Below are 55,835 nucleotides of genomic sequence, written 5' to 3'. Positions count from 1 at the left end.
GAGCACAGAAAGTATTAGCTTTATCTCAAGAGGAAGCAATTCGCATTGGGCATAATAATATTGGAACAGAACATATTTTACTTGGGCTTGTACGCGAAGGTGAAGGAATTGCAGCAAAGGCGTTAATTGCTCTTGGATTAAGTCCAGAGAAAGTTCAAAAAGAGGTAGAAGCATTAATTGGGCGTGGAACAGAAGCTTCTCAAACAGTACATTACACACCTCGTGCTAAAAAAGTTATTGAGTTGTCTATGGACGAAGCTCGTAAGCTAGGCCATTCCTACGTTGGAACAGAACATATTTTACTTGGTTTAATCCGTGAAGGTGAAGGTGTAGCAGCACGTGTTTTAAATAATTTAGGTGTAAGCCTAAATAAAGCAAGACAACAAGTGTTACAACTTCTTGGAAGTAATGAAGCTAGTTCAGGTCACCAGGGTGGTTCATCAACAAATGCGAATACACCTACACTTGACAGTCTAGCACGTGATTTAACAGTTGTTGCACGTGAAAATCGTTTAGATCCTGTTATTGGACGTAGTAAAGAAATTCAACGTGTAATTGAAGTGTTAAGCCGTAGAACAAAAAACAATCCAGTATTAATTGGAGAACCTGGTGTAGGTAAGACAGCAATTGCGGAAGGATTAGCACAGCAAATTGTAAATAATGAAGTTCCTGAAACTTTAAGAGATAAGCGTGTTATGACATTAGATATGGGTACAGTTGTTGCTGGAACAAAATATCGTGGTGAGTTTGAGGATCGTTTAAAGAAAGTGATGGATGAGATTCGCCAAGCTGGTAACATCATTCTATTTATTGATGAGCTTCATACGTTAATTGGTGCAGGAGGGGCGGAAGGTGCAATTGATGCATCGAATATTTTAAAACCATCTTTAGCACGTGGTGAATTACAATGTATTGGCGCAACAACTTTAGACGAATATCGTAAATATATTGAAAAGGATGCGGCATTAGAAAGACGTTTCCAACCAATTCATGTTGATGAACCAAACTTAGAAGAATCAGTTCAAATTTTAAAAGGTTTACGTGACCGTTATGAGGCGCATCACCGCGTATCTATTACAGATGATGCAATTGATGCGGCTGTAAAACTTTCAGATCGTTACATTACAGACCGTTTTTTACCTGATAAAGCAATCGATTTAATTGATGAGGCTGCATCAAAAGTGCGCTTACGTTCGTATACAACACCGCCAAACTTAAAAGAGCTTGAAGTGAAGCTTGAGGAAATTAGAAAAGAAAAAGATGCAGCTGTACAAAGCCAAGAATTTGAAAAGGCTGCTTCCTTACGTGATATGGAACAACGTTTACGTGAAAAGTTAGAAGATACAAAGCGTCAGTGGAAAGAGAAACAAGGACAAGAAAACTCAGAAGTAACAGTAGAAGATATTGCAAATGTCGTTTCCACATGGACACGTATTCCAGTTTCTAAACTTGCACAAACAGAGACAGATAAATTATTAAACTTGGAATCAATTTTACATGATCGTTTAATTGGGCAGGATGAAGCAGTTGTAGCTGTGGCAAAAGCTGTTCGTCGTGCGAGAGCGGGATTAAAAGATCCGAAACGTCCAATTGGCTCATTTATTTTCCTAGGACCTACTGGTGTAGGTAAAACAGAACTAGCAAGGGCATTAGCGGAATCTATGTTCGGTGATGAGGATGCAATGATCCGCATCGATATGTCTGAGTACATGGAAAAGCATTCTACTTCTCGTTTAGTTGGATCTCCTCCAGGATATGTTGGATATGAAGAAGGTGGACAATTAACAGAGAAAGTTCGTCGTAAGCCATATTCAGTTGTCTTATTAGATGAAGTAGAGAAAGCTCATCCTGATGTGTTTAATATTTTACTACAAGTATTAGAAGATGGCCGTTTAACAGATTCTAAAGGACGTACAGTTGATTTCCGTAATACAATTGTTATTATGACGTCTAATGTTGGTGCAGACGCATTAAAACGTAATAAACATCTTGGATTTAACGTACAAGATGAGAGCCGCGATTATTCAGATATGAAAGGTAAAGTAATGGATGAATTGAAAAAAGCATTTCGTCCAGAATTCTTAAACCGTATTGATGAAATTATCGTGTTCCATATGCTTGAGAAAAAACATATTCAAGAAATTGTAACTCTTATGGTGAATCAGTTAGTGAATCGCTTAAAAGAACAAGAGATTGAATTGCATTTAACAGAAGGAGCAATTTCAGCAATTGCTGATAAAGGATTTGATCGAGAGTACGGTGCTCGTCCGCTTCGTAGAGCAATTCAAAAACATGTAGAAGATAGACTATCAGAAGAACTGTTAAAAGGTGCTATTGAGAAAGGACAAAAAGTTATCTTTGATATAGAAGGAGAATCATTTGTCATTCATAGTGCAGAAAAGGTAAAATAAGTATAGACAAACAAAGAGGGCTACGCGATAGCCCTCTTTCTTGTACGAGAAGGATAAACGTTTGTAGATGAAAGTGAAGTGAACTATAAAAGATATGGCTAAAAAGAAAACAAAATTTACATGTCAAGAATGTGGTTATCAGTCGCCAAAATATATGGGGAAATGTCCTGGATGTGGTCAATGGAATACGCTTGTTGAAGAGATGGAACCAGTTGTATCATCAAGACGCCTTAATTATGCCAATGCAATTCAATCAGAAGTAACAAAACCAAGACGCTTAACAGAGGTAGAAACAAAGTCTGAGGCGCGTATTGAAACGAAATTTCAAGAGTTTAACCGTGTACTTGGTGGCGGGATTGTAGATGGATCTTTAGTACTTATTGGTGGAGACCCTGGGATTGGGAAATCAACATTGTTATTACAAATTTCATCGCAATTAGCAGATTCTTCATATGATGTACTATACATATCAGGTGAGGAGTCAGCAAAGCAGATCAAACTTCGTGCAGATCGTTTGCATGTAAAGGGTAGTAATCTATTTGTTGTAGCAGAGACTGATTTACAGAGAATTGCAGCGCACATTGAAGAGATGAATCCAGCTTTTGTTGTTATTGACTCCATTCAGACGATACATTTACCTGAAGTGACGTCAGCCCCAGGGAGTGTAACGCAAGTACGTGAATGTACAGCGGAATTAATGAAACTTGCAAAGACGAAAGGGATTCCTATTTTTATCGTCGGACATGTGACAAAAGAAGGGGCAATTGCAGGACCACGTATGCTAGAACATATGGTTGATGCAGTTCTTTACTTTGAAGGAGATCGTCACCATACATATCGTATTTTGCGAGCTGTGAAGAACCGTTTTGGTTCCACAAATGAAATGGGTATCTTTGAAATGAAGGAACTAGGTCTTGCAGAAGTACTAAATCCTTCTGAAATTTTCCTTGAGGAACGTCCAGTTGGAGTTGCAGGATCCACAGTGGTTGCTTCAATGGAAGGAACAAGACCGGTTTTAGTAGAAATACAAGCATTAATCTCCCCTACTAGTTTTGGAAATCCTCGAAGAATGGCGACGGGAATTGATCATAACCGCGTTTCACTTATTATGGCAGTGCTAGAAAAAAGAACAGGTTTATTGTTGCAAAATCAAGACGCATATTTAAAAGTTGCGGGTGGCTTGAAATTAGATGAACCAGCAATCGATTTAGCTGTCGCCTTAAGTATTGCTTCAAGTTTCAGAGATAAAGCTACTGCACCAGCCGATGCGGTAATAGGAGAAGTAGGCCTAACTGGAGAAATAAGAAGAGTATCAAGAATTGAACAACGTGTACAAGAAGCAGCGAAATTAGGATTTCAACGTGCTATTATTCCTAGAAAAAATTTGGGAGGATGGACAATTCCAGATGGGATTGAGGTAGTAGGTGTTTCTAATTTAGGAGAAGCGCTTCGTTTGACATTAGGAGGCTAGGCTATGGAGGAAAACAAGCAACGTGTCAAAAGTATGATTAATATTCTACAGCTTGTTGCCCCAGGAACACCACTACGCGAGGGGATAGATAACGTACTTCGTGCGCAAACTGGAGGGCTAATTGTTCTTGGGTATAATGAGCAGATTAAAAGTATTGTTGATGGAGGATTTCACATTAATTGTGCATTCTCACCGGCTAGTTTATATGAATTAGCAAAAATGGATGGGGCACTTATTTTAAATGAAACTGGGAGCAAAATTTTAATTGCAAATGCACAATTAGTTCCAGATCCATCCATTGATTCTATTGAAACAGGTATGCGTCACCGAACGGCAGAGCGTGTAGCAAAGCAGACGGCTAGCCTTGTTGTGGCTATTTCACAAAGACGTAACGTAATTACACTATATCAAGGGAACTTACGTTATACACTAAAGGATATAGGTGTAATTTTAACAAAGGCAAACCAAGCTATTCAAACGTTAGAAAAATATAAAGCTGTATGGAATGATGGGATTACGAATTTGGGCATTCTAGAATTTGAAGAGGTCGTTACAATGTCCGAGGTAGTTCACGTTTTACATAGTGTTGAAATGGTACTGCGTATTAAAAATGAAATAGTGAGCTACATTCATGAGTTAGGAACGGAAGGAAGGTTAATTCGTTTACAACTTACAGAATTACTAGCCGACTTAGAAGCAGAGGCAGCGTTATTAATTAAGGATTATTATCAAGAAAAAACGCAGGATCACCATCAAATTTTGAAAAAGTTACAAGATCTTGCAAATACACAGCTTTTAGAGGATAGCGATTTAGTTAAATTGCTCGGCTATCCAGGGCAAATGAGCTTAGAAGAAAGCGTGACACCGAGGGGATACCGAATCGCAAGCAAAATTTCTCGTGTTCCACCACTTATCATTGAAAATTTAATTAATCGATTTAAAACATTGCAAGGTGTTTGTCGTGCAACTATTAATGAATTGGATGATGTGGAAGGAATTGGGGAAGTTAGGGCGAAGAAAATACGAGAGGGCCTAAAAAGAATTCAAGAGCATCTCTATATGAGTAGACACAATTAAGAATATTACATTGATTCCATAATATAACGACACTAGAACATTTTTGTTATATGATATGGTATATTGGTAAATAAAACTATTTACAAAAAAACACGTCCGCTTTTGCATTCGGCGTTTTGATTAGCAAAACAATGGTTAATAATGAGTAGGAGGTGGTTGGATGTTAAAAAGGATCGTACAGCTCTTCTTTTTAGTAATTGGGGGAGCGTTAGGGATTTTTCTAATCCCAAAAGTTATTAATGTATTGGACGTTGGTGCTGTTCCTTTGCTTGAGGGATCGTACGTTCGTGCAATTATTGGTGCAATTATTTTATTTTTAACAACATTTTGGCTTGTGGATTATATTGTTCAACTTATTAAACATATCGAAGAAGCCCTTGTAAAGGCACCGGTAGCGGATGTTTTATTTGGTACATTAGGGTTGATCTCTGGTCTTATTGTTGCATATTTAATTTTGATACCAATTCGTGAATTCACGATTCCAGTCATTAGTACAGTATTACAAGTGTTCTTTACTCTTTTACTTGGTTATTTAGGATTCCAAGTAGGATTTAAAAAGAGAAATGAATTGCTAGGATTATTTACATTACCCCAGCGTGGAGGTAAGAAGAAAAACAATAGCGAGAACGAAGAGGTAGAGGTAGAAAAATCTACAACTCATTGGAAAATTCTCGATACAAGCGTAATTATTGATGGACGTATTGCGGATATTTGCCAAACGAAGTTTTTAGAAGGAACAATTGTGATTCCACAATTCGTATTAGAAGAGCTTCAGCATATTGCCGATTCTTCTGATGCATTAAAGCGTAATCGTGGTCGCAGAGGATTAGACATTTTAAATCGTATTCAAAAAGAGCTACCAATTCCGGTGGAAATTTATGAAGGCGATTTTGAGGATATCCAAGAGGTGGATAGCAAGCTTGTAAAGTTAGCTAAAATCACTGGTGGAACTGTTGTAACAAATGATTTCAACTTAAACAAAGTTTCTGAATTACAAGGAGTAACAGTATTAAATATTAACGATTTAGCAAATGCAATTAAACCAGTCGTACTCCCTGGCGAAGAATTAAGTGTTTATGTTGTGAAAGATGGTAAAGAACAAAATCAAGGTGTGGCATATTTAGATGATGGCACGATGATTGTAGTAGAAGACGGTAGAGAATATGTCGGTTCGCAACTTAATGTACTAGTTACAAGTGTGTTGCAAACATCGGCTGGTCGTATGATTTTCGCAAAACGTAAATTATTAGAAAAAGCATTATAAGTAGAGGATTATTAATATGTATACATTAATTATTCCGGCAGCGGGTCAAGGGAAACGGATGGGTGCTGGCAAAAATAAGTTGTTCTTACTTATAAATGGAGTACCTATCATTGTGCATACATTACGTGCTTTTGAAAAAGATAAAGCATGTAAACGCATTATCATGGCGATTAACGAAGAGGAACGCCCTTATTTTGAGGAGTTAATGCAGAAGTACCCGGTTGAAAAGCAGGTGCAATTTATTCAAGGCGGGGCCGAAAGACAAGATAGTGTGTATAATGCGCTTCAGTATGTGAGTGGTGTTGAATATGTTCTCGTACACGATGGTGCGCGCCCGTTCGTAACGAATAAGATGATGCAAGATGTATTAACTGCAGCAGAGAAATATGGTGCTTCCATTTGTGCGGTGCCAGTGAAGGATACCATTAAGAAAGTAGAACAGGGTGTTGTTGTTGAAACGGTAGAACGTTCTCAGCTTAAAGCGGTTCAAACACCGCAAGGATTTTCTGTTCCTCTTTTATTAGAAGCTCATAGAAGTGCAAAGCAAAGTTGTTTTCTTGGTACAGATGACGCAAGTCTCGTAGAACGTGTAGGGAAGAAAGTAGGCGTAGTAGAGGGGAGTTACTATAATATTAAAGTGACGACTCCAGAGGATTTACTAATTGCTGAAAGTTTCCTTCATGTTCAGAAGAAATAGAAGTGATGGTATTATAGTAAAGAAAAGCTCGGCAGTTGCCGGGCTTTTCTTTATAGAGATAGCAATATAATATAGAATTCATAAAGTAGTTTAGATTGAGGAGGATGTAAAGAATGTTTCGAATTGGACAAGGTTTTGATGTACATGAATTTGCGGAAGGTAGACCGTTAATTATCGGTGGAATTACAATTCCTCATGAAAAAGGATTAATCGGTCACTCGGATGCAGATGTATTGTTACATACGATTGCTGACGCATGTCTAGGAGCAATTGCAGCAGGAGATATTGGAAAACATTTTCCTGATACAGATCCTGCCTTTAAAGATGCGGATTCAGCTGTATTGTTACAAAAGGTTTGGGAATTTGTGCGTGAACAAGGTTATGAGCTAGGGAACATAGATTGTACAATTATTGCCCAAAAGCCAAAAATGGCACCGCATATTGAAAGCATGCGTAAACGCATTAGTGAACTATTAGAAACGTCTATTGATAATATTAATGTAAAGGCAACAACAACAGAAAAATTAGGATTTACAGGTAGAGAAGAAGGGATTGCTTCTCAAGCGGTTGTTTTATTACAGAAAAAATAGTGGTTTTTAATTCGTAAGATGGATAATCACGTTTTTTTGGTGTACAATTATAGAATGTGTTGACATTAAGATTGGAAGGTGTACCAACTATGGAAAAGCAAGTGAGAGTGCGCTATGCGCCAAGTCCAACAGGACACTTACATATCGGAAATGCGCGTACGGCATTATTTAATTATTTATTTGCTCGTCATCAAGATGGTAAGTTTATTATTCGTATTGAAGATACTGATGTGAAACGTAATGTTGCTGGTGGAGAAGAAAGCCAATTAAAATACTTGAAATGGCTCGGTATGGACTGGGATGAAGGTGTTGATGTTGGTGGTGAATTTGGACCATATCGTCAAACAGAGCGTTTAGATATTTATAAAAAATTATATAAAGATTTATTAGAGCGTGATTTAGCTTACAAATGTTATATGACAGAAGAAGAGCTAGAAGCAGAGCGTGAAGGTCAAATCGCTCGTGGTGAAACACCGCGTTATGCAGGAAACCACCGTGATTTAACTGAGGAGCAAATTAAAGGATTTGAGGCTGAAGGCCGTATTCCAAGTGTTCGCTTCCGTGTGCCGGCTGATAGCGACTACACGTTTAAAGATCTCGTAAAAGATGAAGTTGCATTCCATTCAAATGATTTTGGTGATTTCGTTATCGTGAAAAAAGATGGAATTCCAACTTATAACTTTGCGGTAGCGGTAGATGATCACTTAATGGAGATTACACACGTACTTCGTGGTGATGATCATATTTCAAACACGCCAAAACAAATGATGATTTATGAAGCTTTCGGTTGGGATATCCCGAAGTTCGGTCATATGACTTTAATTGTAAACGAAAGCCGTAAAAAGCTAAGTAAGCGTGACGAATCTATTATTCAATTTATTGAGCAATATAAAGAGCTTGGATATCTTCCAGAAGCAATCTTTAACTTTATTGCATTACTAGGTTGGTCACCAGTAGGTGAAGAAGAAGTCTTCTCTCAAGATGAGTTTATCAAAATGTTTGATGCAGCTCGTTTATCAAAATCACCTGCATTATTTGATTCCCAAAAACTAAAATGGATGAACAACCAATATATGAAAAAACAAGATTTAGATACGGTTGTTGAACTAAGCTTACCGCATTTAGTGAAAGCGGGTCGCGTAGGTGAAAACTTAAGCGAACAAGAACAAGCGTGGGTTCGTGATGTAATTGCTTTATATCATGACCAAATGAGCTTTGGAGCTGAAATTGTAGAGCTTTCTGAAATGTTCTTTAAAGATCATGTTGATCATGAAGAAGAGGGACAAGAAGTATTGAAAGGTGAACAAGTACCTGAAGTACTTCGTGCATTTGCCGATCAATTAGAAGCTTTAGAAGCAATGGAGCCAGCGGCAGTTAAGGCGGCTATTAAAGCAGTTCAAAAAGAAACAGGACATAAAGGTAAAAACCTATTTATGCCAATCCGTGTTGCTACTACTGGACAAACACATGGTCCTGAGCTTCCTAACGCTATTGCTCTTCTTGGAAAAGAAAAAGTTTTAAATCGTATTCAAAAAGTAATTGGTTAACATTTTCTAGGTTTAGCAATATAATAAGTATATCTAAAATCTAATAAGGAAAAGCGACGAGAAGGAGAAGTAGAAAATCAGGCTTTTTACAGAGAGAACCACCCTTAGGCTGGAAGTGGTTTATAAGCGGATTTTTGAAATGCCCCTTCGAGTCTTCTGTTGAACAGCGAAGTATTTCGCGGAACGTCTTAGGGCGCAAAGTAAACAGAAGCGGTGTAAACCGTTATCATGGATGAGTTTGAGGCTTCTTTAGCCTAAACAGAGTGGAACCGCGCTTAAAAGGCGTCTCTGTCTATATGACAGAGGCGTCTTTTTTTTATACCATGTAAATGGTGTGAGTATAAGTTTTATCCCCTCGTATAAAGATTTAGGGGGAAGTGGGGAGTTAGTTCACTCGAAAAAAGCAGCCCATAAAGGGGAGGGAACATCGATGTTTAAGAGGCTTCGGGAAGATATTGAAGTCGTTTTTGAACAGGATCCAGCGGCAAGAAGTTATTTCGAAGTCATTTTAACTTACTCTGGATTACATGCAGTTTGGGCCCATCGAATTGCACATGCTTTTTATAAAAGGGATTTTTTCTTTATGGCACGTTGGATTTCGCAAGTTAGTCGTTTTTTTACTGGCATTGAGATTCATCCAGGAGCAACTATTGGTCGTCGTTTTTTCATTGATCATGGAATGGGGGTTGTAATTGGAGAAACGTGTGAAATTGGCGAAAACGTAACAATTTATCAAGGTGTCACATTAGGTGGTACAGGTAAAGAAAAAGGAAAGAGGCACCCTACAATTCAGGATAATGTATTAATTGCAACAGGTGCTAAAGTACTAGGTTCTATTACTATTGGAGAGAATTCTAAAATTGGAGCAGGATCTGTCGTGTTAAAGGAAGTTCCTGCGCATTCTACAGTTGTAGGTATACCTGGCCGAGTCGTTATTCAAAATGGAGTAAAGATTGGTCAAGAATTAAATCATTCTGATCTTCCGGATCCGATTTTTGATAAATTAAAGGTTATGGAAGTAGAACTTGATAAATTGAGAAAGCAACTCGAAGTAAAGGTAGGAAGGAAGGATAAAAATGACTATTCACATTTATAATACGTTAACGCGTCAAAAAGAAGAGTTTATGCCATTAGAAGAAAATAAGGTAAAGATGTATGTGTGCGGACCTACAGTGTATAACTACATTCACATTGGGAATGCAAGACCACCTATGGTGTTTGATACAGTACGCCGTTACTTAGAATATAAAGGATATGATGTGCAGTATGTATCTAACTTTACTGACGTGGATGATAAATTAATTAAGGCGGCAAATGAATTAGGTGAAGATGTGCCAACAATTGCAGATCGTTTTGTTGAAGCTTACTTTGAAGATGTAACGGCACTAGGTTGCAAACATGCAACGGTTCATCCACGTGTAACGGAAAATATGGATATCATTATTGAATTTATTCAAGAACTTGTGAATAAAGGGTATGCATATGAATCAGAAGGTGATGTGTACTTTAAAACGAAAGAATTCGAAGGTTACGGTAAATTATCACATCAACCGACTGCAGACTTACGTCACGGTGCACGTATTGAAGTAGGAGAAAAGAAACAAGACCCTCTTGATTTTGCTTTATGGAAAGCTGCGAAAGAAGGAGAAATCTTCTGGGAAAGCCCTTGGGGGAAAGGACGCCCAGGGTGGCATATTGAATGCTCAGCAATGGCGCGTAAATATTTAGGGGATACAATTGATATTCATGCTGGTGGTCAAGATTTAGCGTTTCCTCATCATGAAAATGAAATTGCGCAGTCTGAGGCGTTGACAGGAAAAACATTTGCACGTTATTGGATGCATAACGGATATATTAATATTAATAACGAGAAGATGTCTAAGTCGCTTGGAAACTTCATTTTAGTTCACGATATCATTAAACAATATGATCCACAGTTAATCAGGTTCTTTATGCTATCGGTACATTACCGTCACCCAATTAACTTTAGCGAGGATTTATTGCAAAGTACTAATAATGGACTAGAAAGAATTAAAACAGCTTACGGTAACTTAAAGCATCGTATGGAAAGTAGTACGGATTTAACGGACCATAATGAAAAATGGTTAGCTGAAATGGAAAAGTTCCAGGTTGCATTCGAAGAAGCGATGGATGATGATTTCAATACGGCTAATGCGATTACTGAATTATATAACGTAGCAAATCACGCAAATCAATATTTGTTAGAAGAACATACTTCTAAAGTTGTAATTGAAGCGTATGTAAAACAACTTGAAACATTATTTAGTATTTTAGGATTAGAATTAGCGCAAGAAGAGTTGCTTGATGAAGAAATTGAAGCACTAATCCAAAAGCGTATTGAAGCTCGTCAAAATCGTGACTTCGCACTATCTGATCAAATTCGCGATGATTTAAAAGGACGTAATATTATTTTAGAAGATACCGCTCAAGGTACAAGATGGAAAAGAGGATAAGAATGATTGATGCAAAGCAATTAAACAGCTTAGCTTTAGCATATATGGGTGATGCGGTATATGAGCAATATATCCGCTATCACCTCCTTCAAAAGGGGAAAGTTCGCCCTAATCAATTACATCGCTTAGGGACGAGCTTTGTTTCGGCAAAAGCACAGGCGAAAGTTGTTTATCATTTATTAGAAACGGCATTTTTGACAGAAGAGGAAGAGGCGGTATTAAGAAGAGGGCGTAATGCGAATTCGGGTACTGTTCCAAAAAATACAGATGTACAAACATATCGACACAGTACAGCCTTTGAAGCGCTAATCGGTTATCATCACTTGTTGAATAATCGTGAAAGATTGGACGAGATTGTATATAAGGCGATTGACGTTTTGGAAGAAAAGGAAGGGAGCACATCATCATGAGTAGTGAATATATTATCGGACGTAACCCTGTAATTGAAGCTTTAAGAGCGGGGCGAGATATTAATAAAATTTTGGTAGCGGAAGGTGCTGCCAAAGGACAAGTGCAAATTGTACTAGCATTAGCAAAAGAGAATAAGGTTATCTTGCAACACGCACCAAAGAAGAAATTAGATCAATTGGTTGAGGGTAATCATCAAGGTGTAATTGCTCAAGTAGCTGCATATCAATATGCTGAGTTAGAGGATTTGTTTAAATTAGCAGAAAAACGCAATGAAGATCCGTTCTTCTTAATTTTAGATGAAATTGAAGACCCACATAACTTAGGCTCTATTATGCGTACTGCGGATGCAACAGGGGCTCATGGGGTTATTATTCCAAAAAGAAGAGCGGTGGGGCTTACAGCGTCAGTTGCGAAAGCGTCGACTGGGGCAATTGAATATATTCCTGTTGCACGTGTAACAAACTTATCGCGTACAATTGATGAATTAAAAGAACGTGGACTTTGGATTGCTGGTACAGATGCCAAAGGGAAAACAGATTACCGTAATTTAGATGGTAATATGCCAATCGGACTAGTAATTGGTAGTGAAGGAAAAGGTATGAGTCGTATTATTGGTGAAAAGTGTGATTTCCTAATTACTTTACCGATGGTCGGTAAAGTTACATCCTTAAATGCTTCAGTAGCCGCAAGTTTGTTAATGTATGAGGTATATCGTAAACGTCACGAAATTGGTAAATAAAAAATGAACGATATTTTAATCGTTGACGGTTACAACATTATCGGGGCTTGGGGAGACTTGAAGAAACTGCGGGATGTAGATTTACAGTCATCAAGAGACGCACTTATTGATAAGATGGCGGATTATCAAGGCTATACAGGCACAAAGGTAATGATTGTCTTTGATGCCTATACAGTCTATGGTATTGAAAAAAAGATGAAACAATCACGGGTGGAAGTAATATTCACGAGAAAAAATCAAACTGCAGATGAAAAGATAGAACAACTTGCAATTGAGCTTAGAAATATAAATACACAAATATACGTTGCAACTTCGGATTATACGGAGCAATGGATTATATTTGCGCAAGGTGCACTTCGAAAATCTGCGCGTGAATTAGAGTTAGAAGTGCAAGCGATGGAACAACAAGTAAGAAGGTGCACCAAAGACACGAAAGAAAGGCAACCCGCCATGCGAAAGATATTTAGTGAGGATATTACAGAAAAATTAGAAAAATTAAGAAGAGGAGAGCGTTGAAGCATTGACGCTCTTTATCTTTTTACTGTATAATATTGCTAAATATATAGCGGTCGGAGGGATCAAGGTGGAAGCAGGCTTCGTAAGTGTAGGTGACGTTACATTTCGTGATTTAGAGGATGAGGCAATCGTTGAGTTAGTTCGAAAAGGTAATACTGACGCTCTAGAATATTTAATTCACAAATATAAGAACTTTGTTCGCGCGAAATCAAGATCTTATTTCTTAGTGGGTGCCGATCGAGAAGATATTGTTCAAGAAGGCATGATTGGATTGTTTAAAGCCATTCGTGATTATAAAGGGGACAAGCTGTCTTCGTTCAAAGCATTTGCTGAACTGTGTATCACTCGACAAATTATTACCGCTATTAAAACAGCAACAAGGCAAAAACATATTCCGTTAAATTCGTATGTGTCTTTAGACAAGCCAATTTACGATGAGGAATCTGATCGAACATTATTAGATGTTATTTCGGAATCGAAAGTAACTGATCCAGAAGAGATGATTATAAGTCAGGAAGAATATACAGACATAGAATCAAAAATATCTGAATTATTAAGCGATTTAGAAAGAAAAGTGCTCTCTTTATACTTAGATGGTCGTTCCTATCAAGAAATTTCAGAACAGTTAAACAGGCACGTGAAATCTATTGATAACGCATTGCAGCGTGTAAAAAGGAAATTAGAAAGATATATGGAGATGAGAGAGAGTACAACTTTAAATTCATAGCAAGTGCCGCAGGTGTAAAATAATTCACCTGTTTTCTTTTTGTTAAGAGAGTGAAAGTCATGACATTGACATTATCTTTTGTTGTATGATACATTTTTAGGGACAATGTTACAAGGTTGGTGTAACTAATGAGGAAAAAAGTTGTACTCTCATGTGAAGAGTGTAAAAATCGAAACTACTCTACGATGAAAGATACGAGCTCAGTAGAGCGACTTGAGATAAAGAAGTTTTGTAAAACATGCAATAAGCATACAGTTCACAAAGAAACAAAATAAATAATTGAAATAATACACTGGAGGTCCCGTAGATGCGTTTAACGAACTTTTTCGGCGATGTAGGTCGCGAAATGAAAAAAGTAAGTTGGCCTAAAAAAGATGAATTACTCCGCTCAACAACGACTGTTATCGCGACAGTTGTGTTCTTTGCGATTTTCTTCGCAGTGGTTGATATGGGCATTTCTTCTTTAATTCGGTTAATTCTTGGTTAATTCTTGAATAAGAAGCACTTATCCATGATATAATGTTATTTATAAGAACTGTGTAAAAGCCCGGTGAACGGGTTTTTTCATTTGCGCAAAAAAATGTACGTCAGGGAGGGAAGGACGCTCGTCCTAAATGAATGGAAAAAAGTTGGTATGTTGTCCATACTTATTCTGGATATGAAAATAAAGTAAAAGCAAACCTAGAGAAACGTGTAGAATCAATGGGTATGCAAGATAAAATTTTCCGTGTTGTTGTCCCGGAAGAAGTAGAAGTAGAAATGAAAAATGGTAAAGAAAAAATAACGAAAAGAAAAGTGTTCCCAGGTTACGTATTAGTAGAACTAATCATGACTGACGATTCTTGGTATGTTGTTCGTAACACGCCAGGTGTAACAGGTTTTGTCGGTTCTTCTGGTTCAGGATCTAAACCATCGCCTCTATTAGAAGAGGAAGTTGTTACCATCATGAAGCATATGGGAATGGACAATGAAGTGGTTGATTTCGAATTTGAACTTCATGAAACAGTGCGTGTAAATGAGGGACCATTCGCGGATTATACAGGTGCGATTGAAGAAATTGATGTGGAAAAGAAAAAAGTTAGCGTGCTTGTAGACATGTTCGGTCGCGAGACTCCGGTTGAACTTGATTTCCATCAAATCGAAAAATTATAAAATGAAACTTGAAATGAATTGTAAAAAGTGATAATATCTTTTAAGTCAGTACGTCTTCGGTAACGGAGACGTTTTTTGAAAAAGATTTTATCATTATGATAAAATATGAAGTGGGAGGGCAAATCACTGCCCAATTGACCACATCACGGACTTAAGGAGGTGTGTCTCGTGGCTAAAAAGGTAATTAAAATGGTAAAACTTCAGATTCCTGCAGGTAAAGCTAATCCAGCTCCGCCGGTTGGTCCAGCATTAGGACAAGCAGGTGTTAACATCATGGGCTTCTGTAAAGAGTTTAACGCTCGTACAGCTGATCAAGCTGGTCTTATCATCCCTGTTGAAATTACGGTATTTGAGGACCGTTCATTCACTTTCATTACTAAAACTCCTCCTGCTGCTGTTCTTCTTAAGAAAGTAGCTGGTATTGAGTCTGGTTCTGGTGAACCAAACCGTAATAAAGTGGCAACTGTTAAGCGTGATAAAGTACGCGAAATCGCTGAAACTAAAATGCCTGACCTAAACGCTGCTAGTGTAGAAGCTGCAATGCGTATGGTTGAAGGTACTGCGCGCAGTATGGGCATCGTTATCGAAGACTAATTCGATTTGTTTTTTGTAAAAAAGGTTGCGGGTCTGGAATTCCAATTCGCAACCTTTATTATCGTAAATGATCATCATTTTTAAATAAATGGATGGGCGCACATCCTCGGGGGTTCCCGGAATGAAGGCGTAAACGTGGGAGGTTATTCCGCTAAAACCACATTCAAGGAGGAAACAAACATGGCTAAAAGAGGTAAAAAGTACGTTGAAGCTGCGAAGCTTGTTGATCGTGCATCTGCTTACTCTGCAACAGAAGCAGTAGAATTAGTAAAGAAAACAAACACAGCTAAATTTGATGCAACTGTAGAAGCTGCATTCCGTTTAGGTGTTGACCCTAAGAAAGCTGACCAACAAATTCGTGGTGCAGTTGTTCTTCCACACGGTACTGGTAAAGTACAACGTGTATTAGTATTCGCTAAAGGCGAAAAAGCAAAAGAAGCTGAAGCTGCTGGCGCTGAATTCGTAGGCGATGCTGATTACATCGGTAAAATCCAAAAAGGTTGGTTCGATTTCGATGTAGTAGTAGCAACTCCTGACATGATGGGTGAAGTTGGTAAACTTGGTCGTGTATTAGGACCTAAAGGTTTAATGCCAAACCCTAAAACTGGAACAGTTACTTTCGATGTAACTAAAGCTGTTAACGAAATCAAAGCTGGTAAAGTTGAATACCGCGTTGATAAAGCTGGTAACATCCACGTTCCAATCGGTAAAGTATCTTTCGAAGATGCTAAATTAGTAGAAAACTTCAAAACAATTGCTGACACGCTACAAAAAGCTAAGCCAGCTGCTGCAAAAGGTACTTACATGAAGAACGCAACCGTTGCTTCTACAATGGGACCTGGCGTACGCGTAGACGTTTCTACACTTGCGTAAAAATTGGAAGTTGACTTCATAAAGAAGTTTTAATATAATCATTTATGTTGTGAATTTTAATAGTGTACCGTAGACAGTAGGAGTCGATTCGACTTAATTTCCTACCTAGGTGTTAATATACGAAGCGGAATCTTTTTTCTGTGACTATATGCCTCCATGTCTACAAGTTGGGCATGGAGGTTTTTAGTGCACTTTCGGTACATCTTCTATATAATCTACAGGAGGTGTAATAACATGAGCAAAGTAATCGAAACTAAACAACAAGTTGTAACTGAAATCGCTGAAAAACTTCGCGCGAGTAAATCTACAATTGTTGTTGACTACCGTGGTTTAACAGTTTCTGAAGCAACAGAATTACGTAAAAACTTACGTGAAGCTGGCGTTGAGTTCAAAGTTTACAAAAACTCTTTAACTCGTCGTGCTGCAGAGTCTGCTGAAATGGCTGAGTTAAACGAATTCTTAACAGGACCAAACGCAATCGCGTTCAGTAACGAGGATGTAGTTGCTCCTGCGAAAGTATTAAACGACTTCGCTAAAAATCATGAAGCTTTAGAAATTAAAGCGGGCGTAATCGAAGGTAAACTTGTAACACTTGATGAGGTTAAAGCTATCGCTACTCTTCCATCACGTGAAGGCTTACTTTCTATGCTTCTTAGCGTTCTTCAAGCTCCAATCCGTAACCTTGCACTTGCTACTAAAGCAGTTGCAGATCAAAAGGAAGAGCAAGGCGCTTAATTTTTTAAAAGATAATTACTTGTTATCTATAAAACAATACAAACCTATTTAAGGGAGGATATTTACAATGACTAAAGAACAAATCATTGAAGCAGTTAAATCTATGACTGTATTAGAACTTAACGACTTAGTAAAAGCTATCGAGGAAGAATTCGGCGTAACTGCTGCTGCTCCTGTAGCTGTAGCTGGTGGCGCTGGTGAAGCTGCTGCTGAGCAAACTGAATTTGACGTAGTACTTGCAAGTGCTGGCGCTCAAAAAATCAAAGTTATCAAAGCTGTACGTGAAATCACTGGTCTTGGCTTAAAAGAAGCTAAAGAATTAGTTGACAACACTCCAAAAGCAATCAAAGAAGGCGTTACTAAAGAGGAAGCTGAAGAAATGAAAGCTAAACTTGAAGAAGTTGGCGCTGCTGTAGAAGTTAAGTAATTAACTTTTGGTGCTTTAAAAAAAGCTCGCTCTCATGCGAGCTTTTTTTTTAACTGTAAAGAAAAGAGGTGGCCATATGGCAGACCATTATTTTTCTAACGACCCTTCTAGTAAAAGTGATCGTAAACGATGGGAAGTTACACTTCGTGAATCTCGATTTACTTTTTTATCTGACCATGGGGTGTTCTCGAAAAACGAAGTGGACTTTGGTTCTCGTCTTTTAATTGAAGCGTTTCAAATGCCAGATGTTAAAGGTAATGTGTTAGACGTAGGATGTGGATACGGTCCAATCGGTTTGTCGTTAGCGAAAGAGTTTCAAAATCGTGAAATTCACATGGTGGATGTGAATGAAAGGGCCTTGGGACTTGCAAAAGAAAATGCCGCTAATAACAGAATTGAAAATATACGTATTTTGCAAAGTAGTGTCTATGAAAACGTTGATGGCAAGTATGCTGTTATTCTATCTAATCCTCCAATTCGTGCTGGTAAAGATATCGTGCATGAGATTTTAGAAAAGGCTGTGGAGTATTTAGTTTCAGGTGGAGAATTGTGGATTGTTATTCAAAAGAAACAAGGTGCGCCATCTGCGATGAAAAAACTAGAAGAAGTATTTTCTGAAGTTGAAGTTGTAGAAAAGAAAAAAGGATATTATATCATAAAATCAAAAAAGCGTTGACGGTTATTTTTGGCTATGTTAACATTATACAATGCCAATATATGATTTTCTGCGTTGAGAAAGATGTATATTTTTGCTTCTCTTGGAAAAGATAGTAAAATCAGCAGATTATGAAACAGAATGATGGTTTTCTTATAGAAGCCATTTTTCTTTTTTGAGCAGGTAGAAAGACTCAACGTATCTATCTTTAAGAGAAAAAAACTACGCTAATAGCAGTAGTTGTATTTATTTGTGATTTTGCACAAATTTTTTTGTGCATTTATAATACTCATGATTTGAGGGGTGAAGCAGTTGACAGGTCAACTAGTTCAATACGGACGCCACCGCCAACGAAGAAGTTATGCCCGTATTAGTGAAGTATTAGAGTTACCAAATCTTATCGAAATTCAAACCTCTTCTTATCAGTGGTTTCTTGATGAGGGTTTGCGAGAAATGTTCCAAGACATTTCTCCGATCGAAGACTTTACGGGAAATCTATCGCTTGAATTTATCGACTACAGCTTGGGTGAACCTAAATACTCTGTAGAAGAATGCAAAGAGCGTGATGTGACGTATGCAGCACCACTTCGTGTAAAAGTGCGTCTAATCAACAAGGAAACTGGTGAAGTAAAAGAACAAGATGTGTTCATGGGAGATTTCCCACTCATGACAGAGACTGGAACATTCGTAATTAACGGTGCAGAACGTGTTATCGTTTCCCAGTTAGTTCGCTCTCCAAGCGTATACTATAGTGGCAAAGTGGATAAAAACGGAAAACGTGGTTTTACTGCTACTGTAATTCCAAACCGCGGAGCTTGGTTAGAGTATGAAACAGATGCTAAGGATGTTGTATATGTGCGTATTGACCGTACGCGTAAACTTCCTGTAACTGTTTTGTTACGCGCATTAGGGTTTGGCTCTGATCAAGAAATCACCGAGCTTTTAGGTGATAACGAATACTTAAGCAATACGTTAGAAAAAGACAACACAGATAGCACAGAGAAAGCATTGCTTGAAATTTATGAGCGTCTACGCCCTGGTGAACCACCAACAGTAGAAAATGCAAAGAGCTTACTTGTGTCTCGTTTCTTTGATCCGAAGCGCTACGATTTAGCAAATGTAGGTCGCTATAAGATCAACAAAAAGCTACACATTAAAAACAGATTGTTTAACCAACGTTTAGCTGAAACACTGGTGGATCCAGAAACTGGTGAAATTTTAGCGGCAGAAGGAACAGTCTTAGATCGTCGTACACTGGATCGCATTCTACCTTACTTAGAGAAAAACATTGGATTCAAAACAGCGAAACCAATGGGTGGAGTGGTAGCAGGCGATGTTGAGCTGCAATCTATTAAGATTTATGCTCCAGAATCAGAAGGCGAACGATCTATAAACGTAATTGGGAATGCAAATATTACTCGTGATATAAAACACATCACACCAGGTGATATTCTTGCTTCTATTAGCTACTTCTTTAACTTGCTATATAAAGTAGGGGATACAGATGATATTGACCACTTAGGAAATCGTCGTCTGCGTTCTGTAGGAGAGTTACTACAAAACCAATTCCGTATCGGTCTTTCTCGTATGGAACGTGTTGTTCGTGAGAGAATGTCGATTCAAGATACAAATGCAATTACACCACAAGCGTTAATTAACATTCGCCCGGTTATTGCATCTATTAAAGAGTTCTTCGGAAGTTCTCAGTTATCTCAGTTCATGGATCAAACAAACCCATTAGCAGAGTTAACTCACAAACGAAGACTATCTGCATTAGGACCCGGTGGTTTAACGCGTGAGCGCGCAGGCTTTGAAGTACGTGACGTTCACTACTCTCACTATGGTCGTATGTGTCCAATTGAAACGCCAGAGGGACCAAACATCGGTTTGATTAACTCATTATCTTCGTTTGCGAAAGTAAATGAGTTTGGTTTTATTGAAACGCCATACCGTCGTGTTGACCCAGAAACTGGTCTTGTAACAGGGCAGGTTGATTATTTAACAGCAGATGAAGAAGATAACTATGTTGTAGCCCAAGCGAATATGAAATTATCTGAAGTAGGGGAATTCCTTGATGAAGATATCGTAGCTCGTTTCCGTGGTGAAAACATTGTCACAAATAAAGAACGCATCGACTACATGGATGTATCTCCAAAACAAGTAGTGTCGGCAGCGACAGCTTGTATTCCGTTCTTAGAAAACGATGACTCTAACCGCGCACTTATGGGAGCGAACATGCAACGTCAGGCGGTTCCGTTAATAAATCCGGAATCTCCGATTGTAGGTACAGGTATGGAGTACGTATCAGCAAAAGACTCAGGTGCTGCAGTAATCTGTAAACAGCCTGGTGTTGTTGAGCGCGTAGAAGCACGTGAAGTTTGGGTACGTCGCTATGTAGACGTTGACGGTCAAACAGTAAAAGGCGACTTAGATCGCTACAAAATGCAAAAATTCATTCGTTCTAACCAAGGAACTTGCTACAACCAACGTCCAATCGTAAGTGTTGGAGACCAAGTTGTAAAAGGTGAAATCCTTGCGGATGGTCCTTCTATGGAATTAGGTGAACTGGCGCTTGGACGTAACGTGCTTGTTGGCTTTATGACATGGGACGGTTATAACTATGAGGATGCGATCATCATGAGTGAGCGCCTTGTAAAAGATGATGTGTACACTTCTATCCATATTGAAGAATATGAATCAGAAGCTCGTGATACGAAGCTTGGACCAGAAGAAATTACACGTGATATCCCGAATGTTGGAGAAGATGCACTTCGTAATCTTGACGAGCGCGGTATTATTCGCGTCGGTGCTGAAGTAAAAGATGGAGATCTACTTGTTGGTAAAGTAACGCCAAAAGGTGTAACAGAATTAACGGCAGAAGAACGTCTATTACATGCAATCTTCGGTGAAAAAGCACGTGAAGTACGTGATACATCACTACGTGTACCACACGGTGGTGGCGGTATTATATTAGACGTAAAAGTGTTTAACCGTGAAGATGGCGATGAATTGCCACCAGGCGTGAATCAACTTGTACGTGCATATATCGTTCAAAAGCGTAAAATTTCTGAAGGTGACAAAATGGCCGGTCGTCATGGTAACAAAGGTGTTATTTCCCGTATTTTACCGGAAGAAGATATGCCTTACTTACCAGATGGTACGCCAATCGATATCATGTTAAACCCATTAGGGGTACCATCTCGTATGAATATCGGTCAGGTATTAGAGCTTCATCTTGGTATGGCAGCAAGATACCTTGGTATTCACATTGCAACACCGGTATTCGATGGTGCTCGTGAGGAAGATGTATGGGGCACAATTGAAGAAGCTGGTATGGCAAATGACGCGAAAACAATCCTGTATGACGGACGTACTGGTGAGCCATTCGATAACCGTGTATCTGTTGGTGTCATGTATATGATCAAACTTGCGCACATGGTTGACGATAAACTTCATGCTCGTTCTACTGGACCATACTCACTTGTAACGCAGCAACCTCTTGGAGGTAAAGCTCAGTTCGGTGGACAGCGTTTCGGTGAGATGGAGGTTTGGGCACTTGAAGCTTATGGTGCTGCTTATACTCTTCAAGAAATCTTAACAGTGAAGTCTGATGATGTTATTGGGCGTGTTAAGACGTATGAAGCAATTGTTAAAGGTGAAAATGTTCCAGAACCAGGTGTTCCTGAATCATTCAAAGTATTGATTAAAGAACTGCAAAGTTTAGGTATGGACGTTAAAATGATGTCTATCAACGATACAGAAATTGAAATGCGTGATACGGAAGATGACGATGATCATCAATCAGCAGATAAATTGAATGTTGAAGTTGAGACAACTAAGGAATAATTGGGATAACCTGTAGACTAAAAGGGAGGTAGGCCCCTTGATAGATGTAAATAACTTTGAATATATGAAGATTGGACTTGCTTCACCTGACAAGATTCGTTCTTGGTCATACGGTGAAGTTAAGAAACCAGAAACAATTAACTATCGTACGTTAAAGCCTGAAAAAGATGGCTTGTTCTGTGAGCGTATTTTCGGACCACAAAAGGACTGGGAATGTCATTGCGGAAAATATAAACGTGTACGTTATAAAGGTGTAGTTTGTGATCGATGTGGCGTTGAAGTAACGCGTGCAAAAGTTCGTCGTGAACGTATGGGTCATATCGAATTAGCTGCTCCTGTATCTCATATTTGGTATTTCAAAGGTATCCCGAGCCGCATGGGACTTGTCTTAGACATGTCCCCTCGCGCGCTTGAAGAAGTAATTTATTTCGCTTCTTATGTTGTAACAGAAAGTGGAGATACACCACTTGATAAGAAGCAATTACTTTCTGAAAAAGAATACCGTGCATATCGTGATCGATATGGCAGTACATTCCATGCTGCTATGGGTGCAGAAGCGATTAAAAAATTACTGCAAGACATCGATTTAGATAAAGAAGTAGACTTCTTAAAAGAAGAATTAAAAACAGCACAAGGACAACGCCGTACTCGTGCTATTAAACGTCTAGAAGTATTAGAAGCATTCCGTAACTCTGGAAATCACCCATCTTGGATGATCTTAGAGGTTCTTCCAGTTATCCCACCAGAACTACGCCCAATGGTACAGTTAGATGGTGGACGTTTTGCTACTTCTGACTTAAACGACTTATATCGTCGTGTAATTAACCGTAACAACCGTTTAAAACGTCTATTGGACTTAGGTGCACCAAGCATTATCGTTCAAAACGAAAAACGTATGTTACAAGAAGCTGTAGACGCATTAATCGATAATGGTCGCCGTGGCCGTCCAGTTACTGGACCAGGTAACCGTCCATTAAAATCACTATCTCACATGCTTAAAGGTAAACAAGGACGTTTCCGTCAAAACTTATTAGGTAAACGTGTTGACTACTCTGGCCGTTCTGTAATCGTTGTAGGACCGAACTTAAAGATGTACCAATGTGGATTGCCGAAAGAAATGGCACTTGAATTGTTTAAACCTTTCGTTATGAAAGAGTTAGTTGGAAAAGGATTAGCACACAACATTAAGAGTGCTAAACGTAAAATCGAGCGTGTACACCCTGAAGTTTGGGACGTTTTAGAATCTGTGATCAAAGAGCATCCAGTACTTCTAAACCGCGCACCAACACTTCACCGTCTTGGTATCCAGGCGTTTGAACCTACACTAGTAGAAGGTCGTGCAATCCGTCTTCACCCACTTGTATGTACTGCATACAACGCGGACTTTGACGGTGACCAAATGGCGGTTCACGTTCCGTTATCATCAGAGGCACAAGCAGAAGCTCGTATCCTTATGTTAGCGGCACAAAACATCTTGAATCCAAAAGACGGAAAACCAGTTGTTACTCCATCTCAGGATATGGTATTAGGTAACTATTACTTAACACTTGAGCGCGAGGGTGCAATCGGTGAAGGTATGGTCTTCAAAGATGCAAACGAAGCAATACTTGCATACCAAAATGGATATGTACATCTGCACACACGTGTTGCAGTTGCTGCGAGTTCGGTAAATAATGTAACGTTTACTGAAGAGCAAAAGAGTAAGCTTCTATTAACAACAGTTGGTAAATTAATATTTAACGAAATCTTACCAGAGTCGTTCCCTTATATTAATGAACCAACAAACTCAAACCTTGAAAAAGAAACACCAGCGGAATATTTCGTTGAAAAAGGTGCGAACATTAAAGAAATTATTGCTAGTCGCGAAGAAGTGGCACCATTTAGCAAGAAAATCCTTGGTAACATTATTGCGGAAGTATTCAAACGTTTCCAAATTACAGAAACGTCTCGCATGCTTGACCGTATGAAAAACTTAGGATTTAAATACTCTACAAAAGCTGGTATTACAGTTGGGGTATCAGATATTCTTGTATTAGGTGAAAAAGATGAAATTCTCCATGAAGCACAAGCAAAAGTAGATAATGTAATTAAACAATTCCGTCGCGGTTTAATCACGGAAGAAGAACGTTACGATCGCGTTATCTCTATTTGGAGTAATGCAAAAGATGTTATCCAAGGAAAGCTGATGAAATCCTTGAATAAACGCAACCCAATCTTCATGATGAGTGATTCCGGTGCCCGTGGTAACGCATCGAACTTTACTCAGCTTGCTGGTATGCGTGGTCTGATGGCCAATCCATCTGGTCGTATCATTGAGCTTCCGATCAAATCGAGTTTCCGTGAAGGTTTAACAGTACTTGAGTACTTCATCTCTACGCATGGTGCGCGTAAAGGTCTTGCCGATACAGCACTTAAAACTGCCGATTCTGGTTACTTAACACGTCGTCTTGTAGACGTTGCACAAGATGTAATTGTTCGTCAAGATGATTGTGGAACAGATCGCGGTTTACTAATTGGTGCGATTAAAGAGGGTAATGAAGTTATTGAGTCACTATATGATCGTCTTGTTGGACGTTTTGCAAGAAAAACTGTAAAACATCCTGAAACAGGTGAAGTATTAGTTGTTGAAAATCAATTAATTACTGAAGATATTGCTCATATCGTTGAAAAGTCGGGTGTTGAAACTGTAAACATTCGTTCAGCGTTTACGTGTAATACTCGCCATGGTGTATGTAAGAAGTGTTACGGTCGTAACTTAGCAACTGGTACAGACGTAGAAGTAGGAGAAGCGGTAGGTATTATCGCAGCTCAATCTATCGGTGAGCCAGGTACACAGTTAACGATGCGTACGTTCCATACAGGTGGGGTTGCCGGGGATGATATCACACAAGGTTTACCTCGTATCCAAGAGATCTTCGAAGCTCGTAATCCGAAGGGTCAGGCAGTTATCAGTGAAATTGACGGTGTTATCGCAGCGATCAACGATGTTAAAGATCGCCAAGAAGTAGTTGTACAGGGTGAAGTTGAAGCTCGTACGTATGCTATTCCTTACGGTGCTCGTCTGAAAGTAACTCTAGGACAGCCAATTAGCCACGGTAAAGAGTTAACAGAAGGTTCTATTGATCCGAAGGAATTACTAAAAGTAACGGACATTACAGCAGTTCAAGAGTACTTATTACGTGAAGTTCAAAAAGTATACCGTATGCAAGGGGTAGAAATTGGTGACAAACACGTAGAAGTAATGGTACGTCAAATGCTACGTAAAGTTCGTGTAAGTGATGCGGGTGAAACAGATGTATTACCAGGAACATTACTAGATATCCATCAGTTTACTGATGCGAATGCGAAGGTGTTACTGAAAGGTAAACAACCAGCAACGGCTAGACCGGTTCTACTTGGTATTACAAAAGCTTCACTTGAGACAGATTCGTTCTTATCTGCGGCGTCATTCCAAGAAACAACTCGTGTTCTAACAGATGCAGCAATTAAGGGTAAACGCGATGAGCTTCTAGGATTGAAAGAGAATGTTATTATAGGTAAGCTTGTTCCTGCTGGAACAGGTATGAATCGTTATCGCAAAGTGGATCTTGTAAAAACAACACAAGATAACATGAATGTAGAAAACGATGAAGTTTATGTGGAACAGTAAAATTTTCCGTCGTAAATTTTGTATAAAAACAGCTGATCCTAGTTGACATTGTATGAGACAAAATGTTACTATAATCAAGGTTGCTCCTGAACGATGCTTTGGAGGATATTTAAATGTCTTATCAAAAAGTGTCAAATGCTGAAAATGTAGTCGTTGGTCATAAACGAACATTGGAAGCAATCAAAAATGGTATAGTTAAAGAAGTTGTTATTGCAGAAGATGCTGATGTGCGGTTAACCCATGTTATCATTCGTACTGCCTCGCAACATAACATACCCATAACCAAAGTTGAATCAGTTCGTAAGCTTGGAAAAGTTTCGGGGATTCAAGTGGGAGCTTCAGCAATAGGAATAATAAGTTAAAACTGTTTTTGTGAGGAGAGAGCATTTGCTCTTCCTTGCAAAAACTTTGTTTTCAACTAATAATGAACCACCTGGATATGTGGTCATACAAACATGCGAAGGGAGGATAATCAAATGCCTACTATTAACCAATTAGTGAGAAATGGTCGTACTGATAAAGTATGGAAGTCTAAATCACCTGCGTTAAACAAAGGTTTTAATTCTTTAAAGAAAAAATCAACTGATATCTCTGCACCTCAAAAACGTGGTGTGTGTACTCGTGTTGGTACAATGACTCCGAAGAAACCTAACTCAGCGTTACGTAAATACGCTCGTGTACGTTTAACAAATGGTATTGAAGTTACAGCTTACATCCCAGGTATCGGTCATAACCTACAAGAGCATAGCGTAGTATTAATTCGCGGTGGTCGAGTAAAGGATTTACCAGGGGTACGTTACCACATCGTTCGTGGTGCGCTTGATACAGCTGGTGTTGACAAACGTATGCAAGGACGTTCTAAATATGGTACTAAGCGACCAAAACCTGCTAAAAAATAATAAATTTATAATGAAAGGAGGAACTCAATATGCCTCGTAAAGGACCTGTTGCGAAACGTGACGTGTTACCAGATCCAATGTACAATTCTAAGCTTGTAACACGCCTAATCAACAAAATGATGGTTGACGGTAAAAAAGGTAAATCTCAAACAATTCTTTATAACGCTTTCGAAATCGTTCGTGAACGTTCAGATAAAGAACCAATGGAAGTATTCGAGCAAGCTCTTAAGAACATCATGCCTGTTCTTGAAGTACGCGCTCGTCGTGTTGGTGGTGCTAACTACCAAGTTCCAGTTGAGGTTCGTCCAGAACGCCGTACAACTTTAGGTCTTCGCTGGTTAGTAAACTATGCTCGTCTTCGTGGTGAAAAAACTATGGAAGAGCGTCTAGCTTACGAAATCTTAGATGCATCTAACAACGCTGGTGCAGCTGTTAAGAAACGTGAAGATACTCATAAAATGGCAGAAGCTAACAAAGCATTTGCTCATTACCGTTGGTAGGATTCAACGTAAAATAAATGTAAGCATAAACCGCTTTATTTGTCGCTTATGGAAGTGTGGAGAGGGAGAATGCCTCTCCCTTTCGTTGGGCGCTCGTTTTACATAATGAGGGTACTGGACACTGGCATATGTAACAATATAAAGTGGCTTTTTTGCTACTTAAAATAAAATAATCCAATCCATATATGGAAGGAGCAAGACACCAAATGACTAGAGAGTTCTCTTTAGAAAACACTCGTAATATTGGTATCATGGCTCACATCGATGCTGGTAAAACAACAGCAACTGAGCGTATTCTGTATTACACAGGACGTATTCATAAAATCGGTGAAACTCATGAAGGTGCATCTCAGATGGACTGGATGGAGCAAGAGCAAGAACGTGGTATCACAATTACTTCTGCTGCAACTACAGCACAATGGAAAGGTCACCGTGTAAATATCATTGACACTCCAGGACACGTAGATTTCACAGTAGAAGTAGAACGTTCTTTACGCGTACTTGATGGCGCAGTAGCAGTACTTGATGCACAATCTGGTGTAGAACCACAAACAGAAACTGTTTGGCGTCAGGCTACTACTTATGGTGTACCTCGTATCGTATTCGTTAACAAAATGGATAAGATTGGTGCAGATTTCTTATACTCTGTAGGAACAATCCACGATCGTTTACAAGCAAACGCACATCCAATTCAGTTACCAATCGGTGCTGAAGATGAGTTCAATGGTATCATTGACCTTGTTGAAGAGTGTGCTTACATGTACTCTAACGATTTAGGAACAGACATCGAGCGTGTCGAAATTCCTGAAGAGCATAAAGAATTAGCTGAAGAATACCGTGGAAAACTTATTGAAGCGGTAGCTGAGCTTGATGAAGAAATGATGATGAAGTACCTAGAAGGTGAAGAAATCACTGTAGAAGAGCTTAAAGCTGGTATCCGTAAGGCTACAACTTCTGTAGAATTCTTCCCAGTAATCTGTGGTTCTGCATTCAAAAATAAAGGTGTTCAAATTCTGTTAGACGCAGTTATCGACTACCTACCATCTCCATTAGATGTACCTGCTATTAAAGGTACTCTTCCGGATACAGATGAAGCTATCGAGCGTAAGTCTAGCGATGAAGAACCATTCGCAGCTTTAGCATTCAAAATCATGACTGATCCTTATGTTGGTAAGTTAACGTTCTTCCGTGTGTACTCTGGTGTGTTAAACTCTGGATCATACGTGAAAAACTCAACTAAAGGTAAGCGTGAGCGTGTAGGTCGTATCCTACAAATGCACGCTAACAGCCGTGAAGAGATTTCAACAGTTTACGCTGGTGATATCGCTGCTGCTGTAGGTTTAAAAGATACTACTACTGGTGATACTCTTTGTGACGAGAAGAGCCTTGTTATCCTTGAGTCTATGGAATTCCCAGAGCCAGTTATCTCTGTAGCTATCGAACCAAAATCTAAAGCTGACCAAGATAAAATGGGTACAGCATTATCTAAGCTTTCTGAAGAAGATCCAACATTCCGTGCTCACACTGACCAAGAAACTGGCCAAACAATCATCGCTGGTATGGGTGAACTTCACCTTGATATCATTGTTGACCGTATGCGCCGTGAATTCAAAGTGGAAGCAAACGTTGGTGCTCCTCAGGTAGCATACCGTGAGACTTTCCGCGCTGCTGCGAAAGTTGAAGGTAAGTTCGCTCGTCAATCTGGTGGTCGTGGACAATTCGGTCACGTTTGGATTGAGTTTGAACCTAATGAAGAAGGTAAAGGATTCGAATTCCAAAACAAGGTAGTCGGTGGTGTAGTTCCACGTGAATACATCCCAGCTGTTGGAGCGGGTCTTGAAGACGCACTTAAAAATGGTGTACTAGCTGGTTATCCACTAGTTGATATTAAAGCTGCGTTAGTTGACGGATCTTACCATGATGTCGATTCATCTGAGATGGCGTTCAAAATCGCTGCATCTATGGCGCTTAAAGCTGCGGTTTCTAAATGTAGCCCAGTAATTCTTGAGCCAATGATGAAAGTTGAAGTTGTAATTCCTGAAGAGTACATGGGTGACATTATGGGCGACGTAACATCTCGTCGTGGACGTGTAGAAGGTATGGAAGCTCGCGGTAACGCACAAGTTGTTCGCGCTATGGTTCCACTTTCTGAAATGTTCGGTTATGCAACGGCATTACGTTCTAACACTCAAGGACGCGGAACATTCTCAATGACATTTGATCATTATGAAGAAGTACCGAAGTCTGTTTCTGAAGAAATTATTAAAAAAAATAAAGGTGAATAATTGATTTTTATCGATTGTTCAAGTATAACTACTTATGTAAGCTTAGAAAGTGAGACGCAAGTTTCACTTTCTAGTCTGAATATAAAATAACCCATATAAACTAAGGAGGAATTTAGAATGGCTAAAGCTAAATTCGAACGTTCTAAACCCCATGTTAACATCGGTACAATCGGCCACGTTGACCATGGTAAAACTACATTAACTGCTGCGATCACTACAGTTCTTGCAAAAGCTGGTGGTGCTGAAGCACGCGGATACGATCAAATCGACGCTGCTCCAGAAGAAAGAGAGCGCGGAATCACAATCTCAACTGCACACGTTGAGTACGAAACTGAAACTCGTCACTATGCACACGTTGACTGCCCAGGTCATGCTGACTATGTTAAAAACATGATCACTGGTGCTGCTCAAATGGACGGCGGTATCTTAGTAGTATCTGCTGCTGATGGTCCAATGCCTCAAACACGTGAGCACATCCTTCTTTCTCGTCAAGTAGGTGTTCCTTACATCGTTGTATTCTTAAACAAATGCGACATGGTAGATGACGAAGAATTATTAGAATTAGTAGAAATGGAAGTTCGCGACCTATTATCTGAATACGGATTCCCAGGCGACGATATTCCTGTAATTAAAGGTTCTGCTCTTAAAGCTCTTCAAGGAGAAGCTGAGTGGGAAGAAAAAATCATCGAATTAATGACTGAAGTTGATGCTTACATCCCAACTCCAGAACGTGAAACTGACAAACCATTCTTAATGCCTATCGAGGATGTATTCTCTATCACAGGTCGTGGTACAGTTGCAACTGGTCGTGTTGAGCGTGGAATCGTTAAAGTTGGTGACGTAGTAGAAATCATCGGTCTTGCTGAAGAGAATGCTACTACAACTGTAACTGGTGTAGAAATGTTCCGTAAGCTTCTTGACCAAGCTCAAGCTGGAGACAACATCGGTGCTCTACTTCGTGGGGTTGCTCGTGAAGACATCCAACGTGGACAAGTTCTTGCTAAAACTGGCTCTGTAAAAGCACACGCTAAATTCAAAGCTGAGGTTTTCGTATTATCTAAAGAAGAAGGTGGACGTCATACTCCATTCTTCGCTAACTACCGTCCACAGTTCTACTTCCGTACAACTGACGTAACTGGTATCATCCAATTACCAGAAGGTACTGAAATGGTAATGCCTGGTGACAACATCGAAATGACTATCGAACTTATCGCTCCAATCGCTATCGAAGAGGGAACTAAATTCTCTATTCGTGAAGGTGGACGTACAGTAGGTTACGGTGTAGTTGCTACAATCGTTGCTGAGTAGTCTTTAATTAGATTATTAAAAACTCAAGGGATTCTCCCTTGAGTTTTTTTATTGCTTATTACTATAGAAGAAAGAGATGTATCTTCTATTTTTGGATGAGTTTCTTCTATAGTATATAAAACGAAAATAACACCCAAAAACTGTAAGGTGAATAAGAGTAGATGAAAACTTGATATTCTTTAAAGTGCCATGTATAATAGCAAAAGTAGAGAAAAGCAGATGCGAACAAAAAGATGCTTGCATCTAGACGAATAACATTGTATAATAGACAATGTTGGTCTTTGACTGCGATGAAGTGGAAGGTTGCTGACACACCCGGCCGCTTTGCCATGGCATGGTGTGGGGAAATTTCCATGGAGAAGGTCTATTTTAGAAATAGGCGAACGAAGGAGGGAAAATAATGGCAAAAGAAAAAATTCGTATCCGTTTAAAAGCTTATGATCACCGTATTCTTGATCAATCAGCTGAGAAAATTGTAGAAACAGCTAAGCGTTCTGGGGCAACAGTTTCTGGTCCGATCCCATTACCAACTGAGAAGACTATTTACACAATTCTTCGTGCTGTTCATAAGTACAAAGATTCTCGTGAACAATTCGAAATGCGCACACACAAACGTCTAATCGACATCGTGAGTCCTACTCCACAAACAGTAGATTCATTAATGCGTTTAGATTTACCATCTGGTGTAGATATCGAAATCAAACTATAATTCATATAACTTAAAAATGTAGGAGGTGTAACTCATGACCAAAGGAATCTTAGGAAGAAAGATCGGTATGACTCAAGTATTTGCTGAGAACGGTGAGTTAATCCCAGTAACGGTAATCGCTGCTAATCCAAACGTTGTTCTTCAAAAGAAAACAACTGAAACTGATGGCTACAACGCAATTCAGTTAGGATTTGAAGATAAACGTGAAAAGTTAACTAACAAACCTGAACAAGGCCACACTGCTAAAGCATCTACAACTCCTAAGCGCTTCATTCGCGAAATCCGCGATGCAGACGTGGACGGATTAGAGGTTGGTCAAGAGGTAAAAGTTGAAGTTTTCACTGCAGGTGAAATCGTTGACGTAACAGGAATTTCTAAAGGTAAAGGTTTCCAAGGTGTTATTAAACGCCACGGACAATCTCGCGGACCTATGTCTCATGGTTCTCGCTATCACCGTCGTCCAGGTTCAATGGGGCCAGTTGCTCCGAACCGTGTATTCAAAGGCAAAAAACTTGCTGGACGTATGGGTGGAGACCAAGTTACTATCCAAAACTTAGAAATCGTTCAAGTTGACACTGAGCGCAACTTATTACTAGTAAAAGGTAACGTTCCAGGTGCTAAGAAATCTCTTGTAGTTGTTCAAGGCGCTGTGAAGGTTAGCAAATAATTCACAATAGGAAGGAGGAATTCCAATGCCAAAAGTTACTGTATATAACCAAACTGGTTCACAGGTTGGTGAAATCGAATTAGCTGAAGCTATTTTCGGTATCGAACCAAATGAAGCTGTACTATTTGAAGCTGTAATGATGCAACGTGCATCTTTACGTCAAGGTACACACAAAGTAAAAACTCGCTCTGAAGTTCGCGGTGGTGGTCGTAAACCATGGCGTCAAAAAGGAACTGGACGTGCTCGTCAAGGTTCTATCCGCTCTCCTCAATGGCGTGGTGGTGGTACGGTATTCGGACCTACACCAAGAAGCTATGCGTACAAACTTCCTAAGAAAGTTCGTCGTTTAGCAATCAAATCTGCATTAGCTACTAAAGTAGTTGAGAACAACATTGTAGTTCTTGAGGACCTAGTGTTAAATGCACCAAAAACAAAAGACATGGTAGCAGTACTTAAAGGATTAACTGTTGAGAAGAAAGCTCTTATCGTAACTGCTGATGCAAACGAATCTGTAGAGTTATCTGCTCGCAATATCCCTGGAGTAACAGTAATCACTGCTGATGGCGTAAACGTGCTAGATGTGCTTCATCATGATAAGCTAATCATGACAAAAGCGGCAGTGGAAAAAGTAGAGGAGGTGCTTGCATAATGAGAGATCCTCGTGATATCATTAAGCGCCCAGTTATCACTGAACGTTCTATGGAAATGATGGCTGAAAAAAAATACACGTTCGACGTGGACGTTAAATCTAATAAAACAGAGGTTAAAGACGCTATAGAAGCGATCTTTGGTGTTAATGTAGACAAAGTAAATATCATGAACTACAAGCCGAAAGCAAAACGTGTTGGTCGTCACGCTGGTTTTACTAGCCGTCGTCGTAAAGCAATCGTTAAGCTAACTGCTGACAGCAAAGAAATCGAAATCTTCCAAGGCGTTTAATTCTTACTAAAGAAGGAGGGAAATTGAGATGGGAATTAAAAAGTATAATCCAACTACTAACGGTCGTCGTAACATGACTACGAATGATTTCGCTGAAATCACGACTGACAGACCGGAAAAGTCTTTACTTGCTCCTTTAAGCAAAAAGGCTGGTCGTAATAACCAAGGTAAAATTACTGTACGTCATCAAGGTGGCGGACATAAGCGTCAATACCGTATCATCGACTTTAAGCGTAACAAAGATGGAATTCCAGGACGCGTTGCTACGATCGAATACGATCCAAACCGCTCTGCGAATATCGCATTAATTAACTACGTTGACGGTGAAAAACGTTACATTCTTGCTCCTAAAACTTTAGAAGTAGGTATGGAAGTTATGTCTGGCCCTGAAGCTGACATTAAAATCGGTAACGCATTACCATTAATCAACATTCCAGTAGGTACTGTTGTTCATAATATCGAGCTTAAGCCTGGTCGTGGAGGACAATTAGTCCGTTCTGCTGGTACGTCTGCTCAAGTACTTGGTAAAGAAGGAAAATACGTACTTGTACGTTTAACTTCTGGTGAAGTACGTTTAGTATTATCTGCTTGTCGCGCTTCAATCGGTCAAGTTGGTAACGAACAACACGAACTTATCAAAATCGGTAAAGCAGGTCGCTCTCGCTGGTTAGGTAAGCGCCCAACAGTTCGTGGTTCTGTAATGAACCCGGTTGATCACCCACACGGTGGTGGTGAAGGACGCTCTCCAATCGGACGTAAGTCTCCAATGTCTCCATGGGGTAAACCAACTCTTGGATTCAAGACTCGTAAGAAAAACAAAGCGTCTGATAAATTTATCGTTCGTCGTCGTAAAAAATAATGGGATTGTAGTACGGTTCATTTCAAGAACCGTACGCCAATCACGAAGGGAGGCACCAAAATGGCTCGTAGCTTAAAAAAAGGACCATTTGTCGATGATCACTTAATGAACAAAATGGAAAAATTAGTTGCATCTGAGCAAAAACAAGTTGTTAAAACTTGGTCTCGCCGTTCAACAATCTTCCCTCAGTTCATCGGACATACAATTGCTGTATATGATGGTCGTAAACACGTACCTGTGTACATCACTGAGGATATGGTTGGCCATAAGTTAGGTGAATTCGCACCAACTCGTACGTATAAAGGTCACCTTGCTGACGATAAGAAAACTAGAAGATAATGAGAGGAGGCACTTCAATGCAAGCTAAAGCAGTAGTGAGAACAGTTCGTATTGCTCCTCGTAAGGTTCGTTTAGTAGTAGACTTAATCCGAGGTAAGCAAGTGGGTGAAGCGATTGCTATCCTTAACCACACACCAAAAACTGCTTCTCCAGTTGTAGAAAAAGTTTTAAAATCTGCAATCGCAAATGCAGAGCACAATTATGAGATGGATATTAACAACCTAGTTGTTGAAAAAGTCTTCGTTGACGAAGGTCCAACGTTGAAACGTTTCCGTCCACGTGCAATGGGTCGTGCAAGCCAAATTAACAAACGCACAAGCCACATCACAGTTGTGGTATCAGAAAAGAAGGAGGGATAATCGATGGGTCAGAAGGTTAATCCAATTGGTCTTCGTGTCGGTATTATCCGCGACTGGGAATCTCGTTGGTTCGCTGAGAAAGATTATGCTACGTTATTACATGAAGACATCAAAATCCGTGAGTACATTACTGTACGCTTAAAAGATTCTGCTGTTGCTAAAGTAGAAATCGAACGTGCAGCAAATCGTGTAAATGTTACAATTCACACTGCAAAACCTGGTATGGTAATTGGTAAAGGTGGTACTGAAGTTGAAGCACTTCGTAAAGCTCTTAACCAATTAACAGGCAAGCGTGTACACATTAACATTTTAGAAGTTAAGAGAGCTGATCTTAACGCTAAATTAGTAGGCGAAAACATCGCTCGTCAATTAGAAAACCGTGTATCATTCCGTCGTGCACAAAAGCAAGTTATTCAACGTGCTATGCGTGCAGGAGCAAAAGGTATTAAAACACAGGTTTCTGGTCGTCTTGGCGGAGCTGATATCGCTCGTGCAGAATCTTACAGTGAAGGAACTGTTCCACTTCATACACTTCGCGCTGATATTGACTATGCAGCAGTTGAAGCTGATACAACATACGGTAAATTAGGCGTAAAAGTATGGATCTACCGTGGAGAAGTCCTTCCTACAAAAAAGAAAGCTTCTGAGGAAGGAGGAAAATAATATGTTAATGCCTAAACGCGTAAAATATCGTAGAGAGCATCGTGGTAAAATGCGTGGTCGTGCAAAAGGTGGAACTGAAATCGCTTTTGGTGAATTTGGTTTACAAGCACTAGCTGCTTCATGGATTACAAACCGTCAAATCGAAGCTGCTCGTCGTGCAATGACTCGTCACATGAAACGTGGCGGTAAAGTATGGATTAAAATTTTCCCTTCTAAACCTTACACTGCAAAACCTCTAGAAGTACGTATGGGTTCCGGTAAAGGGGCACCAGAAGGCTGGGTAGCAGTAGTAAAACCTGGGAAAATTATGTTTGAAATTGCGGGTGTATCTGAAGAGGTAGCACGCGAAGCATTACGTCTTGCAGCTCACAAGTTACCTGTGAAATGTAAATTCGTAAAACGTGAAGAAAATGGTGGTGAATCTAATGAAAACTAATGATATTCGTGAATTAACCACTGCCGAAATCGAAACAAAAGTTAAAGCTTTAAAGGAAGAGTTGTTTAATCTTCGCTTCCAACTTGCTACAGGACAATTAGAGAACCCAACTCGCATCCGTGAAGTACGTAAAGCGATTGCTCGTATGAAAACTGTAGTTTGTGAAAGAGAGATCGGAATTAATCGATAAATTGAGGGGAGGTTTGCATAGTGAGCGAACGTAACCAACGCAAAGTTTATACTGGTCGTGTTGTTTCTGACAAAATGGACAAAACGATTACAGTTTTAGTTGAAACTTACAAAACTCATTCCTTATACGGAAAACGTGTTAAGTATTCTAAAAAGTATAAAGCCCATGATGAGCAAAACCAAGCGAAACTTGGCGATATCGTTAAAATCATGGAAACTCGCCCGCTTTCTGCTACTAAGCGTTTCCGTTTAGTTGAAATCGTTGAAGAAGCGGTTGTTATCTAAATAGACGAATCGGAATTTTTAGTCCGAAGGGAGGTTTCATAACATGATCCAACAAGAATCTCGTTTGAAAGTTGCTGACAACTCTGGTGCCCGCGAACTTTTAACAATTAAAGTATTAGGCGGCTCTGGTCGTAAATATGCTTATATTGGTGATATTATCGTTGCTACGGTAAAACAAGCAACACCAGGTGGCGTTGTTAAAAAAGGTGACGTTGTTAAGGCAGTAGTGGTACGTACGAAGAGCGGAGCTCGTCGTCCGGACGGTTCTTACATTAAATTTGATGAAAACGCAGCGGTTATCATCAAAGACGATAAGAGCCCACGTGGTACTCGTATCTTCGGACCAGTAGCTCGTGAATTACGTGATAGCAACTTCATGAAGATCGTTTCTTTAGCTCCAGAAGTTCTATAATTTAAGGTATTGCCTTGCTAAGGAGGTGCAGAATTAAGATGCATGTAAAAAAAGGTGATAAAGTTCAGGTAATCACTGGTAAAGACAAAGGAAAACAAGGTGTTATCCTTGTGGCTTTCCCAAAGCAAAACCGTGTTATCGTTGAGGGTGTTAACATCGTTAAAAAACACTCTAAGCCATCTCAATTAAATCCACAAGGTGGAATTATTACGAAAGAAGCACCTATTCACGTTTCTAATGTTATGGTATTAGATCCGAAAACAGGCGAACCTACTCGCGTAGGCTTCAAAGTAGAAGATGGTAAAAAAGTGCGTATTGCAAAAAAATCTGGTGAATTATTAGATAAATAATTTTCTTAAGAAAGGAGGTCACTTCATTGAATCGCCTTAAAGAGAAGTTCCAAAAGGAAATTACTCCTGCTCTAATGAGCAAGTTTAACTATAAATCTGTGATGGAAGTACCGAAAATCGAAAAGATCGTAATCAACACTGGTGTTGGTGACGCGGTATCTAACTCAAAAGCTTTAGACAATGCAGTAGAAGAATTAACTCAAATCGCAGGTCAAAAACCTGTTGTAACTCGCGCTAAAAAATCAATCGCTGGTTTCCGTCTTCGTGAAGGTATGCCAATCGGTGCGAAAGTAACTTTACGCGGTCAGCAAATGTATGAGTTCTTCGACAAATTAGTATCAGTTTCTTTACCACGTGTACGTGATTTCCGTGGTGTTTCTAAGAAATCATTTGATGGTCGTGGGAACTACACATTAGGTGTTAAAGAGCAACTAATTTTCCCTGAGATTGATTATGATAAAGTAAGTAAAGTCCGAGGTATGGACATCGTAATCGTTACTACAGCGAAAACTGATGAAGAAGCTCGTGAACTTTTAACACAATTCGGTATGCCATTCCAAAAATAATGGAAGCCAACGCTAAGTAGAGGAGGCGAAAACGTGGCTAAAAAATCTATGATCGCGAAACAAAAGCGTACTCCTAAGTTTAAAGTACAAGAGTATACACGTTGCGAACGCTGCGGTCGTCCGCATTCTGTATACCGCAAATTTAAGCTTTGCCGTATTTGTTTCCGTGAACTTGCATATAAAGGTCAAATTCCTGGTGTTAAAAAAGCTAGTTGGTAAAACCCACAAATGGGAAGGAGGTAAAACACATGGTGATGACAGATCCAATTGCAGACATGCTTACTCGCATCCGTAATGCGAATATGGTACGTCATGAGAAATTAGAGGTTCCTGCTTCTAAAATCAAAAAAGAGATCGCTGATCTTTTAAAACGTGAAGGTTTCATTCGTGATGTAGAATACATCGGGGATAACAAACAAGGTATCCTTCGTATTTTCCTGAAATATGGTGCAAACAATGAACGTGTAATCACTGGATTAAAGCGTATCAGTAAGCCTGGCTTACGCGTTTACGCAAAAGCTGATGAAGTACCTCGTGTACTTAACGGATTAGGTATCGCTCTTGTTTCTACATCTAAGGGAGTAATGACAGACAAAGATGCTCGTCAATTACAAACTGGTGGAGAAGTAGTAGCATACGTTTGGTAATATATATTTAAAACGAACGGAGGTGTGACCACATGTCTCGTATTGGTAAAAAGATTCTTGAAATCCCTGCAGGTGTTACTATTACAGTTGCAGAAGACAATACTGTAACAGTAAAAGGCCCTAAAGGTGAATTAACTCGTACTTTCAAAACTGATATGTCTATCAAAATTGAAGAAAATACACTAACAGTTGAGCGTCCATCTGAACAGAAGGAACACCGTGCATTACACGGTACAACTCGTGCTTTAATCGGAAACATGGTTGAAGGTGTAACTACAGGTTTTGCACGCGGACTTGAATTAGTCGGTGTTGGTTACCGTGCTCAAAAACAAGGTGATAAACTTGTTTTAAGCGTAGGTTATTCTCATCCAGTAGAAATGACTCCAGAAGCAGGACTTGAAGTTGAAGTACCTGTACCAACTAAAATCGTAATTAAAGGTATCGACAAGCAACGTGTTGGCGAATTTGCTGCTAACATCCGTGCTGTACGTGCTCCTGAGCCATATAAAGGTAAAGGTATTCGTTACGAAGGCGAAGTTGTTCGTCGTAAAGAAGGTAAAACTGCTAAGTAAACCCGTTAGGTGAAAGAAAGGAGTGACAAGAATGATCACTAAAGCTGCTAAAAATGCGACTCGTAAGAAAAGACATGCACGTGTACGTGCTAAACTTACTGGTACTGCAGAACGTCCACGTTTAAACGTGTACCGTTCTAACCAACATATTTACGCTCAAGTTATTGATGATGTAAATGGTGTAACATTAGTAAGTGCATCTACTCTTGATAAAGACCTTGCTCTTAACGGTACTAGCAATACTGAAGCTGCTACGAAAGTTGGAGAATCAGTTGCTAAGCGTGCTGTAGAGAAAGGCGTTAAAGAAGTAGTATTTGATCGCGGTGGTTACTTATACCATGGCCGTGTTAAAGCTCTAGCTGAAGCTGCTCGTGAGGCTGGATTACAATTTTAATGGTCAAAGGAGGGAAAATTGATGCAACGCATTGACCCAAGTAAATTAGAACTTGAAGAACGTGTAGTTACGATAAATCGTGTCGCGAAAGTTGTTAAGGGTGGTCGTCGTTTCCGCTTTGCTGCACTAGTTGTAGTTGGCGATAAAAACGGTCATGTTGGATTCGGTACTGGTAAAGCACAAGAGGTACCAGACGCAATCCGTAAAGCTATCGAAGACGCTAAGAAAAACCTAATCGCAGTACCATTAGTTGGTACAACAATTCCACATACAATCAACGGTCATTTTGGAGCTGGTGAAGTATTCTTAAAACCTGCTGCTGAGGGTACTGGTGTTATTGCTGGTGGACCTGTTCGTGCGGTACTAGAATTAGCTGGTGTACAAGATATTCTTTCGAAATCTCTTGGTACTAACACACCAATCAACATGATTCGCGCTACTGTGAACGGATTAAGCGAACTTAAGCGCGCTGAAGATGTTGCAAAATTACGCGGTAAATCTGTAGAAGAGCTACTAGGTTAAGGAGGGAAAACAAATGGCGAAAAAGTTAGAAATTACCCTCACTCGTAGTGTAATTGGTCGTCCACAAGATCAACGTGCGACGGTAGAAGCTTTAGGTCTTAAAAAGTTGAATTCAACTGTAGTTAAGGAAGAAACTCCTGCTATTCTTGGTATGATCAACAAAGTTTCTCACCTTATAACTGTAAAAGAAGCTTAAGGATAACTCATTAATATAAGGAGGTGCCTGGGAATGAAACTTCATGAATTAAAACCTGCAGAAGGTTCTCGTAAAGTACGTAACCGTGTCGGTCGTGGTATCGGTTCTGGTAACGGTAAAACTGCTGGTAGAGGTCATAAAGGACAAAACGCACGTTCTGGCGGCGGTGTTCGTCTTGGCTTCGAAGGTGGTCAAACTCCACTATTCCGTCGTTTACCAAAACGCGGCTTCACAAACATTAACCGTAAAGAGTTTACTATTGTAAACTTATCAACGTTAAATCGTTTTGAAGATGGTACAGAAGTAACACCTGAATTATTGCTGGAAACTGGCGTTATCAGCAAGTTAAACGACGGTGTTAAAATTCTTGCAAGCGGAGCAGTAGAGAAAAAATTAACTGTTAAAGCGCACAAGTTCTCTTCAAGTGCTAAAGAAGCAATTGAAGCAGCTGGCGGATCAGTTGAGGTGATCTAATGTTTCGTACAATCTCCAACTTTATGCGCGTTGCTGAGATAAGACGTAAAATATTATTCACTTTAGCCATGTTAGTCGTATTCAGGATTGGCACGTTTATCCCAGTGCCATTTACAAATGGAGACGTACTGAAAGCACAAGATCAATTAAATGCCTTAGGTATCCTAAATACATTTGGCGGTGGCGCCTTGAAGAACTTCTCCATCTTCGCGATGGGAATCATGCCGTATATTACAGCATCCATCATCGTGCAATTATTGCAGATGGATGTTGTTCCTAAATTTTCGGAATGGTCGAAGCAAGGCGAAATGGGCCGTCGTAAACTAACGCAATTCACGCGTTACTTTACAATTGTTCTTGCGTTTATTCAGGGGTTTGGTATGTCAATCGGTTTTAACGGTATGGTAGGTGGGCAATTAATTTTGAATCCAGGTTGGAGCACTTATTTATACATTGCTACGGTACTGACTGCTGGTACTGCATTTTTAATGTGGTTAGGTGAACAGATTACAGCTAAAGGTGTAGGTAATGGTATTTCCATTCTTATCTTTGGTGGTATTGCCGCAGCGATCCCAAGTGTTATATCTCAAGTGTATCAACAACAGTTTCAAAATATCGGAGATCAATTGTTCATGAGTATCGTTAAAGTTGCATTGATTTTACTAGCTGTGCTAGCAGTTATTGTTGGTGTTATTTTCATTCAACAGGCTGTTAGAAAGATCCCAATTCAATACGCGAAGCGTGTAACAGGAGGGAATGGGAATCATGCTGGAGCACAAAACACTCATTTACCACTTAAGGTAAATAGTGCGGGTGTTATTCCAGTCATTTTTGCTGTTTCATTCTTAATTACGCCTCCAACTATTGCACAGTTCTTCCCGAAACATGATGTGTCGCAGTGGATTATTGCAAACTTTAACTATTCTCACCCAGTGGGAATGATCATATATGTTGCGCTCATTGTAGCCTTCACATATTTCTATGCATTTGTTCAGGTTAATCCAGAGCAAATGTCAGAGAATCTAAACAAGCAAGGTGGATATGTTCCAGGTATTCGTCCGGGTAAGAATACAGAACAATATCTAACAAAAATCTTGTATCGTTTGACCTTTGTGGGATCAATTTTCCTAGCAGCGATTGCAATCTTACCAGTTATCTTTACGAAATTGGGAAATCTTCCTCCATCTGCACAGATTGGTGGAACGAGTATGTTAATCGTTGTCGGCGTTGCTTTAGAAACAATGAAGCAGCTAGAAAGCCAATTGGTAAAACGCCATTACAAAGGGTTTATCAAGCAGTGAGTAAGTGGGAAGAACTGTCTTCCCTACATGCTCATGTACTGAGGGGGAACAAGGATGAACTTGATTTTAATGGGGCTTCCTGGTGCTGGTAAAGGTACACAAGCCGAACAGATTGTTGCCAAGTATAACATCCCTCACATCTCAACAGGAGATATGTTCCGTGCAGCTATGAAGGCTGAAACTGAACTTGGTTTACAAGCAAAATCTTTTATTGATAAAGGTGCGCTTGTTCCAGATGAAGTTACAATTGGAATTGTTCGTGAACGTTTAAGCCAAGAAGACTGTATTAAAGGCTTCTTATTAGATGGTTTCCCACGAACTGTTGCACAAGCATCAGCTCTTGAAGAGATTATGAAAGATCTTGGCAAAAAAATCGACTATGTTTTAAACATTAATGTGGATTCAGGGTTGTTATTAAAACGCCTTACAGGCCGTCGCATTTGTAAAGAATGCGGTGCGACTTACCACTTAGAATTCAATCCGCCAGCAAAAGCTGATGTGTGCGATAAATGTGGTGGCGAATTATATCAACGCTCTGATGACAATGAAGAAACTGTAGCAAATCGTTTAGATGTAAATATTAAGCAAACAAAACCTTTGCTTGATTTCTACGAGGAGCTTGGCTACTTACAAAGCATTAATGGTGAGCAAGGTATCAATAAAGTATTTGCTGATATCGATGTTCTCATCGGAGACTTAGCGTAATGATCATCTGCAAAACTCCTCGCGAGATAGAAATCATGCGAGAAGCTGGCAGGATCGTTGCTTTAACTCATCAAGAGTTGAAACAACATATTACTCCAGGAATTACAACGAAAGAGCTCGATCAAATAGCGGAAAAGACGATTCGAAAATATGGTGCTACGCCATCTTTTAAAGGATACAACGGATTTCCGGGGAGCATTTGTGCTTCTGTAAATGAAGAGCTTGTACACGGGATTCCAGGGAAGCGTAAGCTCGAAGAGGGCGATATCATCAGTATCGATATTGGTGCGAAATACAATGGGTACCATGGAGATTCTGCATGGACGTATCCAGTTGGAAACATTTCTGAATCTGTTCAAAAGCTACTTGATGTCACAGAAAAATCGTTGTATCTTGGTCTAGAACAAGTAAAACCAGGCGAAAGATTATCAAATATCTCGCATGTGGTTCAAACACATGCTGAAGAGAATGGGTTCTCGATCGTTAGGGAGTATGTTGGTCACGGAATCGGGCAAGACTTACATGAGGACCCTCAAATCCCGCACTATGGTCCACCAAATAGAGGCCCTAGATTAAAGCCGGGAATGGTCATCTGTGTTGAGCCGATGGTGAATCAAGGAAGACGATATGTAAAAACACTATCTGATGACTGGACAGTGGTAACGGTAGATGGTAAATGGTGTGCCCATTTTGAGCACACGATTGCTCTTACAGAAGCAGGATACGAAATCCTTACCACTTTATAAGTAGCTGGCTCTCCGGGATTTCAGAGCAGTGTAAAATGTTACTGATTTGAAGAAGGGAGAACTATTGAATGGCTAAAGATGATGTAATTGAAGTCGAAGGTACCGTTCTTGAAACGTTGCCAAATGCTATGTTCAAAGTAGAATTAGAGAATGGGCATGTCGTATTGGCTCACGTTTCTGGTAAAATCCGTATGAACTTCATTCGTATTTTACCAGGAGACAAAGTTACGGTAGAATTATCTCCGTACGATTTAAATCGTGGTCGTATTACGTACCGTTTTAAATAATATAGCACTCCGTAATCTTTAAGGAGGTTCGAGACATGAAAGTAAGACCGTCAGTTAAACCAATCTGCGAAAAATGTAAAGTTATTCGTAGACGTGGAAAAGTAATGGTTATTTGTGAAAACCCTAAACATAAACAAAAACAAGGTTAATCAGAAGGAGGTGCATTCAGAATGGCACGTATCGCAGGTGTAGATATTCCTCGTGACAAGCGCGTTGTTATTTCTTTAACTTACGTATTCGGCATTGGTCGCACAACTGCTGAAAAAATTATTACAGAAGCTGGTATTTCTTCGGAAACACGAGTTCGTGATTTATCGGAAGATGAATTAGGACGTATCCGTGATATCATCGATCGTATTAAAGTTGAGGGAGACCTTCGTCGTGAAGTATCTCTTAATATTAAACGTCTAATGGAGATCGGTTCTTACCGTGGTCTTCGTCACCGTCGTGGTTTACCAGTTCGTGGTCAAAACTCTAAAAACAATGCTCGTACACGTAAAGGTCCACGTCGTACAGTAGCAAATAAAAAGAAATAATAAGTAAAGGAGGTTGAACTAACAATGGCACGTAAAACAAACACTCGTAAAAAACGTGTGAAAAAGAATATTGAAGCTGGTATAGCTCATATTCGTTCTACTTTCAACAACACAATCGTAACACTTACAGATACTCATGGTAACGCACTTTCTTGGTCTAGTGCTGGTGCACTTGGTTTCCGTGGATCTCGTAAATCTACTCCATTCGCTGCGCAAATGGCTGCTGAAGCTGCTTCTAAAGTTGCAATGGAGCATGGTTTAAAAACTTTAGAGGTTACTGTTAAAGGTCCTGGTGCTGGTCGTGAAGCTGCAATTCGTGCTCTTCAAGCGGCAGGTCTAGAAGTAACAGCAATTAGAGATGTTACTCCAGTTCCTCATAATGGATGTCGTCCACCAAAACGTCGTCGTGTGTAATTTTTCTGTATAGAATTTTCCCTTTTGTCTATAATGGATATGATGCATTATCGAGAAATTTCGTACAGAAACATCGCTTGTTGTGCACAATCGGGAACTGCCTAAGGGGGACTTTCGGTTAAACAGAGGTTCTTCCTTTGTTTAACCGGGGTTTCGACGTTTTGAAGGAGGGTTTAGTTAATGATTGAAATCGAAAAACCGAAAATCGAAACGGTTGAACTTAACGAAGATGCTAAGTATGGCAAATTCGTGATTGAACCGCTTGAGCGTGGATATGGTACTACTTTGGGTAACTCCTTACGTCGTATTCTTTTATCCTCACTCCCTGGTGCCGCTGTAACTGCTATCCAAATCGATGGCGTTTTACACGAATTTTCAACAGTTGAGGGCGTAGTAGAAGACGTTACGACGATGATCTTAAACTTGAAAAAGTTAGCTCTTAAAATCTACTCTGAAGAAGAGAAGACGTTGGAAATCGATGTACAGGGCGAAGGTATTGTCACAGCTGCTGATATTACTCACGATAGTGATGTTGAAATCTTAAATCCAGATTTACACATTGCGACGTTAGCAAAAAATGCGCATTTCCGCATGCGTTTAACTGCAAAGCGTGGCCGTGGGTATACGCCAGCTGATGCAAATAAAAGCGAAGATCAACCAATAGGAGTAATTCCTATTGATTCTATTTATACTCCAGTATCACGTGTGACTTACCAAGTGGAAAAGACACGTGTCGGACAAGTGGCTAATTATGATAAGCTTACGCTTGATGTATGGACGGATGGAAGCATCGGGCCAAAAGAAGCTATCTCTTTAGGTGCCAAAATCTTAACTGAGCATTTAAATATCTTTGTTGGTTTAACTGACGAAGCACAAAATGCTGAGATTATGGTCGAGAAGGAAGAAGATCAAAAAGAAAAAGTTCTTGAGATGACTATCGAGGAACTAGATCTTTCTGTTCGTTCTTATAATTGCCTAAAACGTGCAGGAATTAATACTGTACAAGAGCTTGCGAACAAAACAGAAGAAGATATGATGAAAGTTCGTAACTTAGGACGTAAATCCTTAGAAGAAGTTAAACATAAACTTGAGGAATTAGGTTTAGGTTTACGTAAAGACGACTGAGGATTTAAACCCATCAACAAAGGAGGGAACTACGAATGGCATACAGAAAATTAGGCCGTACAAGTGCGCAACGTAAAGCTATGTTACGTGATTTAGCTACTGATTTAATTATCAACGAGCGCATCCAAACGACAGAAACTCGTGCAAAAGAACTTCGTTCTGTAGTGGAAAAAATGATCACTTTAGGTAAACGCGGAGATCTTCATGCTCGTCGTCAAGCAGCAGCTTTCATCCGTAATGAGGTTGCTAACGCTGAGACTGGTCAAGATGCACTTCAAAAATTATTCGCTGATGTAGCTCCACGCTATGCTGAGCGCCAAGGCGGATACACTCGTATTGCAAAAATTGGTCCACGTCGCGGAGACGCAGCACCAATGGTAATTATCGAGTTAGTATAATGATGATTAAAAGGGCAGGACAGTTCTTTTCAAGTAACTGGTCATGGCCCTTTTTTTTTAAGTATAAAAAGATAGGCTAACTTGGCGAAAGAAAGGGTGCCTTGTATTGAAAAAAGAGAAACTTCGGACAGAAAATATATCATTTCAATATCCTGGGGCAGCCTCTTATGCATTAAAAGATGTTTCGTTTTCCTTATATGAAGGAGAATGGGTATCTGTTATTGGACAAAATGGTTCAGGGAAGTCTACACTTGCAAAATTATTGAATGGCTTATTTTTACCGGAATCAGGGACAATCACTTTAAATGATACAATGATTTTATCAGAGGAAACAGTATGGGATGTTCGAAAGCAAATTGGGATGGTATTTCAAAATCCAGATAATCAATTTGTTGGAACGACAGTACAAGATGACGTTGTATTCGGCCTAGAGAACATCGGAATGCCAAGGGAGCAGATGATAGAAAGACTAGAACAAGCTCTGCAACTTGTCCGTATGGAAGATTTTTTAAATGAAGAACCCCATTCGTTATCTGGTGGACAAAAGCAGCGAGTCGCAATAGCAGGTGTTCTAGCACTTCAGCCATCTATTTTAATACTAGATGAAGCAACTTCAATGTTAGACCCTCAGGGGAGACGTGAAGTAGTAGAAACGGTCAGACAACTTGTTAATCAAAAGGGTATTACGGTGTTATCGATTACGCACGATTTAGAAGAAGCGGCACAGTCAGACCGTATTATTATTTTGAACAAGGGAGAAATATTAGAGGAAGGTACTCCAGAGCAAATTTTCAAATCCTCTCATATGCTCCAAGAGATTGGATTAGATGTACCTTTTTCGGTGAAAATAGCAGAATTATTAAAAAGAAATGAAATTCACTTGCAAAATACGCATCTTACAATGGAAAGCTTGGTGAACGAACTTTGGAGATTACATTCCAAAAAGTAGAACATCGTTATCAATATAAAACTCCATTTGAAAGACGCGCACTTTATGATGTAGACGTGTCGTTTCCAAGTGGGGGCTATTATGCCATTATCGGTCATACTGGTTCAGGTAAGTCGACGATGATTCAACATTTAAATGGTTTATTGCAGCCGACAAATGGTACGGTTCAAATTGGTGAACATTTAATTTCAGCAGGGAAGAAAGAGAAAAAACTTAAGCCGCTACGAAAAAAAGTAGGGGTTGTCTTTCAGTTTCCAGAACATCAACTATTTGAAGAAACAGTTGAAAAGGACATTTGTTTTGGACCTACTAATTTTGGTGTATCTGAAGAAGAGGCAAAACAAAAGGCGAAAGATGCAATCCAGCTTGTTGGATTGGACATAGAGTTATTAGCACGTTCTCCGTTTGAATTAAGCGGTGGGCAAATGAGGCGTGTTGCAATAGCAGGCGTACTTGCGATGGAACCCGAGGTGCTTGTATTAGATGAACCTACAGCAGGGCTTGATCCAAAAGGACAGCACGAGCTCATGGAGATGTTTTACAATTTGCATAAGGAACAGGGGCTTACAGTCATTCTTGTTACCCATAATATGGAGGATGCCGCTAAGTATGCAGATCAAATAGTGGTCATGCATAAAGGAACGGTCTTTTTGCAAGGAAGAGCAGAGGAAGTATTTTCATATGCTGATGAATTAGAACAAATCGGTGTGAATCTTCCAATGTCTTTAAAGTATAAACGTGCAATTGAAGAGAAGTTTGGTATTTCAATTTCGAAGGCTACCTTATCTTTAGAGGATCTTACTCATGAAGTTGTACAGGTGTTACGAAAAGGTGGTCATGAATCATGCAGCAGTTGATTATTGGGAGATATATTCCAGGTCAGTCACTCATTCATCAACTTGATCCTCGTACGAAGCTGTTGATTGTCTTTTTATATGTATTTGTTGTTTTCTTAGCAAATAATGCGATTTCATATGGATTTTTATTTTTATATGCACTCATTGCTTTATTTTTTGCAAAAGTGCCGATTCGTTATGTACTTTCGGGCTTAAAACCAATTCTGTGGATTTTTCTTTTTACATTTTTCCTGCATATTTTTACAAATAAAGAAGGGGAAGTACTATTCCAGCTTGGTTGGTTTTCGATACATGAAAAAGGATTAGAGCAAGGGATATACATTTCTATACGATTTTTCGTTATTATTTTAATGACGACATTATTAACGTTAACGACGACACCTATTGAAATTACAGATGGGTTGGAGACGTTATTAAAGCCGTTCAAGCGTATAAAAGTTCCTGTTCATGAAATCGCATTAATGATGTCAATTTCACTACGTTTTATCCCGACATTAATGGATGAAACGAGTAAAATTATGAAAGCACAAGCGTCACGTGGCATTGATTTCGCCGGGGGACCGATAAAAGATAGGATGAAAGCTATTATCTCACTACTCGTTCCATTATTTATCAGTGCTTTTAAGCGTGCAGAGGACTTAGCGATTGCGATGGAATCTCGTGGATATAAAAGTGGCGAAGGACGTACTAAATTTAGGCAACTACGCTGGAAAATAAGTGATACAGTAACAATTGTAAGCTTACTTTGTTTAGCTTGTATTTTGGCATGGGTGCGGTCGTAATGGAGAATAGAGAAATGGAAAGAATAAAATGTACAGTTGCATATGATGGCATTCATTTTTGTGGTTACCAAATTCAACCACAGCATCGGACTGTTCAACAAGAAATAGAGAAAGCATTGCAGAAGTTGCATAAAGGAGAACTTGTTCGTGTGCAGGCATCAGGCAGAACGGATTCTACCGTTCACGCCAAAGGACAAGTGATACACTTTGATACACCTTTGTCTCTTGAAGAGTGGCAATGGAGTAATGCTTTAAATACAATGTTGCCGGATGATATTATTATCAGGCAGGTAGAGAAGAAAACAGAAGAATTTCATGCACGTTACGGTGTCGAGAAAAAAGAATATCGCTATCGTGTATTATTATCAAAGACTGCGGATGTATTCCGTAGAAATTACGTATATCAATATCCATATCCGCTCGAAATAAACTCTATAAGAAAAGCGATTCCTTATTTTATTGGAACGCATGACTTTACTTCTTTTTGTTCGGCAAAAACTGACAAAAAAGATAAAGTGCGAACAATTTATGAAATCGAATTAATTGAGCAAGACGATGAATTAATTTTTCGCTTTGTAGGTAATGGATTTTTATATAATATGGTCAGAATTATTGTTGGTACGTTACTTAGCGTAGGTCAAGGAAAGCTTGATCCGGATAGTATTCCAGAGATTTTAGCGAAACAAAATCGCCAGTTTGCTGGAAAGATGGCTCCAGGTCATGGACTTTACTTATGGCAGGTAAACTATAACAACTAATCCTGGTGTAACATTTGCTTGACATTAGAAACTCAAAAGTATATCATAACATATGGTATTGTTTCTAAAACCACGATTAGCCCCGGAAGGAAATCGTGTTTAAGATAAACAATAGATTTTTTCTATGGAAAAGATAACGAGGAGGGAAACACATGCGTACGACTTTTATGGCAAAAGCTAACGAAGTTGAGCGTAAATGGTATGTGGTTGATGCTGAAGGTCAAACTTTAGGTCGCCTATCTACTGAAGTAGCATCCATTTTACGTGGTAAACACAAACCAACATTTACACCACACGTTGACACGGGTGATCATGTAATTATTATTAACGCTGAGAAAATTCATTTAACAGGTAATAAATTAAACGATAAAATTTACTACCGTCACACTAACCACCCAGGTGGACTTAAGCAAAGAACAGCTCTAGAAATGCGTACAAACTACCCTGTACAAATGTTAGAGCTTGCAATTAAAGGCATGCTTCCAAAAGGACGTTTAGGACGTCAAGTGTCTAAGAAATTAAACGTGTATGCTGGAGCAGAGCATCCACACCAAGCACAACAACCAGAAGTTTACGAACTTCGCGGATAATTAATTAAAGGAGGGCTTACTTTGGCACAGGTTCAATACTATGGCACTGGACGTCGTAAGAGTTCAGTAGCGCGCGTACGCCTAGTTCCAGGCGAAGGACGCGTTATTATTAACGGTCGTGATTTTGAAAACTATATCCCATTTGCTGCATTACGTGAAGTAGTGAAACAACCTCTAGTTGCAACAGAAACTTTAGGTAACTACAATGTACTTGTAAACGTAAATGGTGGTGGATACACTGGTCAAGCTGGTGCTATTCGTCACGGTATTTCTCGCGCTTTATTAAAAGCTGATCCAGAATACCGTCTAACATTAAAACGTGCGGGTCTATTAACTCGTGACGCACGTATGAAAGAGCGTAAAAAATACGGTCTTAAAGGCGCACGTCGTGCACCTCAGTTCTCAAAACGTTAATTTTTGCGAACTACAAACCCCAACCATTTTGGTTGGGGTTTTTTTATGTTTAATTCTTCTTTTATAATTTTTTTAGCTTGGAATATTTTAGTGCTACCGCCTCGCGTATGCTTCTTCTTTAGAAGTTTAGACTAATACGTATTAGGGAGGTTTATAAGTACTATGAATGTCATTGTCAGCTTACAAGAAAAACAAAAAGAAAAGCAGTTAAAATACGAGCGGAAGATGCTGCGAGAATTATCATTAAAAACATTGCGTTTAAATATTCGTGATGCCTTTCAGATGCAAGAACTTCATCGTCAGTATGAAGATTATTGTATTGAACTAGGGATAGAATCTTATTTATTAGGAGCGAGATACAGTAAATTTGGTTATCATGGTGAATCATTCTTTGATGTGAAATATAGGGCTTTAGAAGAAGAACAACAATTAACTGAAACGTTATTTCAATTTTTAACGAGTATGACTATACGTGAAATTAAGTTGCAAGACGAGGAATTGCTTTTTGAATCTTGCCAGCAGTTTATCGGCTTGTGGTGGCAGGAAGGGTATGAAAAAGGCGAAAGAAGATATCGATTAAAGCTACACTAAGACAAGCATAAACTTTCCTCTTGTCCCATATAAGTAATTAGAGGGACTAGCTGGAGGAGGAAAGGTATGAAGAGAATTCGAATTATCTCTTTTGCGCTCGCTGCGGTTGTTTTGTTTTTTTTAGTTAAACAAGAATTTCAAATTACAAAATCGTGGCGAGCTTGGAATTTACCCTTATCAGGGAAAGTGATTGTACTAGATGCTGGGCATGGTGGGCCAGACGGAGGGGCTGTTGGTGGAAAGGATATTGTAGAAAAAGATATTACACTTGAGATTACAAAAAAGGTACAAGATTATTTACAAGAACAAGGTGCTTTAGTTATTTTAACGCGTGAAGGAGATTATGATTTAGCTAATAAAGATACAAAGTCATATAGTAGACGTAAAGCAGAGGATTTAAAAAAGCGTGTTGAGATCATTAATAAGCCTGATGTAGACTTTTTTGCGAGTATTCATTTAAATGCCCTAACTAGTAGTGGATCTAAGGGCGCACAAACGTTCTACTATCGTTCTTCGATTGAAAATGAACGGGCTGCGAAATTTATACAAGCTGAATTGAGAACAAGCTTAGAAAATACGAATCGTTCTGCTAAAACAATTCCTCACGTGTATTTATTGAAGTATGCCAAAACACCAGGTGCTTTAATTGAGGCTGGCTTTTTATCGAATGTGAATGAAAGATATATGTTAAATTCGGAGAAATACCAACAAAAAGTAGCTGCTGCAATATATCGTGGTATATTACGTTATTTTACGGAAAAAGGAAATCCTCCAGAATAAGGAGGATTTTTTCGAGTTTCTCTCGTTAACGAAGTTTTCCGAAAATATGTTATACTGGAAATGTAAACGCATTTATTTCAAAAATAAAGAGAGATAAATTTAATTAACATTACGTTATTTTTTATACAGGGGGCTGGGCTAATTATGGTAACAAAAGAGCAGGTAGTGGAAGCATTGGAAGGGATTGTAGATCCGTTTATACATAAAACGTTAAAAGAAACAAATGCAATTAAAGAGGTGACAGTCAAGCCTGAGAAAAAACATGTAAGTGTTAAAATTGCAATTGTAAAGACGGGTACAGCGGAACAAATGCAGTTGCAGTCTGGAATTGTAAAGTTAGTAAAAGAACTTGGAGCAACAACAGTTGGACTTCGTTTTGCAGAATTTACAGAAGAGGAATTAGCTCAGTTTGCACCACCGCAAGAGGAAGAGAAAAGTGAATCCTTATTATCGCCGAACTCAAATACAACATTTTTAGCAGTGGCAAGTGGAAAAGGTGGAGTAGGGAAATCAACTGTTTCTGTTAACCTTGCAATTGCTTTAGCTCGTTTAGGCAAAAAGGTTGGTATCATTGACGCGGATATTTACGGTTTTAGTGTACCGGATATGATGGGTATAGAAAAACGTCCAATCGTAAGAGGTGATAAGATAATACCAGTGGAGCGTCTAGGCGTGAAAGTAATCTCAATGGGATTCTTTGTAGAAGATAACGCACCTGTTATTTGGAGAGGACCGATGCTTGGGAAAATGTTAAATCACTTTTTCACAGAAGTAGAGTGGGGTGATTTAGATTACTTAGTATTGGACCTACCACCAGGTACGGGTGATGTTGCTCTAGATGTACATTCGATGTTGCCGGCTTGTAAAGAGATTATTGTAACAACGCCGCATCCAACAGCGGCATTTGTAGCAGCGCGCGCTGGAGCCATGGCTTTACGTACAGAACATAGTATTCTTGGTGTTGTTGAAAATATGGCGTATTTTGAAAGTAAAGCAACTGGTGAAAAAGAGTATGTGTTTGGAAGAGGCGGAGGAGATAAATTGGCTACGGAACTCCAAACGGATGTACTTGGCCGAATTCCACTTCAACAACCTGATTGGAATAAAGAGGACTTTGCGCCGTCAGTATATGAAGATACACATACAACGGGTCTCATTTATCGTACGATAGCTGAGACAGTTATTGATAAAACAGCTGTCGCGCAAAAATAAAGTAGTAATGAGTGGACAATATATACATTGTCCACTCATTACTATAATTTTTATTATTGTTCTTTGTTCCCATCTTGAGAACCGCCTTCACCACCTGCGCCTTTCTTATCAGATCCACCTTTTTCGGCTTTTTGTACACCTTTACTAATGATGTCAATCATCTTAGCTTGGAAGAGTGGACTTTCGGCAGTTTCAGTTAGTACTTGCTGTAAATATTGACGATATTCTTTACTCTTCATTGTTTGTAACATAATTTTCTCTACTTCAGGATTTTTCATAATCTCTATAACACCTGATTGGTATTCAGGATCTTTTAGTAAAGTTTTCATTAAGTTTGTTTGTTCTTTTCCCATACTTTTAGCAAATTTCGATGAGAACTCAGGGTCTTTAAAGAGCTTTTCCCAGAATTGTTGCCCTTTTTCAGATACCAGTGCATCTTCAATCGTTTTCTTTACTACTGTTTCATCTAGTATGAGTGCTTGTTTCATTTTTTCATCAGTTAATACATCTTGGATCGCTTTTTTTCCTTGATCGGTTTTTAAAATATCAACAATCATTTTTTTTGTTTGATCATAATCAAGTTCGGATTTTGCTTCTTTTTCTTGTGCACATGCCGCTAGTGCTATAAATAGAAAAGAAGAAATCAAAACGAGCAGCATCCGTTTCATAAGTTGGAGCTCCTTTCAACAAAGTTCTCTTTTTTTAATATAAATCTCTTTAAGGAATTTATACATTAACATGGCTAGCTTTTTGAAATTGTCATTGTTACAATTTAATTAGAAATATAAGAATAATGGGGGATGTGTTGTGAATAGCCGCAAGTGGGTACGACTATTTTTTACGACGTTGTTTCTTGGTGGGATTAGCACAGTCTTTATTGGTTTTGTTTTAGAGTGGGACAAGTACGCTAAATTTTTTCAAAATTTCGACGGAAAAGAGATTTTAGCAATTTCCTTTTGGTTGATGGGCGTAGGGTTTATTTTTAGTGTTATAAGTCAAATGGGGTTCTTTGCGTATTTAACGATCCATCGTTTTGGATTAGGGATGTTTCGGTCATCTTCTTTATGGAATACAGTGCAACTGTTCTTTATTGCGTTCGTATTATTTGATTTCGTTTATTTAAGGTCAGTACTTGTTGCAAATGGGGAAGTTTCATTAGGGAATAACATACTTGTTGCTGGGATGTTATTTGTGTTTGGGGCAATTGTCGCTTATATAAAGAGTAAAGAAACGAATAAAAAAGCATTTGTTCCCGCTCTGTTCTTTATGGTTGTTGTAACAATTCTTGAATGGGTACCAGCGCTCCGGATTAATGATACAGATTGGTTATATTTAATGGTGATACCACTTTTATTATGTAATTCATATCAGTTACTTGTATTGCATCGTTTAATTGGACAAAAGAGTAAGTCAGCTTAATGAGGAGAGGGGATTTTTAATTATCCAGATTCTTATCGTCTGTAAATGCTAGGATAAAAAAGCTCTGCTATCTTAACAAAAGATAGCAGAGCTTTTTATGTGTGAAGGACCGTGTAGAAAGGAACTACTTAATATCTTCACTTTTTGTACTTGTGTTGGAAATAAGTTGTGATACAGATGTTTGTTCATATCCGTCGCTCTTTAATTTTTGTAAGAGTAATGGTAAAGCCTTATTTGTTTGAAGGGCAGAATCAGAAGCATGTAATAAGACGATATCTCCACCCTTTAAATTGCTAGAGACTGTGGAAATGATTTTATTTACGCCGGGATTTTTCCAGTCATTTGAATTGTTACTCCAATGAACGATGGTGTATCCGAGTGATTCCGCTATTTTAAGAGTTGTTTTGTTAAAATCGCCACTAGGTGGACGTAATAGCTTGACTTGTTTTACGCCAAGTTTCGTAAAAACATCTTGTGCCCGCAAAAGATCTCGTCGTATTTCATTTGCTTCTAGTGAATTGTAGGATGTGTAATTATAGCCCATACTACCAATCTCATGTCCATCTTTCATGATGCGTTCGACAATATCAGGGTGTCTTTCAGCCCATGCAGCAGAGAGAAAGAAGGTTGCATTCTTAATTTCTCTTTCTTTGAGTGTATTAAGGATTGGAATAGCTTTTTTGTCCCCCCAACTAATGTCAAACGTGAATGCAACTTGTTTTTTTGCAGTGTCCCCTTTGTAAATCACTTTAGGGCCAGTAGCAGTTGAAAAAGCAGATTCATGTGAATATGTTTTTAAAAAGAGTAGCCATGCTGTAAATAAGGAAAGTACGATTATTAAGCTAATGTGTTTAAATGTTCTTTTACTCGTAATAAAAAAGAAAAACATAATATTACGCCCCTTTGTCCAATCCTTTTCAGTTACATATATGCTTTAAATTAAAAAAAGAGAACAAGGGATTAATATCGTAAGTGGTGGATATAATGAGTGATAGAATTTTGTTTTTTGATGATACATTATTGATAATTGAAAATGAGTGGGGCGTTTATAGGTACACGTAAGGAGTTATTGGGGTGATAATTTGCTTGGGATTATGTTGACGAAGGAAGAGAAAAAAGAAATGGAATACATACTGAAGAGAGAGTTAGAGGAACTTTTATTTGATTTTGAAGATGAGCGTATACATAGCGTTGTAAAAAAGGCGATGGAAGAAAGGTATAAAATCATTTTTTGTTTATTTCGGAGAGTTGCTAATAGGGAAGAATGTATTCGTTATGTAAGAAAAAGAATTTTTTATTAAAAAGTATTGACGTTAAGAATAAGTATATGATAAATTAATAAACGTCGCTGATGCAGAAACGCAGAAAACGGCAAAAAAGAAATTGAAAAACTTAGTTGACATCGAAAAATGAAGATGTTAACATAAGGAAGTCGCAAATGAGCGACCAAGTAGTTCTTTGAAAACTGAACGAAACAAACAACGTGAACGTCAATTTTTATTTTTAGATGCTAGACAAACTAACTTTATTGGAGAGTTTGATCCTG

71 protein-coding genes and 2 other annotated features (1 of these 73 running past the window's edge) are annotated in these 55,835 nt (G+C 39.1%); of the genes, 69 read left to right on the top strand and 2 right to left on the bottom strand.

Features of this window, described 5'->3' with window-relative positions:
- From clpC to ABH957_RS26920, 67 genes are all read left to right on the top strand, one after another.
- Positions 1 to 2,411 carry the 3' portion of an ATP-dependent protease ATP-binding subunit ClpC gene (clpC, locus tag ABH957_RS27250; protein ID WP_002063405.1) on the top strand. Its footprint begins 25 nt before the window's first position, so only the last 2,411 of its 2,436 coding nucleotides appear in the window; its start codon lies off the left edge, out of view; its stop codon occupies positions 2,409 to 2,411.
- A 94-nt stretch (positions 2,412 to 2,505) separates the two neighbouring features.
- The gene (gene radA / locus ABH957_RS27245) at positions 2,506 to 3,882 is read left to right on the top strand and encodes a DNA repair protein RadA (RefSeq protein ID WP_002009817.1); all 1,377 of its coding nucleotides are present in this window, start codon (positions 2,506 to 2,508) and stop codon (positions 3,880 to 3,882) included.
- A gap of 3 nt (positions 3,883 to 3,885) precedes the next feature.
- Positions 3,886 to 4,959, top strand: coding sequence for a DNA integrity scanning diadenylate cyclase DisA (disA, locus tag ABH957_RS27240; RefSeq protein ID WP_000392162.1), 1,074 nt, complete (start codon positions 3,886 to 3,888; stop codon positions 4,957 to 4,959).
- Between the two features lie 160 nt (positions 4,960 to 5,119).
- The gene (locus ABH957_RS27235; protein WP_002063406.1) at positions 5,120 to 6,223 is read left to right on the top strand and encodes a PIN/TRAM domain-containing protein; all 1,104 of its coding nucleotides are present in this window, start codon (positions 5,120 to 5,122) and stop codon (positions 6,221 to 6,223) included.
- 16 nt (positions 6,224 to 6,239) lie between these two features.
- On the top strand, positions 6,240 to 6,920 hold the full coding sequence (gene ispD, locus ABH957_RS27230) for a 2-C-methyl-D-erythritol 4-phosphate cytidylyltransferase (RefSeq protein WP_002009811.1): 681 nt from the start codon (positions 6,240 to 6,242) through the stop codon (positions 6,918 to 6,920).
- 113 nt (positions 6,921 to 7,033) lie between these two features.
- Positions 7,034 to 7,510, top strand: coding sequence for a 2-C-methyl-D-erythritol 2,4-cyclodiphosphate synthase (ispF, locus tag ABH957_RS27225; protein WP_404512609.1), 477 nt, complete (start codon positions 7,034 to 7,036; stop codon positions 7,508 to 7,510).
- Positions 7,511 to 7,599: 89 nt separating this feature from the next.
- The gene (gene gltX / locus ABH957_RS27220) at positions 7,600 to 9,057 is read left to right on the top strand and encodes a glutamate--tRNA ligase (RefSeq protein ID WP_404457961.1); all 1,458 of its coding nucleotides are present in this window, start codon (positions 7,600 to 7,602) and stop codon (positions 9,055 to 9,057) included.
- 47 nt (positions 9,058 to 9,104) lie between these two features.
- Positions 9,105 to 9,350: a binding site (T-box leader), on the top strand.
- Positions 9,351 to 9,487: 137 nt separating this feature from the next.
- Positions 9,488 to 10,153 (top strand): serine O-acetyltransferase, encoded by a 666-nt coding sequence (cysE, locus tag ABH957_RS27215; protein ID WP_002169329.1) that lies wholly within the window; start codon positions 9,488 to 9,490, stop codon positions 10,151 to 10,153.
- Complete coding sequence (cysS, locus tag ABH957_RS27210) at positions 10,134 to 11,531, top strand: cysteine--tRNA ligase (RefSeq protein ID WP_404457964.1); 1,398 nt, start codon at positions 10,134 to 10,136, stop codon at positions 11,529 to 11,531. The genes cysE and cysS overlap by 20 nt, the downstream gene beginning before the upstream one ends.
- A gap of 2 nt (positions 11,532 to 11,533) precedes the next feature.
- Positions 11,534 to 11,941: a Mini-ribonuclease 3 gene (locus ABH957_RS27205; RefSeq protein WP_002063411.1), complete on the top strand. Its 408-nt coding sequence runs from the start codon at positions 11,534 to 11,536 to the stop codon at positions 11,939 to 11,941.
- Positions 11,938 to 12,681 (top strand): 23S rRNA (guanosine(2251)-2'-O)-methyltransferase RlmB, encoded by a 744-nt coding sequence (gene rlmB, locus ABH957_RS27200; protein WP_002091503.1) that lies wholly within the window; start codon positions 11,938 to 11,940, stop codon positions 12,679 to 12,681. Before ABH957_RS27205 ends, rlmB begins: the two co-directional genes overlap by 4 nt.
- A 3-nt stretch (positions 12,682 to 12,684) precedes the next feature.
- Positions 12,685 to 13,197, top strand: coding sequence for an NYN domain-containing protein (locus ABH957_RS27195; RefSeq protein ID WP_404491867.1), 513 nt, complete (start codon positions 12,685 to 12,687; stop codon positions 13,195 to 13,197).
- Positions 13,198 to 13,264: 67 nt separating this feature from the next.
- The gene (locus ABH957_RS27190) at positions 13,265 to 13,924 is read left to right on the top strand and encodes an RNA polymerase factor sigma-70 (RefSeq protein ID WP_002009799.1); all 660 of its coding nucleotides are present in this window, start codon (positions 13,265 to 13,267) and stop codon (positions 13,922 to 13,924) included.
- A gap of 128 nt (positions 13,925 to 14,052) precedes the next feature.
- Positions 14,053 to 14,199 carry a 50S ribosomal protein L33 gene (rpmG, locus tag ABH957_RS27185; RefSeq protein WP_012260172.1) on the top strand — a complete coding sequence of 49 codons (147 nt, stop codon included), beginning with the start codon at positions 14,053 to 14,055 and terminating at the stop codon, positions 14,197 to 14,199.
- A 32-nt stretch (positions 14,200 to 14,231) separates the two neighbouring features.
- The gene (secE, locus tag ABH957_RS27180; protein WP_002009797.1) at positions 14,232 to 14,411 is read left to right on the top strand and encodes a preprotein translocase subunit SecE; all 180 of its coding nucleotides are present in this window, start codon (positions 14,232 to 14,234) and stop codon (positions 14,409 to 14,411) included.
- Positions 14,412 to 14,542: 131 nt separating this feature from the next.
- Positions 14,543 to 15,076: a transcription termination/antitermination protein NusG gene (nusG, locus tag ABH957_RS27175; protein WP_002009795.1), complete on the top strand. Its 534-nt coding sequence runs from the start codon at positions 14,543 to 14,545 to the stop codon at positions 15,074 to 15,076.
- A 168-nt stretch (positions 15,077 to 15,244) separates the two neighbouring features.
- A complete protein-coding gene (rplK, locus tag ABH957_RS27170; RefSeq protein WP_001085872.1) occupies positions 15,245 to 15,670 on the top strand; it encodes a 50S ribosomal protein L11 in 426 nt (141 codons plus the stop codon).
- A 180-nt stretch (positions 15,671 to 15,850) separates the two neighbouring features.
- Entirely contained in the window at positions 15,851 to 16,543 is a 693-nt protein-coding gene (rplA, locus tag ABH957_RS27165) for a 50S ribosomal protein L1 (RefSeq protein ID WP_002009792.1), read from the top strand.
- A 49-nt stretch (positions 16,544 to 16,592) separates the two neighbouring features.
- Positions 16,593 to 16,738 (top strand) — a sequence feature (ribosomal protein L10 leader region).
- Between the two features lie 39 nt (positions 16,739 to 16,777).
- A complete protein-coding gene (rplJ, locus tag ABH957_RS27160; RefSeq protein ID WP_002009790.1) occupies positions 16,778 to 17,278 on the top strand; it encodes a 50S ribosomal protein L10 in 501 nt (166 codons plus the stop codon).
- Between the two features lie 67 nt (positions 17,279 to 17,345).
- Positions 17,346 to 17,705, top strand: a complete 360-nt coding sequence (rplL, locus tag ABH957_RS27155; protein WP_002009788.1) for a 50S ribosomal protein L7/L12 — start codon at positions 17,346 to 17,348, stop codon at positions 17,703 to 17,705.
- 76 nt (positions 17,706 to 17,781) lie between these two features.
- Positions 17,782 to 18,381, top strand: a complete 600-nt coding sequence (locus ABH957_RS27150; protein WP_002124684.1) for a class I SAM-dependent methyltransferase — start codon at positions 17,782 to 17,784, stop codon at positions 18,379 to 18,381.
- 291 nt (positions 18,382 to 18,672) lie between these two features.
- A complete protein-coding gene (gene rpoB / locus ABH957_RS27145) occupies positions 18,673 to 22,206 on the top strand; it encodes a DNA-directed RNA polymerase subunit beta (protein ID WP_002113316.1) in 3,534 nt (1,177 codons plus the stop codon).
- Positions 22,207 to 22,243: 37 nt separating this feature from the next.
- Positions 22,244 to 25,855 carry a DNA-directed RNA polymerase subunit beta' gene (gene rpoC, locus ABH957_RS27140; protein ID WP_002009783.1) on the top strand — a complete coding sequence of 1,204 codons (3,612 nt, stop codon included), beginning with the start codon at positions 22,244 to 22,246 and terminating at the stop codon, positions 25,853 to 25,855.
- Positions 25,856 to 25,968: 113 nt separating this feature from the next.
- The gene (locus ABH957_RS27135; protein WP_404512607.1) at positions 25,969 to 26,217 is read left to right on the top strand and encodes a ribosomal L7Ae/L30e/S12e/Gadd45 family protein; all 249 of its coding nucleotides are present in this window, start codon (positions 25,969 to 25,971) and stop codon (positions 26,215 to 26,217) included.
- Between the two features lie 114 nt (positions 26,218 to 26,331).
- Positions 26,332 to 26,754 carry a 30S ribosomal protein S12 gene (rpsL, locus tag ABH957_RS27130; RefSeq protein WP_001142341.1) on the top strand — a complete coding sequence of 141 codons (423 nt, stop codon included), beginning with the start codon at positions 26,332 to 26,334 and terminating at the stop codon, positions 26,752 to 26,754.
- A gap of 29 nt (positions 26,755 to 26,783) precedes the next feature.
- Positions 26,784 to 27,254 carry a 30S ribosomal protein S7 gene (gene rpsG, locus ABH957_RS27125; RefSeq protein WP_002063416.1) on the top strand — a complete coding sequence of 157 codons (471 nt, stop codon included), beginning with the start codon at positions 26,784 to 26,786 and terminating at the stop codon, positions 27,252 to 27,254.
- 206 nt (positions 27,255 to 27,460) lie between these two features.
- The gene (fusA, locus tag ABH957_RS27120) at positions 27,461 to 29,539 is read left to right on the top strand and encodes an elongation factor G (RefSeq protein WP_113938449.1); all 2,079 of its coding nucleotides are present in this window, start codon (positions 27,461 to 27,463) and stop codon (positions 29,537 to 29,539) included.
- 117 nt (positions 29,540 to 29,656) lie between these two features.
- The gene (tuf, locus tag ABH957_RS27115; RefSeq protein ID WP_002009778.1) at positions 29,657 to 30,847 is read left to right on the top strand and encodes an elongation factor Tu; all 1,191 of its coding nucleotides are present in this window, start codon (positions 29,657 to 29,659) and stop codon (positions 30,845 to 30,847) included.
- A gap of 400 nt (positions 30,848 to 31,247) precedes the next feature.
- Complete coding sequence (gene rpsJ / locus ABH957_RS27110) at positions 31,248 to 31,556, top strand: 30S ribosomal protein S10 (protein WP_001040595.1); 309 nt, start codon at positions 31,248 to 31,250, stop codon at positions 31,554 to 31,556.
- A 34-nt stretch (positions 31,557 to 31,590) separates the two neighbouring features.
- Positions 31,591 to 32,223 carry a 50S ribosomal protein L3 gene (rplC, locus tag ABH957_RS27105; protein ID WP_404512605.1) on the top strand — a complete coding sequence of 211 codons (633 nt, stop codon included), beginning with the start codon at positions 31,591 to 31,593 and terminating at the stop codon, positions 32,221 to 32,223.
- A gap of 25 nt (positions 32,224 to 32,248) precedes the next feature.
- The gene (gene rplD, locus ABH957_RS27100; protein WP_001127261.1) at positions 32,249 to 32,872 is read left to right on the top strand and encodes a 50S ribosomal protein L4; all 624 of its coding nucleotides are present in this window, start codon (positions 32,249 to 32,251) and stop codon (positions 32,870 to 32,872) included.
- Positions 32,872 to 33,162, top strand: coding sequence for a 50S ribosomal protein L23 (gene rplW, locus ABH957_RS27095; protein WP_001205557.1), 291 nt, complete (start codon positions 32,872 to 32,874; stop codon positions 33,160 to 33,162). The genes rplD and rplW overlap by 1 nt, the downstream gene beginning before the upstream one ends.
- 28 nt (positions 33,163 to 33,190) lie before the next feature.
- Positions 33,191 to 34,021: a 50S ribosomal protein L2 gene (rplB, locus tag ABH957_RS27090; RefSeq protein WP_000511584.1), complete on the top strand. Its 831-nt coding sequence runs from the start codon at positions 33,191 to 33,193 to the stop codon at positions 34,019 to 34,021.
- Positions 34,022 to 34,081: 60 nt separating this feature from the next.
- The gene (gene rpsS / locus ABH957_RS27085; protein ID WP_000124452.1) at positions 34,082 to 34,360 is read left to right on the top strand and encodes a 30S ribosomal protein S19; all 279 of its coding nucleotides are present in this window, start codon (positions 34,082 to 34,084) and stop codon (positions 34,358 to 34,360) included.
- 17 nt (positions 34,361 to 34,377) lie between these two features.
- A complete protein-coding gene (gene rplV, locus ABH957_RS27080; protein WP_002009773.1) occupies positions 34,378 to 34,719 on the top strand; it encodes a 50S ribosomal protein L22 in 342 nt (113 codons plus the stop codon).
- A gap of 3 nt (positions 34,720 to 34,722) precedes the next feature.
- On the top strand, positions 34,723 to 35,382 hold the full coding sequence (gene rpsC / locus ABH957_RS27075; RefSeq protein ID WP_002009771.1) for a 30S ribosomal protein S3: 660 nt from the start codon (positions 34,723 to 34,725) through the stop codon (positions 35,380 to 35,382).
- Position 35,383: 1 nt separating this feature from the next.
- Entirely contained in the window at positions 35,384 to 35,818 is a 435-nt protein-coding gene (gene rplP / locus ABH957_RS27070) for a 50S ribosomal protein L16 (protein ID WP_002063419.1), read from the top strand.
- The gene (rpmC, locus tag ABH957_RS27065) at positions 35,808 to 36,008 is read left to right on the top strand and encodes a 50S ribosomal protein L29 (RefSeq protein ID WP_002091523.1); all 201 of its coding nucleotides are present in this window, start codon (positions 35,808 to 35,810) and stop codon (positions 36,006 to 36,008) included. The genes rplP and rpmC overlap by 11 nt, the downstream gene beginning before the upstream one ends.
- Before the next feature lie 20 nt (positions 36,009 to 36,028).
- Positions 36,029 to 36,292, top strand: a complete 264-nt coding sequence (rpsQ, locus tag ABH957_RS27060) for a 30S ribosomal protein S17 (protein ID WP_002091526.1) — start codon at positions 36,029 to 36,031, stop codon at positions 36,290 to 36,292.
- A gap of 43 nt (positions 36,293 to 36,335) precedes the next feature.
- Positions 36,336 to 36,704, top strand: coding sequence for a 50S ribosomal protein L14 (rplN, locus tag ABH957_RS27055; protein WP_002063420.1), 369 nt, complete (start codon positions 36,336 to 36,338; stop codon positions 36,702 to 36,704).
- A gap of 38 nt (positions 36,705 to 36,742) precedes the next feature.
- The gene (gene rplX / locus ABH957_RS27050) at positions 36,743 to 37,054 is read left to right on the top strand and encodes a 50S ribosomal protein L24 (protein ID WP_000558201.1); all 312 of its coding nucleotides are present in this window, start codon (positions 36,743 to 36,745) and stop codon (positions 37,052 to 37,054) included.
- A gap of 26 nt (positions 37,055 to 37,080) precedes the next feature.
- A complete protein-coding gene (gene rplE, locus ABH957_RS27045) occupies positions 37,081 to 37,620 on the top strand; it encodes a 50S ribosomal protein L5 (protein WP_002091528.1) in 540 nt (179 codons plus the stop codon).
- Between the two features lie 33 nt (positions 37,621 to 37,653).
- Entirely contained in the window at positions 37,654 to 37,839 is a 186-nt protein-coding gene (gene rpsN / locus ABH957_RS27040; protein ID WP_001085700.1) for a 30S ribosomal protein S14, read from the top strand.
- A gap of 29 nt (positions 37,840 to 37,868) precedes the next feature.
- Positions 37,869 to 38,267, top strand: coding sequence for a 30S ribosomal protein S8 (gene rpsH / locus ABH957_RS27035; RefSeq protein ID WP_002091529.1), 399 nt, complete (start codon positions 37,869 to 37,871; stop codon positions 38,265 to 38,267).
- Between the two features lie 32 nt (positions 38,268 to 38,299).
- Positions 38,300 to 38,839, top strand: coding sequence for a 50S ribosomal protein L6 (rplF, locus tag ABH957_RS27030; protein WP_002063425.1), 540 nt, complete (start codon positions 38,300 to 38,302; stop codon positions 38,837 to 38,839).
- Between the two features lie 31 nt (positions 38,840 to 38,870).
- Positions 38,871 to 39,233 carry a 50S ribosomal protein L18 gene (rplR, locus tag ABH957_RS27025; protein ID WP_002009761.1) on the top strand — a complete coding sequence of 121 codons (363 nt, stop codon included), beginning with the start codon at positions 38,871 to 38,873 and terminating at the stop codon, positions 39,231 to 39,233.
- Between the two features lie 21 nt (positions 39,234 to 39,254).
- Positions 39,255 to 39,755 (top strand): 30S ribosomal protein S5, encoded by a 501-nt coding sequence (rpsE, locus tag ABH957_RS27020; RefSeq protein ID WP_002063426.1) that lies wholly within the window; start codon positions 39,255 to 39,257, stop codon positions 39,753 to 39,755.
- Between the two features lie 13 nt (positions 39,756 to 39,768).
- Complete coding sequence (gene rpmD, locus ABH957_RS27015; RefSeq protein WP_001085231.1) at positions 39,769 to 39,951, top strand: 50S ribosomal protein L30; 183 nt, start codon at positions 39,769 to 39,771, stop codon at positions 39,949 to 39,951.
- Between the two features lie 33 nt (positions 39,952 to 39,984).
- Positions 39,985 to 40,425, top strand: coding sequence for a 50S ribosomal protein L15 (gene rplO, locus ABH957_RS27010; protein ID WP_002009754.1), 441 nt, complete (start codon positions 39,985 to 39,987; stop codon positions 40,423 to 40,425).
- Positions 40,425 to 41,726: a preprotein translocase subunit SecY gene (secY, locus tag ABH957_RS27005; RefSeq protein WP_002124688.1), complete on the top strand. Its 1,302-nt coding sequence runs from the start codon at positions 40,425 to 40,427 to the stop codon at positions 41,724 to 41,726. Before rplO ends, secY begins: the two co-directional genes overlap by 1 nt.
- 54 nt (positions 41,727 to 41,780) lie before the next feature.
- Complete coding sequence (locus ABH957_RS27000; protein ID WP_404512603.1) at positions 41,781 to 42,431, top strand: adenylate kinase; 651 nt, start codon at positions 41,781 to 41,783, stop codon at positions 42,429 to 42,431.
- Positions 42,431 to 43,177 carry a type I methionyl aminopeptidase gene (gene map, locus ABH957_RS26995; protein WP_113938447.1) on the top strand — a complete coding sequence of 249 codons (747 nt, stop codon included), beginning with the start codon at positions 42,431 to 42,433 and terminating at the stop codon, positions 43,175 to 43,177. The genes ABH957_RS27000 and map overlap by 1 nt, the downstream gene beginning before the upstream one ends.
- Positions 43,178 to 43,245: 68 nt before the next feature.
- The gene (gene infA, locus ABH957_RS26990) at positions 43,246 to 43,464 is read left to right on the top strand and encodes a translation initiation factor IF-1 (protein ID WP_001029884.1); all 219 of its coding nucleotides are present in this window, start codon (positions 43,246 to 43,248) and stop codon (positions 43,462 to 43,464) included.
- 35 nt (positions 43,465 to 43,499) lie between these two features.
- Positions 43,500 to 43,613 (top strand): 50S ribosomal protein L36, encoded by a 114-nt coding sequence (rpmJ, locus tag ABH957_RS26985; RefSeq protein WP_000868344.1) that lies wholly within the window; start codon positions 43,500 to 43,502, stop codon positions 43,611 to 43,613.
- Between the two features lie 21 nt (positions 43,614 to 43,634).
- Entirely contained in the window at positions 43,635 to 44,000 is a 366-nt protein-coding gene (gene rpsM, locus ABH957_RS26980) for a 30S ribosomal protein S13 (RefSeq protein WP_002063431.1), read from the top strand.
- A 24-nt stretch (positions 44,001 to 44,024) separates the two neighbouring features.
- On the top strand, positions 44,025 to 44,414 hold the full coding sequence (gene rpsK / locus ABH957_RS26975) for a 30S ribosomal protein S11 (protein WP_002009745.1): 390 nt from the start codon (positions 44,025 to 44,027) through the stop codon (positions 44,412 to 44,414).
- Between the two features lie 180 nt (positions 44,415 to 44,594).
- Positions 44,595 to 45,539, top strand: a complete 945-nt coding sequence (locus ABH957_RS26970) for a DNA-directed RNA polymerase subunit alpha (RefSeq protein WP_002009743.1) — start codon at positions 44,595 to 44,597, stop codon at positions 45,537 to 45,539.
- A gap of 35 nt (positions 45,540 to 45,574) precedes the next feature.
- A complete protein-coding gene (rplQ, locus tag ABH957_RS26965; protein ID WP_000331490.1) occupies positions 45,575 to 45,937 on the top strand; it encodes a 50S ribosomal protein L17 in 363 nt (120 codons plus the stop codon).
- A gap of 106 nt (positions 45,938 to 46,043) precedes the next feature.
- Entirely contained in the window at positions 46,044 to 46,886 is an 843-nt protein-coding gene (locus tag ABH957_RS26960; RefSeq protein WP_002139935.1) for an energy-coupling factor ABC transporter ATP-binding protein, read from the top strand.
- Positions 46,862 to 47,743: an energy-coupling factor ABC transporter ATP-binding protein gene (locus ABH957_RS26955; protein WP_404512601.1), complete on the top strand. Its 882-nt coding sequence runs from the start codon at positions 46,862 to 46,864 to the stop codon at positions 47,741 to 47,743. Before ABH957_RS26960 ends, ABH957_RS26955 begins: the two co-directional genes overlap by 25 nt.
- Positions 47,731 to 48,525 (top strand): energy-coupling factor transporter transmembrane component T family protein, encoded by a 795-nt coding sequence (locus ABH957_RS26950; protein WP_002124692.1) that lies wholly within the window; start codon positions 47,731 to 47,733, stop codon positions 48,523 to 48,525. Before ABH957_RS26955 ends, ABH957_RS26950 begins: the two co-directional genes overlap by 13 nt.
- Before the next feature lie 14 nt (positions 48,526 to 48,539).
- Positions 48,540 to 49,283 carry a tRNA pseudouridine(38-40) synthase TruA gene (truA, locus tag ABH957_RS26945; protein ID WP_002124694.1) on the top strand — a complete coding sequence of 248 codons (744 nt, stop codon included), beginning with the start codon at positions 48,540 to 48,542 and terminating at the stop codon, positions 49,281 to 49,283.
- Positions 49,284 to 49,435: 152 nt separating this feature from the next.
- Entirely contained in the window at positions 49,436 to 49,873 is a 438-nt protein-coding gene (gene rplM / locus ABH957_RS26940; RefSeq protein ID WP_002029337.1) for a 50S ribosomal protein L13, read from the top strand.
- 21 nt (positions 49,874 to 49,894) lie between these two features.
- Positions 49,895 to 50,287 carry a 30S ribosomal protein S9 gene (gene rpsI / locus ABH957_RS26935; protein WP_002009728.1) on the top strand — a complete coding sequence of 131 codons (393 nt, stop codon included), beginning with the start codon at positions 49,895 to 49,897 and terminating at the stop codon, positions 50,285 to 50,287.
- A 162-nt stretch (positions 50,288 to 50,449) separates the two neighbouring features.
- Positions 50,450 to 50,878 (top strand): DUF2521 family protein, encoded by a 429-nt coding sequence (locus ABH957_RS26930; protein WP_002029335.1) that lies wholly within the window; start codon positions 50,450 to 50,452, stop codon positions 50,876 to 50,878.
- 66 nt (positions 50,879 to 50,944) lie between these two features.
- Positions 50,945 to 51,658, top strand: coding sequence for an N-acetylmuramoyl-L-alanine amidase CwlD (gene cwlD, locus ABH957_RS26925; protein ID WP_002009721.1), 714 nt, complete (start codon positions 50,945 to 50,947; stop codon positions 51,656 to 51,658).
- 144 nt (positions 51,659 to 51,802) lie between these two features.
- Positions 51,803 to 52,870, top strand: a complete 1,068-nt coding sequence (locus ABH957_RS26920) for an Mrp/NBP35 family ATP-binding protein (protein ID WP_404512599.1) — start codon at positions 51,803 to 51,805, stop codon at positions 52,868 to 52,870.
- Between the two features lie 53 nt (positions 52,871 to 52,923).
- On the opposite strand, the gene gerD is transcribed toward ABH957_RS26920, so the two are convergent.
- Entirely contained in the window at positions 52,924 to 53,538 is a 615-nt protein-coding gene (gene gerD, locus ABH957_RS26915) for a spore germination lipoprotein GerD (protein WP_002009716.1), read from the bottom strand.
- A 139-nt stretch (positions 53,539 to 53,677) separates the two neighbouring features.
- Here gerD and kbaA point away from each other — a divergent pair, with 139 nt between their 5' ends.
- On the top strand, positions 53,678 to 54,289 hold the full coding sequence (kbaA, locus tag ABH957_RS26910; protein WP_002124701.1) for a KinB signaling pathway activation protein KbaA: 612 nt from the start codon (positions 53,678 to 53,680) through the stop codon (positions 54,287 to 54,289).
- 124 nt (positions 54,290 to 54,413) lie between these two features.
- On the opposite strand, the gene pdaB is transcribed toward kbaA, so the two are convergent.
- Positions 54,414 to 55,178: a polysaccharide deacetylase family sporulation protein PdaB gene (gene pdaB, locus ABH957_RS26905; RefSeq protein ID WP_113938444.1), complete on the bottom strand. Its 765-nt coding sequence runs from the start codon at positions 55,176 to 55,178 to the stop codon at positions 54,414 to 54,416.
- A gap of 193 nt (positions 55,179 to 55,371) precedes the next feature.
- Between pdaB and ABH957_RS26900 the strand changes: the two genes are divergently transcribed.
- Positions 55,372 to 55,590 carry a hypothetical protein gene (locus ABH957_RS26900; protein ID WP_002139933.1) on the top strand — a complete coding sequence of 73 codons (219 nt, stop codon included), beginning with the start codon at positions 55,372 to 55,374 and terminating at the stop codon, positions 55,588 to 55,590.
- Positions 55,591 to 55,835: the final 245 nt, after the last annotated feature.

This window comes from Bacillus sp. RC242 (genome assembly GCF_044908245.1).
GTDB classification, from domain to species: Bacteria; Bacillota; Bacilli; order Bacillales; family Bacillaceae_G; genus Bacillus_A; species Bacillus_A mycoides.
Note: the sequence above shows the minus strand (reverse complement) of the source record. Positions and strands in the feature narration are given on the sequence as shown.

Excerpts from the sequence above, each read along its gene's own strand:
- cysE (WP_002169329.1), top strand. The coding sequence starts at position 9,488 with ATGTTTAAGAGGCTTCGGGAAGATATTGAAGTCGTTTTTGAACAGGAT.
- rplA (WP_002009792.1), top strand. The coding sequence starts at position 15,851 with ATGGCTAAAAGAGGTAAAAAGTACGTTGAAGCTGCGAAGCTTGTTGAT.
- rpsH (WP_002091529.1), top strand. The coding sequence starts at position 37,869 with ATGGTGATGACAGATCCAATTGCAGACATGCTTACTCGCATCCGTAAT.
- rplR (WP_002009761.1), top strand. The coding sequence starts at position 38,871 with ATGATCACTAAAGCTGCTAAAAATGCGACTCGTAAGAAAAGACATGCA.
- rplW (WP_001205557.1), top strand. The coding sequence starts at position 32,872 with ATGAGAGATCCTCGTGATATCATTAAGCGCCCAGTTATCACTGAACGT.
- rplP (WP_002063419.1), top strand. The coding sequence starts at position 35,384 with ATGTTAATGCCTAAACGCGTAAAATATCGTAGAGAGCATCGTGGTAAA.
- rpmD (WP_001085231.1), top strand. The coding sequence starts at position 39,769 with ATGGCGAAAAAGTTAGAAATTACCCTCACTCGTAGTGTAATTGGTCGT.
- secY (WP_002124688.1), top strand. The coding sequence starts at position 40,425 with ATGTTTCGTACAATCTCCAACTTTATGCGCGTTGCTGAGATAAGACGT.
- gltX (WP_404457961.1), top strand. The coding sequence starts at position 7,600 with ATGGAAAAGCAAGTGAGAGTGCGCTATGCGCCAAGTCCAACAGGACAC.
- ABH957_RS27000 (WP_404512603.1), top strand. The coding sequence starts at position 41,781 with ATGAACTTGATTTTAATGGGGCTTCCTGGTGCTGGTAAAGGTACACAA.
- disA (WP_000392162.1), top strand. The coding sequence starts at position 3,886 with ATGGAGGAAAACAAGCAACGTGTCAAAAGTATGATTAATATTCTACAG.
- fusA (WP_113938449.1), top strand. The coding sequence starts at position 27,461 with ATGACTAGAGAGTTCTCTTTAGAAAACACTCGTAATATTGGTATCATG.
- ispD (WP_002009811.1), top strand. The coding sequence starts at position 6,240 with ATGTATACATTAATTATTCCGGCAGCGGGTCAAGGGAAACGGATGGGT.
- ABH957_RS26920 (WP_404512599.1), top strand. The coding sequence starts at position 51,803 with ATGGTAACAAAAGAGCAGGTAGTGGAAGCATTGGAAGGGATTGTAGAT.
- ispF (WP_404512609.1), top strand. The coding sequence starts at position 7,034 with ATGTTTCGAATTGGACAAGGTTTTGATGTACATGAATTTGCGGAAGGT.
- rpsK (WP_002009745.1), top strand. The coding sequence starts at position 44,025 with ATGGCACGTAAAACAAACACTCGTAAAAAACGTGTGAAAAAGAATATT.
- truA (WP_002124694.1), top strand. The coding sequence starts at position 48,540 with ATGGAAAGAATAAAATGTACAGTTGCATATGATGGCATTCATTTTTGT.
- rlmB (WP_002091503.1), top strand. The coding sequence starts at position 11,938 with ATGAGTAGTGAATATATTATCGGACGTAACCCTGTAATTGAAGCTTTA.
- infA (WP_001029884.1), top strand. The coding sequence starts at position 43,246 with ATGGCTAAAGATGATGTAATTGAAGTCGAAGGTACCGTTCTTGAAACG.
- rpsC (WP_002009771.1), top strand. The coding sequence starts at position 34,723 with ATGGGTCAGAAGGTTAATCCAATTGGTCTTCGTGTCGGTATTATCCGC.
- rplV (WP_002009773.1), top strand. The coding sequence starts at position 34,378 with ATGCAAGCTAAAGCAGTAGTGAGAACAGTTCGTATTGCTCCTCGTAAG.
- rpsJ (WP_001040595.1), top strand. The coding sequence starts at position 31,248 with ATGGCAAAAGAAAAAATTCGTATCCGTTTAAAAGCTTATGATCACCGT.
- rpsS (WP_000124452.1), top strand. The coding sequence starts at position 34,082 with ATGGCTCGTAGCTTAAAAAAAGGACCATTTGTCGATGATCACTTAATG.
- rpsG (WP_002063416.1), top strand. The coding sequence starts at position 26,784 with ATGCCTCGTAAAGGACCTGTTGCGAAACGTGACGTGTTACCAGATCCA.
- rplO (WP_002009754.1), top strand. The coding sequence starts at position 39,985 with ATGAAACTTCATGAATTAAAACCTGCAGAAGGTTCTCGTAAAGTACGT.
- rpsE (WP_002063426.1), top strand. The coding sequence starts at position 39,255 with ATGCAACGCATTGACCCAAGTAAATTAGAACTTGAAGAACGTGTAGTT.
- rpmJ (WP_000868344.1), top strand. The coding sequence starts at position 43,500 with ATGAAAGTAAGACCGTCAGTTAAACCAATCTGCGAAAAATGTAAAGTT.
- ABH957_RS27135 (WP_404512607.1), top strand. The coding sequence starts at position 25,969 with ATGTCTTATCAAAAAGTGTCAAATGCTGAAAATGTAGTCGTTGGTCAT.
- rplL (WP_002009788.1), top strand. The coding sequence starts at position 17,346 with ATGACTAAAGAACAAATCATTGAAGCAGTTAAATCTATGACTGTATTA.
- rpmG (WP_012260172.1), top strand. The coding sequence starts at position 14,053 with ATGAGGAAAAAAGTTGTACTCTCATGTGAAGAGTGTAAAAATCGAAAC.
- rplX (WP_000558201.1), top strand. The coding sequence starts at position 36,743 with ATGCATGTAAAAAAAGGTGATAAAGTTCAGGTAATCACTGGTAAAGAC.
- pdaB (WP_113938444.1), bottom strand. The coding sequence starts at position 55,178 with ATGTTTTTCTTTTTTATTACGAGTAAAAGAACATTTAAACACATTAGC.
- gerD (WP_002009716.1), bottom strand. The coding sequence starts at position 53,538 with ATGAAACGGATGCTGCTCGTTTTGATTTCTTCTTTTCTATTTATAGCA.
- rplC (WP_404512605.1), top strand. The coding sequence starts at position 31,591 with ATGACCAAAGGAATCTTAGGAAGAAAGATCGGTATGACTCAAGTATTT.
- ABH957_RS27205 (WP_002063411.1), top strand. The coding sequence starts at position 11,534 with ATGATTGATGCAAAGCAATTAAACAGCTTAGCTTTAGCATATATGGGT.
- ABH957_RS27195 (WP_404491867.1), top strand. The coding sequence starts at position 12,685 with ATGAACGATATTTTAATCGTTGACGGTTACAACATTATCGGGGCTTGG.
- rplN (WP_002063420.1), top strand. The coding sequence starts at position 36,336 with ATGATCCAACAAGAATCTCGTTTGAAAGTTGCTGACAACTCTGGTGCC.
- rpsL (WP_001142341.1), top strand. The coding sequence starts at position 26,332 with ATGCCTACTATTAACCAATTAGTGAGAAATGGTCGTACTGATAAAGTA.
- ABH957_RS27150 (WP_002124684.1), top strand. The coding sequence starts at position 17,782 with ATGGCAGACCATTATTTTTCTAACGACCCTTCTAGTAAAAGTGATCGT.
- rpmC (WP_002091523.1), top strand. The coding sequence starts at position 35,808 with ATGAAAACTAATGATATTCGTGAATTAACCACTGCCGAAATCGAAACA.
- ABH957_RS27235 (WP_002063406.1), top strand. The coding sequence starts at position 5,120 with ATGTTAAAAAGGATCGTACAGCTCTTCTTTTTAGTAATTGGGGGAGCG.
- ABH957_RS26950 (WP_002124692.1), top strand. The coding sequence starts at position 47,731 with ATGCAGCAGTTGATTATTGGGAGATATATTCCAGGTCAGTCACTCATT.
- map (WP_113938447.1), top strand. The coding sequence starts at position 42,431 with ATGATCATCTGCAAAACTCCTCGCGAGATAGAAATCATGCGAGAAGCT.
- rplJ (WP_002009790.1), top strand. The coding sequence starts at position 16,778 with ATGAGCAAAGTAATCGAAACTAAACAACAAGTTGTAACTGAAATCGCT.
- cwlD (WP_002009721.1), top strand. The coding sequence starts at position 50,945 with ATGAAGAGAATTCGAATTATCTCTTTTGCGCTCGCTGCGGTTGTTTTG.
- rplD (WP_001127261.1), top strand. The coding sequence starts at position 32,249 with ATGCCAAAAGTTACTGTATATAACCAAACTGGTTCACAGGTTGGTGAA.
- ABH957_RS26970 (WP_002009743.1), top strand. The coding sequence starts at position 44,595 with ATGATTGAAATCGAAAAACCGAAAATCGAAACGGTTGAACTTAACGAA.
- rplB (WP_000511584.1), top strand. The coding sequence starts at position 33,191 with ATGGGAATTAAAAAGTATAATCCAACTACTAACGGTCGTCGTAACATG.
- radA (WP_002009817.1), top strand. The coding sequence starts at position 2,506 with ATGGCTAAAAAGAAAACAAAATTTACATGTCAAGAATGTGGTTATCAG.
- rpsM (WP_002063431.1), top strand. The coding sequence starts at position 43,635 with ATGGCACGTATCGCAGGTGTAGATATTCCTCGTGACAAGCGCGTTGTT.
- cysS (WP_404457964.1), top strand. The coding sequence starts at position 10,134 with ATGACTATTCACATTTATAATACGTTAACGCGTCAAAAAGAAGAGTTT.
- rplM (WP_002029337.1), top strand. The coding sequence starts at position 49,436 with ATGCGTACGACTTTTATGGCAAAAGCTAACGAAGTTGAGCGTAAATGG.
- ABH957_RS26930 (WP_002029335.1), top strand. The coding sequence starts at position 50,450 with ATGAATGTCATTGTCAGCTTACAAGAAAAACAAAAAGAAAAGCAGTTA.
- nusG (WP_002009795.1), top strand. The coding sequence starts at position 14,543 with ATGGAAAAAAGTTGGTATGTTGTCCATACTTATTCTGGATATGAAAAT.
- tuf (WP_002009778.1), top strand. The coding sequence starts at position 29,657 with ATGGCTAAAGCTAAATTCGAACGTTCTAAACCCCATGTTAACATCGGT.
- rplQ (WP_000331490.1), top strand. The coding sequence starts at position 45,575 with ATGGCATACAGAAAATTAGGCCGTACAAGTGCGCAACGTAAAGCTATG.
- secE (WP_002009797.1), top strand. The coding sequence starts at position 14,232 with ATGCGTTTAACGAACTTTTTCGGCGATGTAGGTCGCGAAATGAAAAAA.
- rplF (WP_002063425.1), top strand. The coding sequence starts at position 38,300 with ATGTCTCGTATTGGTAAAAAGATTCTTGAAATCCCTGCAGGTGTTACT.